This window comes from Duncaniella sp. (assembly GCF_029056165.1).
Lineage (GTDB): Bacteria > Bacteroidota > Bacteroidia > Bacteroidales > Muribaculaceae > Duncaniella.
Map to the genome: position 1 here is coordinate 1 of NZ_JAIDBW010000013.1, position 47,625 is coordinate 47,625.

A 47,625-nucleotide genomic window follows, 5' to 3' on the forward strand; every position below is an offset into this window, starting at 1 on the left:
CATTGTGACAAGGCTTCAAATGAAAACCATAATTAAAACCAATAATAAAAAATATCAGAGTTAAACCAACACAGAAACGATAAAAATGTATCTAAAGAAGACAATTATAACAATCTCATTTACGCTTCTTGCGGTAATGGCTGCATTTGCCCAGACTTCAGCTCCGGCGTCTTTGAAAGATAATGATAATAAGACTGCCATTGAAGTATACAATATTATGAAGGCTCAAGGTAGCACTTCAATAGGAAAGGGTAAATCCGAAAAGGGTAAATCCAACAATGCTTATCCTAAAGTGAATATCAACGGTTACGCAGTCAAGGTCGGTCCGGATGTCTACGGCCTGCCGTCAGTAGAACTTTCCGAGACAAAAGGTGGTAAAGCTCGCATATTATGTGTATTACCATTCACCGATTACCTGAAACTGCGACACGTAAGTACGGGCGATAAAGTCGTTATGAATGGCGAGGTCAGAGGCTATACCGATAAGTTAGATTTTGTTGTTGTCAAGCAGTCAAAGATAGTATCGGTAAATGGCAAGAAGCCGTGATGACGTAATCCTGACAATATCGAATTAAGTAAGTCTTGTAAATTAATTTATATCAAAGCTGTGTTTTGATGTGAACGAAGTTTCGACTTACGACGAAGGCGTATAGCCGTGGCTCTATAACTGAGGAGTAAATCGGAAATGCGTCACAGCAAACTCAGATTTGCTATAAATTAATTTTCAAGACTTACTTGTAATCAAAAAGTGAAACTTAGAAATTTAAGCGACGTCCATAACATTCGATAATAAAGTGTCCCGAAAGAGATGATAAAACTTTCGGGACACTTTGATTTATTATAGATTATATTATTCAGTGAGAAGGCTTTTACGAATACGACTAAGGTAAGTCGGTGTAATTTTCAGATAAGAAGCAAGTTCTTTTAAGGGTATCTGTTGAAGTATCTCCGGACAGCTTTTTATCAGATATAAGTATCTGTCTTTTGGAGACTTCTTGTATAAATCAATCAGCCTGTCATAAGTCTGGCAGATAATCATTTTTGATAATTCCTGTAGCGCTTCCGTATGTTTGGACATTACCTCATTGACAATATCCCCTTCGCAGATAATAACTTTGGCTTTTGTAGCGGCGACAATCTCGCTCCTCGCATCTGCATTTTCCAAAATTGAAAGATAATCGGCAACCAAGGCATCCTTAAAGAAAAATCCAATAATTTGTTCGTTCCCTCTGAAATCCCTCACGATATGCTTGAAGTAGCCTGACTCTATGAAACCCAAGTAATACGCAGGCTGACCCTCATAACAGAATCTTTCACCTTTAGCGAAAACCTTTCTTTTACCATGACTCTTACAAATAGAGTACCACAGGTCAGCATTGACCCCTTCAAAATATGTATTGAACATATGTTTCATATCGACTGCAAAATTACAAAAATTTCCCGAGATACGAAAGGAATATAACACTGATTATTAGCTGTATATTTGATTATCACCCTAATTTAATCGTTGATACAGTTAAAGACATACCAAGCATTGAAGCCTGATCTGTCTATTGTGGATTGTCAAATTCCGAAATGTCGAGCCGGAAAACACGGCGCAGTTGCCGACATAGGATAATGGGGCTGAGGTTCAGCCATCATCGATGGTTTATGTCCCTGCGGTGAGTCTGTTGTGTGGAAATTAATGGTATTAACTGTCGTTTCAGCCTTTACATCAGGCTGAGACTGCTGGGATTGCTCCTGCTTATTCTCTATGCCGTCATTCTCATCGTGTTTGACTCCCATGCGGTCGTCCAGCACTTTAAACTCACCGTCGTTTTTCAGTGCGCTCTATGAGCTGCATGAATGAAGTTCGTAGGTTTTTCTGCCATTGACCATCAGTCAGCGTGTTGTTGACATTGGAGCTTTCACTACCGCACGGTCTGAGGCCTGATTTATGCGGATAAGCAGTCGGTGAGGGGAAAATAGAGAATTTTGTAAAATTATGGCGGTATTGTGATATTTGATGTGGATGAGGAATGCTATTTTTGCAGCAGTTAAACTTCGCTTCTATTTGATATGAAACTGTTCTACTATTTAATTTGCATCTATATGTTTATCGGCTGCATTACGGTCAATGCAGAGGATGCAACAAAATTTTATGAGAATCCTGTGTGGCCAATGCCCACTGCTGACCCGGCGGTAATCCGTGCGGATGACGGGGCTTTTTATGTCTATGCCACTCAGGGAATAGATGCAGATAGTGTGATGTGTAATATCCAGGTGCTCCGTTCGTATGATTTAATCAACTGGACACATCTCGGAGATGCATTGCCCAAGAAACCTGAATGGGCTCACTCAACTCAGAATTTCTGGGCACCTCATGTGACTCGTCATGAAAATAAGTATTATATGTATTATTCTGCTGAGCCGGATGCTGAAGTCAAGACAGGGACTGATTTAGGACTCTGTCTCGCTGTGGCTGTCTCCGATAACCCCGCAGGTCCGTTTATTGATTCGGGAAAACCGTTGATTTCAGGTGATGGTTTTGATAATATAGATCCTATGGTCTTTAATGATTCTGTGAGCGGGAAAAATTTCCTTTATTGGGGCTCGGGATTCAAGCCATTAAAAGTGAAGGAGCTTGCTGATGACATGATTAGTTTTACGGATGATACTCCGGGCATCGAGCTCATCAAGGCTTTCGGACCGGGTTATGGATTCCTTGTAGAGGGTTCATGGGTGATTTACCGCAACGGTTATTATTATTTGTTTTATTCCGGTGACAATTGTTGCGGAGAGCGTGCGCACTATGCAGTGATGGTGGCGCGCTCTATGAGTCCTACCGGACCGTTTGAGGTCTATAGTGATGGACGTGATGACGGTTGTCCTATTTTGTCGGAGGGTGCCAGATGGATGGCATGCGGCCATAACTCCATTATCACCGATGACGAGGGGCGAGACTGGATTATGTATCATGCGATAAATCGAGCAGACAGGATGATTCATAAAGACAATAAGCCGGAAGACAAACGCGTACTCATGATTGATGCGATAGAGTATCGTGACGGATGGCCAAGGGTAGTTGGCGATTATCCGTCGGAAACTAAATGTCCGGCGCCGCGAGTAAGAAAACACGATTAATACGATTAAGTGAAAGGCGGCTTTTGTGTTAATTGGTATGATTATGTCTGTGTCAATTTTGAGGTAGATTATTTTAGCCGGCTTATTGAGATATTATGTCGAAAATGATGTAAGATGACTATAATCTACGTATTTTCAGATATATAAGCTTTGTAGTTCTAATGTTGACAAAAGGCCGGAGTTGACACAAATGTTGCATCTGACAGAATCGTTGCAGGAAATGCTCGGTTCATAATAGTGTATGATTTGGCAAAGTTGTAATTTTGCATTAACATAAATTTGATATATGAGTGCAAAATTGAAATACGAGCCTGAATTTTCAAAATTCTTCATTGTGACTCTGATTATGCTTATGTTCGGAGTTGAGATGAAGGGAATGGACGAATATCTCTTTAGAATATATCGAGTTGAAGACGGACTGTCGCAAAATACAATATGGTGCTCTATGCAGGACCATAACGGTTTTGTGTGGTTTGGTACGAGAGACGGACTGAACCGTTTTGACGGATGTCATTTCAGAGTTTTCAGAAACCGCCCGGATGATGATACCAGTTTGGGAAATAACTTTGTCCGCGCACTCTACGAAAAGTCTGACCATTTTATCCTTGTGGGTACGGATAACGGTCTGTTTAAGTATAATCCTGACGAGGGAATATTCTCTTATGTAAACCTTCCGGGTACGGAAAATGATATGCAGGTTGCAATCAATGCCATTACTGCTGACCGCGAAGGACGGATATGGATAGGTACATTCGGGCAAGGAGTGTATGTTTATGACAATGGCAAGTGGAGCAATTATCGAGCTACGGGAAAGGCCGGGGACTTGAAGTCAGACCGTGTGTGGAAAATTTTTCTTGATTCATACGGAACGATATGGGTTGGTACGCTTGGCGGTGGTCTCAATCGTTATGACGCATCACGCAGGTCCTTCAAGTGCTTTAACTTCGATACCTCGGGGATTGACAACGATATTTATGAGATATATGAGGATTCGTCGCATCGTTTCTGGATAGGTACATGGGGATGGGGACTGCTCTGCATGAATCGCCGTGATGAGACGTTTACCACAGAGGTTTCTCAGGATGTATGCGAGGCTATAAGGTCTGTTCACGAGACAGCTCCGGGAGTCTTTCTACTTGGTGGCAATTCGGGACTATTTCAATATAATAGTGTGACCGGAGAGTGCCGGGAGATTTCGCTTTCGGGCGCGAATACACCTCTCCAGGTGAATGATGCAGTCTATTCGATACTGTCCGATAGAGAAGGTGGATTATGGGTAGGCGGATATTTCGCAGGGTTGAACTATACCCATGGTAATGTGCGGAATTTCACACACTACCGGTTGGCGGATTTAAGGTCTGATCCTACCGGTTCGGTGGCAGGCAAAATGATTGAAGACGGGAAACGCAATCTCTGGGTAGCCACCGAGAATCGGGGACTTGTCTGTTTCGACAGATATAACCGTAGCATGAAATTTATCAGTGAACCACAACTTTCACATAACAATCTTCACGCATTAATGCTTGAGGGTGATAACCTATGGGTTGGCAACCTGAGAGGTACGATAGATATTGTGAATACAGCGACTTCCAAAGTCGAAAAGACTATGAATCATGCCGATGGGCTTGATGTAGGACCTATCTATGCCATTTTCAGAACACATAGCAACGATATATATGTCGGAGGAATTTTCGGACTGCTGAAATATGACAGGTCGACACGGCGATTTGTACGCGAGACAAAATTCCCTCATACGGCTTTTGTATATGATATAATAGAGGATAATGAAGGCTTGATGTGGGTTGCCACTTACGGAAATGGTATTTTTACGTTTGATGCTCATTCAGGCAAATGGTATTGCTATCAGCATAATCCGGCGGATGAAACTACGCTTAAATCCAATAAAGTCATCAGCCTATGTATGGACGATCGCGGCTTAATATGGATTGGAACCGAGGGTGGGGGACTTTCCCGATTCAATCGCGGGGACGGGACATTCATCTCATACGTGGAAAAAGATGGTCTGCCGAATAATGTGATTTACGGCATTGTGCCTGATCGTAGTGGTGCTTTGTGGATGAGTTCCAATGCCGGACTCTCTTGTTTCTATCCCGACAACGATTCGATATGCGACTATAAATACAGTGATGGTTTGTTAGGTTCGCAGTTCAACTACAAATCCTCCATACGTTTAGGAGACGGTTCGCTGTGTTTTGGTGGCATAGATGGTATCAACATTTTTAATCCGGGACGAATTGATCGTAATGCTTATGTACCTCCGGTTATGATAACGGGTTATGATTGTATTCGTCACGATGGCACCCATGATGAAAACTTCGTTAACGGTGAGAATGGTTGTGCAAAACTTGATTTTTACGATGTGGCTTCTGTGTCATTTGATTTCGTAGCTCTTAGCTATACCGATCCGTCTAAAAATATGTATGCCTTCCGGCTTAAGGGTGTAGACCATGACTGGGTTTATACTGATGATTCTCATAGCGCTATCTACAGGAATCTGCCATCGGGCAAATATACGTTCGAAGTGAAAGGTTCCAACAGCGACGGAGTGTGGAATCCCGATGTCACTTCGATAGACTTTGTGATTCATCCTCCGATTTACCGCAGTAATATGGCCTATGTAATCTACATTCTGCTGGGTGTATCGTTGATATATTGGGCCTATACCGGTGTCAGGACACGGCACGAACGTCGGCGGATGCTTGCGCAGATGAAATATGAAAACGAGAAGCAGCATGAGTATCATGAAACTCAGCTGAGTTTCTTTACCAATATCGCCCACGAGATTCGTACGCCGCTCAGTCTGATTAATGCGCCGCTTGAGGATATTAAGGATATGTATCCTAACAATAAGGATTTTAAGGAGGCTGTAGATGTGATGCGAGACAATACGTCGCGCCTGATGACTCTTGTCAATCAACTGCTTGATTTCCGTCAGCTGCCCCACATGTCGCCCCTCAAATTTTCGGCGGTGGATATCAATACTTTGATCGATGCAATCAGCAGTCGATTCGGATTGCTTGCCCGACGGAGAGGGGTTGTAATATCCAAGCATCTGCCTTCCGAGCATATTATCGCGTATACCGATAGCGATGCGATTACCAAGATTTTGAGCAATCTGATGTTTAATGCGGTAAAATATACCCGTGATTCCATAGCCATAAGCGGGGAAGTATTGGATGACGGCCGTAGGTTTGTAATCAAAGTCGCAGATAATGGCAAGGGCATACCGGCAGGACAGAAAGAAAAAATATTTACACCATTCTATACTACGGCTACTGTTGAGAATCTTCCGATTTCAGGTACGGGACTCGGTCTGGCTATCGTCAGCAGACTTGTGGAGCTATTGAAAGGTACTGTCGAGGTGTCAGATAATGACCCGGCGGGATGCGTATTTACCATAGAGCTGCCGCTTGGCGACAGTGCGATGATAGCACGGGATAATGTAAGTAACTCTGAAGTCTACGAGGAGACCTCGTCAGATGATACAACTCCGGCGGGTGAGTCGGCGATATTGTCAGCAATGTCTGAGGTTGAAAAGCCGGCGGGCGCACTCAAAACCATACTTGTGGTTGAGGATAATGCTGAATTAAGAGATTTCCTTGTCAAGAAATTGCGCACGGAGTATAATGTCATGTCGGCCGAGAACGGCAAGGTCGCGCTCGGAGTGCTTGAGAATCACGATGTGGATCTGGTCATTACCGACGTGCTCATGCCTGAGATGGATGGCATCCAATTGTGCGAGGCTATCAGGTCGCAGAGCAGATGGGATAATGTCAGTATAATCATCCTCACCGCCGTGTCGGACGAGGGTATTCATGTCAAGGGTCTTGATGTCGGTGCCGATGCCTATTTAGCCAAGCCGTTCTCGGTAGGTCTGCTGCGCACTCAGATACAGAATATATTAGCATCGCGTGCGAGAATCCGACAGGAATATATGGAGAAATCCTGGCTACCCTACAAGGAATCCAAGGATACCCAGGTTGATGAAAGTTTTGTTAAGGAAGTTGACAGAATAATAGAGGCGCACCTTACAGACAGCGAATTTAACATTGACGTACTTGCTACGGAAATGAATATGAGTCGCAGCGGTCTTCATAGGAAGATGCGCAGCGAGATGTCGACCACCCCCAATGACTACGTACGTCTGTTCAGACTTAAGAAGGCTGCCAAGCTTCTGGCAACGGGTCAGTATCAGGTGTCGGCCGTAGGGTATATGGTAGGGTTTAATACACCCTCTTATTTCAGTAAATCTTTCCTTGCTCAGTTTGGTGTCAGTCCGAAAGATTTTCTATCCAAAGTTGTAGATAAAGATGGCTCCAAAACCAAATCAGGCAATAGTTCAGAAACAGATTCCAAATAGTGTATTCTTAAAATCCACTGAAAGAATTGTTGCATCATTTGACAGGATATAATCAGCTATATAACCGTCTACCGCCTAATTTTGCATCACAACACGAGGTCTCAAAGGCCTGTGGAAATCTTACCTGAAACCAATCATTATAAATAATAGTAACTAATGCATGCTTTAAATCTAATCGTAAAAGGCGTGACCATACCCAGACTACTGCTCGGCTTATCATTAGCCGTGGGTACAGTTTCGGGTGCGTCGGCAATGCCGGAACCCCAGGCTAAGGCTACCGCCGGGCAGATTATGGCTTCCGGTACTGTCGAGGATTCTTCCGGTGAACCTCTTATCGGAGCTAGTGTCATGGTCGCAGGTACTTCAATGGGGAGCACTACTGATTTTGACGGCAACTTTTCAATAAAGGTTCCTTCCGGTTCCAAGCTCCTTATTTCGTATGTTGGATACAAACCTATAGAGGTTGCCGCCGGTGAGCATCTTCGGGTTGTATTGACCGAAGATTCCGAAGTTCTCGATGAGGTAGTGGTAGTCGGTTACGGCACTCAGAAGAAGACTACTCTCACCGGAGCTGTCGGTGGCGTAAAAGGCGATGAGGTGCTCAAGTCTCCTGTTGCCAACATCCAGCAGTCACTTACCGGTCGTATTCCCGGCCTTGCAACAACCGTGACATCAGGCGAACCCGGTGCCGACGATGTTACTTTCTGGCTGCGTGGTGCGGGCACTGTCAACGGTACAGCACCGCTTATTCTCGTTGACGGCGTGCCTCGCGACAATATGCGTGTGATCGATCCTCGTGAGGTAGAGAGCATTTCTGTGCTAAAGGATGCTTCTGCCACTGCGGTGTTCGGTGTGCGTGGTGCCAACGGTGTGATTCTTATCACTACCAAGCGCGGTAAGAAAGGTAAACTTGAAGTGTCTGCTTCTTTTGAATATTCGATTCAGGAGATTGCACACCGAGAAAAGACTCTTGACTCATATACCTTCGCTCTCTTGAAGAACGAAGGTCTGCGCAACGACGGTATAGTGTCGACCGATTCTCGTTACTACTCGGAAGCCGACCTTGCCGCGTATCAGTCATGGCTCACAGGAGACCCTACAGATCCTGTCGGTCACCCCAACACTAACTGGATGGATGTACTGTTCAGGGACTATGCTCCGCAGACTCGCGCCAATGTAGTGCTTAACGGCGGCTCCGAGTCGACTCAGTATTTTGTGTCTGCAGGCTACACCTATCAGGGCGGTATGTTTAACGTTCCATCGAAGGATAAGGTCGGCTATAACGCCAACACCAATCTGAATCGTTATAATTTCCGCTCTAACGTAGACCATCAGATTAGTAAATACCTCAAGGCCAGTCTTGACATATCGAGCTATATCGAGAAAGTCAACAAACCGGCACGTTCAGGAGATAATATCTATCCCTGGGCCTATGTGCTTCGTCCTACCACTCCCGGTCCTGTCACTCCGGAAGACAATCCGTATCCTTTCGAGTATAATGGCCAGCTGTCTGAAATGGCTCCGGGAATGCTTGTTGTCGACGAGAACGGCCGAAACGATCCAAGTGCGTATGGCAACCTTACCCGTACCGGCTACGAGAAGCAGACCCGCGCAGGTGTGAACGTAATAGGTAACCTTATCCTTGATCTTTCGTTTATCACTCCGGGCCTCTCAACACGCGGCCTTGTGTCGTTCGAGTCAAAGGCTAATACCTATCAGTTTGCCGCTAAGGACTATGCCGCTTACTACCTTGACAGAACTCAGGAAGATTACGTATGGAAGCTGGCGGATGTGAACAAACCGGAAGACGGCGAGCTCTCACCAGCAAGAGCACATTCTCAAGCTATTTTGTCAACCTTCAGTGGTATCTGAACTACAACCGTACTTTTGCCGACCGTCATGATGTAGGAGCCATGCTTCTTCTCCAACGCGACTATCGCCGTACTGAGGCTACCGGTGGTGACGGAGTGCTTCCTTATAATGTTATCGGACTTTCCGGAAGGTTCCAATATGCCTACGATTCCCGCTATCTCATCGAATTCAACATGGGCTATAATGGTTCCGAGCAATTCTCACCGAAAAAGCGTTTCGGTTTCTTCCCCGCGGTTTCCGCAGGATGGGTGATTAGCAATGAGAAGTTCTGGGCTCCTCTCGCTACAACTGTATCCAACTTCAAGCTTCGTGGTTCGTGGGGTAAGGTCGGAAATGATAACATCGGCGGCAGTCGATTCCTTTTCCTTGATAATGTTGGAATCGTAGGGACCGGTGCATACTGGGATTCCCGTGAGAACGGAATCTACGATATGCCTTCTCTTGGTATAGGTAATGGTTATAACGTGTCTTACCTCGGTATCGGTAACCCTGATATCACTTGGGAGGTTGCTACAAAGACCAACGTGGGTATAGACCTCACTCTTTTCAACCATTTGACCGTGACCGGCGATGTCTTTTGGGAGAACCGCGACCACATGCTTATCAACCGTAACACTATTCCTACTCTCCAGGGCCTTCCCGGCGGTGTCCTTCCGAAAGTCAATATGGGTGAGATGGAAAACCATGGTTTCGAAATTTCAGCACAGTGGCGTCAGACTATCGGAAGAGACTTCTCATTCAGTATCGGAGCTAATTTCTCCCGTACCAAGAATAAGATCACTAAGTTTGATGAAGTGCCGCTTGGCGAAGATTATGCTTATCGCTATCGCACCACAGGTTTCTCCTACGGACAGCAATGGGGCTATCGGATAAACTACGAGGTCAATCCCGAACTGGGTCTTGACGGCTCCGGATTCTTTAACTCTCAGGAGGCGATAGACAATTATGCATCATATGGTATCGGTGTTCCACGCCCCGGAGACTTCGTCTACCAGGACCTTAACGACGACGGCGTAATCGATACGAAAGACCTCGCTCCTGTAGGTAAGTCTACAGCCTTCCCGGGTATAACCTACGGTTTCAATCTTTCTGCCAACTGGAAAGGCTTCGACCTCTCCTGCCTTTTCTCCGGTGTGGCCGATTATTCTGTCAACCGTCAGGGTTGGGGTATCTTCGAGGAGCATGGTCAGGGTGGCGGTGTCTACTCGCAGCAGCTTGGCCGTTGGAGCCAGGAGAGATATGAGGCCGGTGAGAAGATTACTTGGCCGCGTCTTTCTTCGGCAGGAGGAAGCACAAGCCATGTGACCAACGACTTCTATGTAATGGATGGTTCGTTCCTTCGCCTTAAGAACGTTGAGATCGGATATTCATTTCCTTCTTCAATCACCCGTCCGCTTCACGCTCAGGAAATCCGAGTGTATGTCAATGGCAATAACCTCGTGACATGGGACAAGCAGCGCACTTCTGTCTACGATATCGAACAGGCAGTTATGGCTTATCCTACGATGCGTGTATATAACTTCGGTATTAACGTTACTTTCTGATAATTTTGATATGAAATCACTACATAAATCCTTACTTCTTGGCGCGGCAATGGTCGGTATGTCGCTGGCGTCGTGCAACGATGCCCTTGACGTGACACCTGATGGCCGTCTCCCGATTGATGAGGCCTACCAGGATCCAAGAGGTACGGCTGCCGCGTTCAAGACGTGCTTCAATCATCTTCCACGTCGTGGAAATCGCGGTGTCTATTTCTGGATGAATGCACGTATTCCTCTTTCAGATGAGGGATACGTAAATGCCGCAGGTTTTGCCATCGCCGACTGTTATGAGGGTAGAACAACTGCTGATAACGATTGGCGCTGGAGCATCGGCCATGTCGGAGGTTTCGATGCAATGTATTGGGAGCGTTACTGGGGACAGATTCGTTCCATCAACGAATTCCTGCAGTATCTTCCTGACGCCGCGATGACTACTGAGAGCGACCGTCCTGTCTGGGAGGCTGAGGCCAAGATTCTGAGAGCGTTCTTCATGAATGAGCTAATAAAGCTTCATGGACCGCTGCCGGTCGTGAAAGAAGTCTTTGCCCTCGACTATGACTTTGCGACTCTTGGCCGTGGCACTTATCGCAGGAATGCGGAAGCAATCATCGAAGATTGTGAGGCAGCCCTGGCTTGCCCGTCCCTGCCCTGGCGTTGGGACAGTCCGACATATAAGATGCGCATGAACAAGGCCATGGCCTGTGCCATCAAGGCAGAGGCAGCTTTGTTTGCTGCCAGCCCCCTCAATAATGAAGGCGAAGATATGTGGGAATGGGCATATCAGGTGTGCAAGGACAGTTATGAGCAACTTGTAAGTAATGGTTATGAACTTTACACTGTCGTTGCCAATCCTGCAGTCTATGGCGACAATCCCTATCAGGAGCTTTTCGCTCTTCAGCAGGATCTTTCTACGACTCCTCGTGACAAGGAGACAATTTTCCAGTTCACAGGTCAGGGTTCTAATCTTAGTATGTTCAATGCCCCGGCAAGTTATGCCGATAAGGGGTATTGGGCAGGCATCTGTCCTACTCAGGAACTCGTAGACGCCTACGATATGATATCCACCGGCAAGAGCGTGCTGAATCTCGCCAATCCTTACAACGACGAATATCATCTTGTGCCCAACTACAATCCGGGCTCGGGATATGATGAAAACAATCCTTATGAAGGCCGCGACAAGCGTTTCTATGCCACTGTCCTTTACAATGGTGCGCAGAGAGCCGGAAAAGTCTGCAATATCTATACTTACGATGCTGAGCATAAGAAAGGCAACCGACGCCGTACGGATGGCGCCGACCGTATAAATGAAGGCGTAAAGGAATATACCGCTACAGGATACTATCGTCTTAAGTCTCTTCCTATGGACTCCTATGGAACCGATACAGGTGAAGAAGGCGATGGAGGCACAAAATACTATCGTCTTGGAGGCGTGATGCTCGACTACGCAGAGGCTGCCATTGAAGCCGGTCATATCGAAGAAGGCCTTAAGATGATTAATGAGATTCGTCATCGTGCCGGTTTCTCTTCGGCCGTCGATCTCAAGACATCCGACAAGGAGTATGCCCGTCTGCTTGTGCGCCACGAACGTCAGGTGGAACTGGCATTTGAGGAGAACCGATATTTCGACCAGATCCGCTGGTGTCTTCCCGATGAGGACATTCAGGATGTCAAGTACTCTACGGGTATGAGCATACAGCGTTGGGATGTGGGTACGACTAACGACCTCGATCATTACACTTACACCCGCATTATGCTCAACCAGAATGAGGATGAACCTAACCGTCCTACCCGTAAGTGCTATGTGTCGAAATATAAGAGATATCCTATCCCCATTAACGAGGCGTCGCTGTTTGAATCCATCACCGGCGAAAAATGGCAGAATCCGGGATGGTAATTCCGGAAACAACATTAACAACTCAAGACGAACATGAAAACATTAATAAATGCAAAATATCTGGCGCTCGGCCTGATGTGTGTGGCAGCTCCGGCAGTTGCAATTGCCGCTCCCATTGAGACGTCTGAGCTCGACGAGCAAAACAATGTCACCCTTATCGGCAAAGTGCTCAATGAGAATAATGAGCCGCTTGCAGGTGTGGTGGTTAAGGTTGTCGACTCGACTATCCAGGGCGTCACCAACATAGACGGTGAGTTCAATTTCAATGTGCCGCAGGGATTCAATCAGCTTTCTCTCCAGTACGTCGGTTATACCACGAGCTCTGTCGAAGCTACTCCCGGAAAAGAGAATGTCTACACTCTCGCTCCCGATGCATATGGCATGAGCAAGGTACTTACCCTTGCTCAGGGCCTTACTACGACTGAAGAGGCTCTCACCGGAGCAGTGTCTTCCGTTAGTGGCAAGACCCTCGAGAAGATGCCTTCTGCCGGCACCACCGCCCGTCTGGCAGGTCAGCTCTCCGGCCTCGGTTTCATCTCAGGCACGAGCGACCTCAATGCCGACGGCGCGACTCTCTTCGTACGTGGTCGCCGTTCCATCAACGGCAACGACCCACTGATTGTGCTCAACGGTGTGCCTTCTCCTACTACCGACCTCAACATCATTGACCCTTCTATCATAGAAGACATTGTGCTTCTGAAGGATGCCTCTTCCATGGCTCTTTACGGCCAGCAGGGTGCAAACGGAGCGTTGCTTATCAACACGCGTCAGGGTAGGCAGGGTAGAACCGACATCAGCGTTTCCGCTCAGTTCGCTGTGCAGCAGGCTACTGTCCTCCCGGCTGTGATGAATTCTTGGCAGTATATGCGTCTTCGCGACCAGGCTCTTATGAATGATGGTCTCGCTCCGCTTTACTCACAGGATCAGATAGACCTCTCTCGTCAGGGCAACAATATTCTTTATCCCAACAACCGTTGGTATGACATGTATACTAAGGATGCGGCTACAATGCAGCGCTACAACGTTAACATTACCGGCGGCAACCAAAGGGTGCTCTACTTCCTTAATGCTTCATACCTGCGACAGGGTAGCCTCATCAAGACTGAGAAGCAGGAGAAGTATAATCCTGAATTCTATCTCAATCGCTTCAATGTCACCAGCAACCTTCAGGTCAACATCTTCTCCAACCTGAAGGCCGGCCTCAACACGAATGTTGTGATAGACAATCAGAACAGTCCCAACAGCGATGACTTCATCGGCACGATGCTCCGTACTCCCGCGATAGAATACGGTCCGTTCACCACAGATATCATCAATGAAGAAGGAGAGATAGTGCCTTACGACAAGGGTATCGTTGCTCAGGACTTCAACATGAATCCAATCTACGGCAGACTTAATAAGAGTGGTAACCGCAACACCACCCGCACAACTGTCAATGCCGCCCTCAATCTTGACTGGGGACTCGACTTCATCACCAAAGGTCTTTACGCAAAGGGACTTCTCGGCTATGAAGCCCGCTATTCCGAGACTACTTACGGCAACACCGACTATCAGCGCTACATCCTTGATGAAGATGCTACCGAAGCCTACGGCAAGCCTGTATTCACTGAATTCGGTACCAACGTCAATACTCCGCCTTCCATGTCGAAGGGAAGCGAACAGTATTACTATCTGAACTTCCTCGGTGGAGTAGGCTACAACCGTGAGTTTGACAACACTCACAGCGTGGATGCTTTTGCAAGCTACTTCTATCAGGACTACATGAAGCAGAACTTCGATGCACAGGGAATGCTTCCCTACAGTCGCTCCAACGTTTCGCTTCATGCCAAGTATGGCTTCAAGCACCGCTACTATCTCCAGTTTGACGGCTCCTACAGCGGAAGCGACGCTTTCTGTAAGGCTCCCAACAAGGTGCGCTGGGGATTTTTCCCATCAGTGTCGGGTTCTTGGGTGATTTCCAATGAATCATTCTATGGCAACTCAGGCATGTCGCAATGGCTCAACATGTTTAAGCTTCGTGCTTCCTATGGCCTTGTCGGCAATGATATCATTGCGGGAGGACGCCGTTTCCTCTATATGGACCAATATTCGGTAGGAGGTGGTGGCTATCTCAGTCAGTCTCCTTATTACGGCGCTATGGCAGCCGAGGGTCTTCTCGGCAACCCGGCCATCGAATGGGAGAAGGTCTACAAGCAGAACTACGGCATTGACCTTGGCTTCGGCAACTGCGTAGCCGTTCACTTCGATTACTTCCGTGAGAATATGCACGACATGGTGGTGCAGTCAGAACTCTTCCCCGATTTCTCGGGTACTGACTGCGGTAACCTTCCTTACATCAACTACGGTAAGATGCGCAACTCCGGATTTGATTTCGATGTCAACTTCCACAAGCAACTTAATCAGGATTGGTATCTTTCAGTCGGAGCACGTGGCGGATATGCCAAGAATAAAGTCATCAGCACAGGTGAGCTTGACCGCTCAGAAGCCGGTTACTTCTATGGCAAGCGTACGGAAGGCTACTCGCTCGGTACTACCTGGGGTTATGTGATTGACTATTCAAACGGCAATTGTTACTACAATAGCCTTGAGGAAATAGCAGCAGGCCCCCTCTTCGAGGGAGAACAGCCCCGTGTAGGCGACTTCCGTTATATTGACCTCAATAATGACGGTATAATCAATGAAAAGGACATGGCACCGTTCAGTGGTACCGATATTCCGACATTCAACTACGGTTTCGATGTTCAGGCAAAATGGCGTGACTTCGATATCTACTTGCTCTTCCAGGGCGCTACAGGAAGATCTATCTTCACAAGCGGTCTTGGAGCATGGGAAAATGAATGGCGCGGAACATACGCTGACATCCATATGCATGCCTATACTCCCGAGCGTTTCGCAGATGGCGCTGAAATAACTTACCCCGCATTGACATCCACAAATTCAACCAGCCTTCGCTCGAACTCGTTCTTTATCACCAATCGTGACTACCTGCGTCTGAAGACTCTTGAATTCGGCTACAATCTTCCTTCCAAAATCTGCAAGAAGGCTACATTGCAGGCCGTACGCTTCTACTTCACCGGCATGAACCTTCTGACTTTCGACAAGCGTCGTTTTAAGGATTTTGACGTTGAAGCCATCAATGCAGCGTCATATCCCATCTATCGCACTTATAATATAGGTGTCAACGTAACATTCTAATTTTTAGTGAAATGAAATTCCTCAACGATATACTGGTCGTAGCTGCTCTCTCTGTCTCCCTTGCGGCCTGCTCCCCGGAATATAACCCCGACGGGCGCATTGACAAGGATGAGATTTTCTCCACTGACAAAAAGACTTTCAGCTACCTTAACCTCTGCTATAGCCATCTGCAGAATCAGAGAAAGGGCAATTGGTATGGAAATGACGCCTTCCTTGCATCTTTCACCGATGATTCCTATGATGCCAATACTGTTGACAACAGCTCTTCCGCCCGCTATTGGCGTGGCGCCTCGACTGCCTACGACTTTCCGGTAGAGTCAGGTGTCAACGGTGGATGCTGGAGCGAATACTTCAAGGGTCTCAATCAGTGCAACACTTTCCTTGAAAATATCGATAACGCCGTTGTCAACATGGAGGCTGACCGTGAGGCCTGGAAGGTACAGTGTCTTGTGCTTCGTGCTCTGTATTCTCTTGAGCTTGCAAAGCGCTACAATGAGATTCCTTACTCAACTCAGTCATATGACGCAGACTTTGATTTCGGCAAAGCTGAGTTCAAGAACTTCAGCGAAGTGGCACGTCAGATTTTTGCCGATTGCGACGAAGCATTAGCTAGCGAAGAGCTTAAATGGAACACAACCAGCAACGAAGCGCTTCGTGGCATGATGACTAAGGGCGTGGCATATGCCATCAAGTCGCAGACAGCCCTCTTTGCGGCAAGCCCTCTCTATAGCGATGGGTCAATTACTTGGAGTGATGCCGAGAAGATTACCAAGGAGAGTCTTGATGCACTCCGTGAGAATGGCTACGAACTTTTCACAAAATCCGGTAATGCCCAGCAGAACATCAGTGCTTACGATACATATTTCAACACCCGCCCCGACGGCGCACGCGTGACTGACAAAGAGACTATTCTCGAAACTCGTGACCAGCTCTCGGTATGGATTTCAAGCGGTCTTCCCTCCGTTACCGGCTCTTTGAGTGCAGGTAATTGCCCGAGTCAGGAACTCGTGGATATGTATGAGACTGTTGACGGCATACAGCCAATCCTCGGCTATTCAGACAGCAAACATCTCCAGCCCATCATCAATCCGGATGCGAATCTCTATGATGAGCGGAATCCCTATGCAAACCGAGACCCGCGTCTTGCTTCTACTATCTACTATCATGGTGGTAAAAAAGCTCTCAACAACAACAGCACGGTAGATACAAGCAACGGAGGCGCGGAGAGTATCGACCTTCTCAAGCAGGACAAGAAGCATACGCCGACCGGCTATTATCTGCGAAAATACAACAACTTCGGTTCGGACCTCAATACCAACAGCGATGGTTATTTCCGTCAGTTCCGTTTTGCAGAAATCCTTCTCAACTATGCTGAAGCTGCCGCTATGGCGAATGCAAATGTTCCTCAGACTGCTTACGACGCCGTCAATGAGGTTAGAAATCGAGTGAAGATGCCTGCTCTCAGCGGCCTTAGCCAGGAGGAATTCATCAAGCGCGTTCGCAATGAACGCCGTGTGGAATTTGCCTTCGAGGAGCAGCGTTACTACGACGTGCGTCGTTGGAAGATACTCGACAGCAACTTCAATGTCATCACAGGCATGAAGGTGACAGTAGCCGCCGACGGCAATCCCCGCTTCGAGCGCTTTGTAGTGGATGAAAGTCGCAACTGCAGCAACGAGAAGTATCTTCTTTCACCGATTCCCGGCAATGAGGTGATTCGTATTCAGACTCTTAGCGGTGTTCGCCACCAGAATCCCGGTTGGGAGTAAGATGACCCTCAGGAAGAGATATGTATAAATGATTATAGTTTTTTTGAATTTCCAATAAGTAAGAGAATTTATAAGGTTAATTGATTTAGGATTCGTTTAGCAGTGCCGGGGCTCTCTTCCGGCTCCGACACTGCTATTTACTTTTGACAATCACCAATCTGATGAAAACTTACCTTTACAAATTTCTACTGCTTCTAATCATCCCTATATGGGCGATGCCTATTGCGTCTCAGAACAAACACTCTGAGTACTATTATCAGCGTGTTTCTCTGTTTGACCGATTGCCTGCTGAATCCACGGACATCATTTTCCTTGGCAACAGCATAACCAACGGCTGCGAATGGTGCGAACTCTTCTCAGATGCGCACGTCAAAAACCGTGGCATCAACGGTGACACATCTCGAGGAGTGCGTGACCGTCTTCAGTCGACCCTCAAGGGGCATCCTGCAAAAGTATTCCTCATGATAGGTGTCAACGATATCGCTAACGGGGCTTCACCTGACTCGGTGATATCGGTTATGACCCAAATCCTCGACCGCACCGCCTCTCTTTCTCCCGAAACACGTCTTTATGTCCAGAGTATTCTTCCCATCAACGATACGTACAATATCTTCTGGGGTCATATGGACAAGAGCGAACAGATAAAAGAATACAACGCCAAGCTGGAGCAGCTCTGCAAGGAGCGCGGAGTACAGTTCATCAATCTCTACCCGCAGTTCTGCATTCCCGGCACCGACAAAATGAATCTTTCCTACACCAACGACGGACTGCATCTCATGGTGGATGGCTATCTGAAGTGGCGTGACATTATACTTCCTTACGTAAAAGAATAATATTAACGCAATGAATAAATATATAGCTACAATCGCATTAACCTGTCTGAGCGCTGCTACTTGCATGTCGGCGAAGAAGGCGCAGGATGCGGCTCCCCGCATTGCTGAACTCGAATCGCTCAAGACACTCCGGACTGAACTTGCCGATGTGGACTCTCTTATGAGAAACGGTATCATGACCGATGAAGGGTCCGGTCTTGACTACTTCACCGGCTACAGCTACCGAACGCTCTACGACTGGGACCAGTATTTCGAATCTATCGTTCAGCTTTACATGGGCTGGCCTGCCGACTACATCAAGAACGGCGTGACCATCTTCCTCGACAATCAGCGTGAAGACGGTTTTATAGTCCGTTCGGTACCCGGCAATAAGTTTCACGACAATGAGCATGTGAAGCCTTTCCTCGCTCAGATTGCGTTGCTGGTGTGTGACCAGTACGGCGACAAGGATTGGATTCTCACTCCGGAATATATGAAACGTCTGCAGAAGTATATCGACTATTGGTTGGTCAATATGGACAGCAACGGCAACGGTCTCAGCGAGTGGATGAGTGCTCCTCACACAGGAATGGACAATCAGCTCGAACGTGCCGGTCTTTGGCTTGACAGGGTTTGTGAGGGTGTCGACCTCAATTCCTACTTAGTGCGCGAGACCCGTGCTTTCGCACGTCTTGCAGAGATGGCAGGCGACAAGAAGTTGGCGGCTGAATACCGCAAGAAAAGCGATGAACTTGCAGAGCGTATCCGCACCATGATGTGGGATGAAGAGGATGGATTCTACTACGACCTTAAGGTGAACCCCGACGGCCCGATGGACAAGTACAATGAGATTGCCCGTGTCAACATGTATAAGCAGAAGGGCAATATGATTCCCGTGCGTTCCATCTCTTCGTTCGCTCCGATGTTCTGCGAAGTGGCCACTCCCGAGCAGGTTGACCGCATGACTACAGAATATCTCTTCAATCCTGAAGAGTTCTGGACTCCGGCACCGATGGCTGCCCTTTCCAAATCAGAACCTTGGTACAGCACCATACTTCTCCCCAATGACGTGGGTTGTTCATGGCGCGCAAACGTATGGATTCCTACCAACTACATGGTCTATCACGGTCTGCGCAACTATGGTAAGGATCAACTTGCTTCCATCGTGGCCCACTACACACAGAAGATTGTGAAGGAAGCCGGCAACCGTGAGTACTATAACTCGGAGACAGGGGAGGGCTGTGGCCTTGATCCCTTCTGGGGTTGGAGCCTCCTCGGTCACTTCATGGAGTGGGAGGATTCAGTGCCTCAGGATGTGACTAAGATAGATTGACCTGTATCACATTTACCTTTTAATACCAACATCTAAAAAGAAACGCAATGAAAAGATATTTAAATTGCTTAGCTTCAGCAGCGATGCTCTCTACAGGTTTTGCGCTTGGAGCTTGCCAGGATACTATGCCCAGCTACGACGTTGATCCGCTCCCCACGGAGAAGGAACCGGACCGTTGGACCCTTATTGAAGGTGCTACTCTTCCGGTAGAGGCTTTCGGTGACAACCTTGTTGCGACTGACGGACTCGGACGCACTCTTCCAAGCTATGAGGAGTGTGGCGACCGCTATGGCAACCGCTACGTAGGTCTTTTCTACTGGCTTTGGCATAGCGACCTCCGTCGCGACCGCGACAAGGGTAACTACGATGTGACCAAGGTGCTCGAAAAAGATCCCGGATTCACAAACTGGGAGTTTGCCGATTACTATTGGGGCGAACCGGAGCTCGGCTACTATCGATCGGACGATGAATATGTGCTTCAGAAGCATATCAACCTCTTTACACTCGTCGGCATAGACTTCCTCTATCTTGACTTCACCAACTGCGTGATCCACGCTCCGGAGACCCACAAGCTCCTTAAGGTGATTATGGATATGCAGGCCAAGGGGTATCAGCCTCCCCGCATCGTCCCCTTCTTCAATGCAGATGACCAGGAGCGTCCCGAGTATTCGCTTGACTATGAACTCAACCAGTGGTTCACTGAGTTCTACTGTGATGCAAGTTATGCCAACTGCTGGTTTATGCTTGATGGCAAGCCACTCGTGCTTTCTCCCCGTCAGCACAGCAGCAATGCAGCTCTCAATAACGCCTTCACATGGCGTGTATGCTGGGCCGATCTCGCCAACAATCAGGAGAACGAACACAAATGGCGTTTCTTCAACAAGTGGGATCAGCGTGCGTGCGCCTACATCGACGGCAAGAAGGAACAGTGCTGCATTTCCAAGGGGCTTGGCGCTCCGCTTTGGGACGCACATCTCTACGGTAGCTCTTCTTCCACCCACGATTATACTCCGGCCTATGATGAAAAGTGGCTGTGTGCCGAGACTTTCAGCCATGGCAAATTTTTCGAGGAGCAGTGGCAGTGGGCTAAGGATGAGAAGGCTCCGATTCTCTGCATCACCGGATGGAACGAATGGAAAGCCGGTGCATGGACTGTTGACGCAGGTCTTGTCGGTGCCGGATTCAAGTTCCAGGGTCGTGTCTGCAAGGAAGGCGACATGTATTTCGTAGATGAATTCAATGAGGAGTTCAACCGCGACATCGAGCCGGCTGCCGGCAAGCTCTCAGACAACTTCTTCTATCAGATGGCCGACTACATCCGTCAGTACAAGGGAATGAAGGCACCTGTAGCTGGGTCTGATGCAAAGACAATCGCTATCGATGGCTCGTTTGGAGAATGGAATGATGTCACTCCTGTCTTCCACGACTTCGTAGGAGAAAACCCGAAGCGCAACGCTCAGGGTGCTCCGTATGATAAGCGTTACACCAACAACACATCCCGCAACGACATCGCGACATCACGTGTGGCTTACGACAAGGACAACATCTACTTCTATGTCAGCACCGATGTTGATATGACACCGAGCACTGACAACAACTGGATGATGCTCTACATCGATGCCGACCGCGACAAGTCGACCGGATGGGAAGGCTATGACTTCGTAGTCAATATGGAAGTAACTTCAGCCAACACCACTACCATCAAGGCCCGTAAGGGCGACAAATGGGAGACGGTTGCATCCTGCCCCTTCACTGTCAAGGGCAATGAGATGGAAATTGCTGTTCCCCGTTCGGCACTTAGTGTTGGCGACAAGCCCAACTTCTATTTCCATTGGGTAGACAACATTCAGGCTATCGACGACATCACCGAGTTCTTCAAGAATGGTGAGTCTGCTCCGGAGCGTCGCTACAATTATCACTACTTCGCTGAATAATCGTATAACCGCAACCGACTTGAAAGAAGGAATGCATAAGGGACAAACAATATTGTTCGGGATGGCATTACTTTCCGGAGGACTGTTCGCAATCCATGCGCAAGAGGAGTTCCCTCTTGCGCCCAGGGTTGCCGACGCATATATCCAGAAGTATGGCGACTGGTATTATCTGACCGGCACTCCTTGTCCCGGCGACTGGGAAATGCAATGGGTAGGCGTGTGGAAATCACGTGACCTTGTCAATTGGTCAGGCCCGGTGCTTGCCTTTGAAGGCGAAGTGCGTGACCGCCCCATGTGGGCATCCGAGATGCATCGCAAAGGAGATGACTACTACATTATCACCACCTGCAACACTTGGAATCCCGGTAATACATTCATGGTGCAGAAAGCTCCCTCGCCCGACGGACCGTATTCTTTCCATTCATTCCTGCCTAAAAAGGGTTTGGATCCAAGCATCTTCATCGACACAGACGGAAAGTCGTATCTCCTCGACAGCGAATGGATTGCGCCTCTCGACGAAGACTGGACACGAATCACCAATGACTTCGTCGGACATCGCGCCAACAAGGAGGGTCCCTTCATGGTGAAGAGCGACAACGATTACCTTCGTTTTTATGCTCGGATAGATCCGACCTACTATATGGAAATGGAGTCGCTTAAGGGTGACAATCCCTATAGCGTCGATTATGTGGAGCAGGGCGAAGTGCTGACCGGTCCTTGGCTTCCCGGCCATGGATGCATCACTCCTTCACCTGACGGATCTGAACTATGGTATGCGGCCCATGCCAACACTGACGGTAGCTGGGAGACGCGCGCACTTGCTATCGACCCGATGCGATTTGAGTCGGGGCGTCCTGTGCCAACAAGCCGCAACGACAAGGCCAAGCCTGCTCCCTCTCTTTCCCGCAATGTCAACTTAGCTCATGGCAAAGTGGCAAACTCCACAGCATTCCTTGCCGGACACGAGCCCCACAAGGCTATAGATGGCAACAAGGCAACATGGTGGGAGGCTGTAGTGACGCCTGCTGATACAATCGCTCCCTACCTTGAAGTAGACCTGATGGGAGAGTTTTTTATCGACGGCATCACAGCACGTACACCCGATAAGAAAAAAGTCGACGCCGAAGTAGCCGTGTCATGCGACCGTATCAATTGGACGGCTCCTTCATCCGACCGCACAGCGCGATATGTGCGCTTTCTGCCCAAGACAGACTGCCGCATCGCTGAGGTCGAGATAACAAGAGTGCCCTATCACATCCCTGCCAGAGGAAAGAAGATAGCTTCCTTCTCTCCTGGCGAGCAAATGAAATTCACGGTTCCTATTACCGGTACATATGATATCGAGTATGTTGTGGAATCGAGGAATCTCAACTCGGAATGGGCACTGTATGACAATTCGACCCTCGTAGCCCGCAGCAATGTAGCCCATACGGGCCCCACCGGCAACAGCACGAGAATCATCTCGTTTGACGTGCCTCTTTCATCCGAACGTGAGCACAATCTTAAGATAGTGCCCGTATCCGGCGACTATACGATAAAAGAAATATCAATTTACTCTCAGAACTAATTAATCCACACAACAGAAGCTATGTTTAAGAAACTCATCACGGCGGCTTTGCTCTCCTCAGCGTTCCTTTCTGCTGCGGCCTTGACTCAGGCTGAAATAGATCGTCAGATAAACGATTTGATAGGGCAGATGACACTTGAGGAAAAAGTGCGCATGACATTTGGAGGTGAGCGCTTCGGAGAAGTTGTCTTCCCCGGAGTGGAACGTCTTGGAATTCCTGAACTGTATGGATCCGATGGTCCGCGCGGTGTGGTGATTCCCGATGTCACTACATTCCCTTCCGGTCTTGGCTTCGCTGCCACCTGGAACACCGAACTTGCCGAGAAAGCAGGCAAGGTGATAGGGGAGGAGGCTCGTGCCCGCAATGTCTCTGTTGTGTTTGGTCCAGCGTTCAATATAAATCGAGATCCACTCGGCGGACGTTTCTTCGAATACATGTCGGAAGATCCTGTGGTGAGTGGTAAAATCGCAGCCGCGCAGATTCGCGGTATGCAGGATGAAGACATCATAGCCTGTGCAAAGCATTTCGCCGTCAATGGTCGCGACCTCAACCGCAACCTCTATATGACCTGGGCTGACGAGCGTACACTCCGCGAGATTTATCTCAAGGGATTTGAAATCGCAGTGAAGGAGTCCGATCCCTGGTCGGTGATGACTGCCGCTAACGGTCTCAACGGCGAACTGTGCAGTGATAACCAATGGTTGCTCAATCAGGTGCTCAAAAATGAATGGGGTTTCAACGGAATCGTAATGACCGACTTCTGTCATTCACGCTCAACCGTTCCTGCAGCTCTTGCCGGCCTTGACATGGATATGCCATGGGGACATTATTCAGATGTGCCTTTTGGTGCAAAACTTGCCACTGCAGTAGAGGAGGGTAAGGTTCCTATGGAGGTTCTTGATGAGATGGTGCGCCGTCATCTTCAGGTACGCTACAACATTGGCAAAATGGGCGACAAGGCTACCAAACCGGCTCCTCAGGTCAACACACCGGAACATCAACAGGTGGCTCTCGACATGGCCCGCGAAGGCATCACGCTTCTTAAAAATGATAAAAACCTCCTTCCTATCAATCCGGATAAGGTAAAGAATATTGTCCTGATAGGTCCGTCGGTCGACCGTCGCTTCGATGTGCTTGGCCTTGGCGGGTCATCGGGCGCTCAGTCTCCCTTCGAGACCACTGTGCTTGATGGATTCCGCACCCGTCTGGGCGACAAAGTCAACATCACCACGATTCCCCTTACTGGCGAGGCAGAGTTTGTGACGCTTGGTGGCGATCGCCTGAATGGAAACCTTACTGTTGATTACTCCGATCCCTCCGGAAGCCATCACGCATCTGCGGTAAGCGAAGAATTCAGCTTCCGTTGGTTTAATGAGTCTCCTTCCGAGAATATCCGCCATGATGAGATTCGAGCTGTCATCAACGGAACGTTCAAGGCACCTGCTACCGGTCTCTACATCTTCCGTCTCAGCAGCGATGACTATGCAGAACTCTGGGTGGAGGACATGGGTGCTCCGACCCTCAAGAACGGTGAGGCCGGTGTGCCGCAGACAGGCTATTCGATGGTACAGCTCGAGGAAGGTAAGGAATATCCGATACGTGTTTCCTACCGTCGCACTCCGGAAGGTGCCAAGAACTCTACAGAGATGAACTATTGGGCTAAGGATAATCCTTCGCTTAAGCTCGATTGGTCGATGCAGGGTGATCAGAAGACAATCACTAATGCCCTCAAACCATATAAGAATGACATAAAGAAAGCCGATCTTGTGGTTTTTGTGGGTGGACTCGACCATAATCTTGATTGCGAGGGTCGCGACCGTCTTTCGATGGAATTCCCCGAGGGGCAGACCGAGCTCATAAATCAGCTCTCCGCCCTCAACAAGAAGATGGCTGTCGCACTCTATCACGGCTCGCCTGTCACCCTTCCTTGGCTTGACAATGTCCCCGCTGTTGTCGACCTGTTCTATCCCGGCATGTTCGGCGGTCAGGCGCTTGCCGAAGTCGTGTTCGGCGATGTAAATCCCTCGGGTCGCCTTACATTCTCCTGGCCTGTCGATTATGCTCAGGCCCCCCTCAATGTGCTCTCGCATCAGGATTTCGACAACGTCTACTGCAACGAGAAGCTCAACGTAGGCTATCGCTACTACGACAAGTTCGGCCAGACTCCGTTGTTCCCGTTCGGCTATGGCTTGAGCTACACCACTTTTGACTATTCCGACCTTGAAGTAGCCCCGGACGGCTCTTCGGTATCCGTAAATGTCACTAACACCGGCAAGCGAAAGGGCAGCGAGGTAGTGCAAATCTACGTCGGTCAACCCGAGGCATCAGTGGAGCGTCCGGTGCGCGAACTCAAGGCATTCGGTAAGATCGAGCTGGCTCCCGGTGAGACGACTATCGTGACTCTTCCACTTGGCGAAGATGCTTTCACCTACTATGATGTGACTACCCACTCATGGGTGCGCGATTCAGCTCCCTACGTAATCGAAGCCGGATCATCATCCCGAGACATCAAACAATCAAAGGAATTTCAATTCTAATATTATAATTCATGCGATACAATAAAATATTCATACCTGCAGCAGCACTGCTGACTCTTCTCACCGCTTGCCATACAGGCAAATCCGACCGTCTGAGCGACAAGCAGCTGCTTGAAGAGTTCGCCAATCCGTCCGCTCAGTGGCGGGCGAAGCCTTTCTGGGCTTGGAACGGCAAACTTGACAAGGACGAACTCCTCCGTCAGGTGGGTGTGCTCGACTCCATGGGCTTCGGTGGCTACTTCATGCATTCCCGAGTGGGGCTGCAGTCGGAATATCTTGGCGATGAATGGTTTGACCTTACCAATGCTGTGGCTGACTACGGCAAAGAACGAGGTCTGGAAAATTGGCTTTACGATGAAGACCGTTGGCCCTCCGGCACCGCCGGCGGTTACGTCACCCAGAATCCGGAGTTTAGGATGAACTTCATGACCATGAAGATTCATCGCCCTAATGACTTCAAATGGGACGACACGTATGAAGCAGTGTTTGCCTGCCAACTCGACAGCACTAACTATACTAATCTCCGTCGCCTCAACAGCGCCGACCAACTCTTATCCGTGAAACCGGAGGAAAGCATCCTCGCATTCTTCCGAGAGAAAGCTGCTGACACCGACTTTGTCAACGGTTACTCCTATGTGGATGCCATGAACCGAGAGGCTACAGACACCTTCATCGCGCTTACCCATGAGAAATATAAGGAGAAATGCGGCGACCGCGTTGGCTCCTCCATCAAGGGTATATTCTTCGATGAGCCTCATCGCGGACCTCTTTTTACAGCTTTCAGTAACGATAACGCCAATCGTCCGCTGATGGCTCCCTGGACAAATGCACTTCCTGAGAAATACAAGGAAGCCTACGGCACTGATATCATAGATGAACTGCCCCGTCTTTTCCTCCATCAGGATGGCGAGACCTACGACAAGGTGAAATGGCAGTACTGCAATGTAGCTCAGCAGCTCTTCCTCGACAACTTCGTGAAGCCCCTCTACGAGTGGTGCGACAATAATGGAATGGAACTCACCGGCCACGTACTGCATGAAGACGACTTCGTGTCGCAGGTATCAATGCAGGGGTCACTGATGCGTACTTATGAGTATATGCACGTTCCCGGCATCGACATCCTTACGCAGAGCAACCGCAACTACTGGGTGGCAAAGCAGCTTCAGAGCGTAGCTCGCCAGACGGGCAAGAAGATGCTCCTTTCAGAGCTCGACGGCTGCACAGGCTGGCAGATGACTTTCGACGACTATAAGGAAATCGGCGACTGGCAGGCGCTCTTCGGCATCAACCTCCGCTGTCCCCATCTTTCTTGGTATACTATGGAAGGTGAAGCCAAGCGCGACTATCCTGCCTCTGTCAATTTCCAGTCAGGATGGTATACGGACTACAGCTATGTCGAAGACTATTACGCGCGTATGGGCATGCTACTTTCTCAGGGCAAGCCTGAATGCGACCTTCTGGTGGTCAATCCTATCGAGAGCGTGATGGCTCAGGTTTCAGTCGACGCTTTTGACAACCTTAATGCGAAATCTCCGGTAATCGCAGAAATGCAGAACCGTTATGCAGACCTCTTCCATTGGCTGGAAGGCAACCATATCGACTTTGACTATGGCGATGAGGAAATGATGTCGCGTCTGGCCAAAATCGAGAAAGGTAAGGATGGAAAGCCTGTGATTCGTATGGGAGAATCCGAATATACCACTGTATTCGTAGGCAACATGGTCACTATGCGTGGCGCTACTCTTGACCTTCTCCGTAAGTTTGCCGAGGAGGGTGGTAAGATTGTAGCAGCAGGTGATCTTCCTACCATGGTCAATGTGGAAAAGAACAGCGATGTTGCATCTTTCCTTTCATCGAAAGCCACTTGTGTGCCCTACACTGAGAATGCAATTGTCGACGCTGTGAGCAAGGATGTGGCTCCTATGGCCAAAATCACTGACACTTCCGGCAACAACATCGCCGAAATCTATTGTCAGGTCCGCAAGGATGGCGACCGCACCATCTATGCGTTCATCAACATGAGCCGTGACAATTCCTACGACAATGTATCCATCACTATTCCTACCGTGGGAAGCCTCAGCGAATGGAACTGCCGCGACGGTAAGGTATATGAAATGAATGTCACTGAGGGTACTACCGGGGATAGTTTCGAAGTTGATTTCGCAGGCCTCCAGGAGCACATCTATATGGTGACTCCCAAGTCTTTCCCGGGTGCACTTCCGGCTGTAAGCCTCAACGATGACAACGGTTCTTCACTCTCACAGACTACATTCGCATATGAACTCAACGAGCCGAACGTGCTTCCGCTTGACTTCGCCACATGCTCAGTCGATGGAAAGAGCATTGTAGGCCAACCGACGGAAGTGCTTAAGGTAGACCAGGCAATACGTCGTAACTTTGAACTTAAGTATCGTGGCGGTGCAATGCTCCAGCCCTGGTTCTTTGCTAAATTCAAAGGAGCTGACAAACCCATCTATGGTAAGGTGAGTCTTTCCTATCCGTTTGACATTGCTGATATGCCTGAGGGCGACATGTATCTCTGCCTGGAAACTCCTTCCGTGTTTGAAATCACCGTAAACGGCAGTCCTCTCACTACCGCTCCTTCCGGGTGGTGGATTGATCCTTGCTTCAAGAAAATCAAACTCGATAAGTCGCAGCTCGTAACAGGCAAGAATGAGATTTCAGTGGCATGTTCCTTCACGGAAGATGTCAATTTCGAGACAATGTATATCATCGGCGATTTCGGTGTAGATGTAGATCTTGCCGGTCTTGCGGAAGTTCCCAATGCCCGTCCTCGCATCCATACTAATGCCGACGGTATTCTGGCTACTAATCCGCGAATTACCACACTTCCCGAGTCTCTTGCCCTCGGCGACATTACAGGGCAGCGTCTGCCTTTCTATTCCGGTACGGTATCCTATCGTATCGATGATGCCGACGGCATCAAGGCCGTCAAGTCTGACGACTTCGTAGGAGCCTGCATGAAGCTTCGCCGTGGCGACAAGAGCTCGATGGTGGCATTCGAGCCATATGAGGCGTACGTGCCCGAGGGTGACGCCCCCCTCTACCTCGATGTGGTTCTGACACGTCGCAATACATTCGGCCCGCTCCATCAGCTTCCTGCCCGCATCTGGGCCTATGGTCCCGAGATGTTCGTAAGCGAAGGCGATGCGTTCACCAACGGCTACGTGCTTTTCCGTTCAGGTCTGCTTGATACTCCAACCGTTTACAATAAATAAACGATATGAAGCTCATCAACAAAGCATATCTATCTCTGCTTACTGCCGTGGTGGCTGGCACGGCAGTAGGGCAGAACCCCATAGTTCCGCAGGGCATGTATATGGCCGATCCCTCCGCCCATCAGTGGACAAAGGGTGGTCCGGTATATGTCTATGGCTCCCGCGACGAGGCTCTCGACTATTATTGCTCGTATGACTACGACGTATGGTCGTCAGACGACATGAAGACCTTCAAGCTCCATCCCTATGTGTTTGCATCGCGCGGAGACAATGATGAGGTTAAGTACAACGAGGAGCTTCTTTTTGCTCCCGACTGTCTTGAAAAGGACGGCAAGTATTATCTCTTCTATTGCCAGGGAGGTTCGCCCGACGTAGAAGGAGTGGCAGTAGGGGAGACCCCTGCCGGTCCCTTTAAGTCCGGTAAGCTCCTGAAGGGCGCATGGCAAATAGACCCGGCCGTCTTTGTCGACACCGATGGCAAGCCTTACCTGTTCTACGGACAGTTCTCAGCCAAGTGCGCACGTCTGGCAGATGACCTCATGTCGATTGATCGCTCCACCATCACCGATAGCATCATCACTGAGCGTGACCACTCGTTCCATGAAGGCATTCAGGTGCTCAAGCGCGGCGATTGGTATTACCTTGTGTATGCCGACATCAGTCAGCGCGGTATGCCTACCTGTATCGGCTACTCCATGTCGCGCAATCTCATGGGCCCGTACGAATATAAAGGCGTGATAGTCGATAACTTCGGTTGTGACCCCAACGTGTGGAATAACCACGGCAGCATCGCCGAGATCGACGGTGAATGGTACGTCTTTTACCATCGCTCCACCAACGGATCGGAACGTATGCGCAAAGCCTGTGTCGAACCTATCACCTTCAACCCGGATGGCACCATCAACCGCGTTGAGATGACCACTCAGGGCGCGGCCGGTCCGCTCAATCCTTTCGAAACAATGGAGGCATGGCGCACATGCTATCTCACAGGTGACGCCCGCATATCGCTCGTCAAGCCGGCCGATTACCGCAACAATATTCCCGGCATGGAGATGGTGACGAATATCCGCAACAACAACTCCTCTGCTTTCCGCTACTTCGACTTCACTCGCGAGCCTAAAAAACTCACTGTGACTGTCGTGCCTGAGGCAGGCGGCACAATTGAGGTTTTCGCCAATACGCTCTCACTTCCCCGTCTGGCTGTGATTACAGTGCCGGAAGGCAACGGCAACACTCCCATGACCATCACTGTCGATGTGGAGCCGGAGCCGGCAATGTCGCTCATCGGTGTGCGTCCGATATTCTTCCGCTTCCGTGGCAAGAATGGTGTGGATCTCATGAAATTCATCTCATTCAAGTTTGATTGAAAAAATGAAGACAACCATTATGAAAGTAAAATCGCTCCTCGTGCCTGTACTGGCTTTTCTTGCCGGCACCATGTCGGCAAACGCCGATGTGCCCCGTCCGGAATATCCGCGCCCCGACTTCGAGCGTGCCGATTGGGTCAACCTCAATGGCACATGGAGCTATACTTTGGATCAGTCGCTCTCCGGACTTGAGAAAAACTATCCGAACTCCAACGGTTTTGACGGAAAGATTACCGTACCTTTCTGCCCGGAGAGTTCACTTTCCGGCGTAGGCCATAAGGATTTCATCAATGGCATCTGGTATCAGCGCGACGTCGAGGTTCCTTCGGCATGGACAGGCAAAGAGATAATCCTGCATTTCGGAGCCATCTACTATAATGCGGAGGTGTATGTAAACGGCCGGCTTGTGGCACTTCACAGAGGTGGTAGCGCCCCGGTAGACGTCAACATCACTCCCTACGTCACTCCGGGACAGAATGCTAATGTAGTGGTCTATGCCACAAGCAATCTGCGCTCCGAACTTCAAGGAGCCGGCAAGCAGAGCCTGAAGGATGCTTCCAATGGCTGCAACTACACACGTACCACCGGTATCTGGCAGACAGTCTGGCTTGAGGCTGTCGCACCCGGTAGCCTCAAGGATGCGAAAGTCACCACAGACCTTGCACAAAAGCAGATTGTGGTCAGCCCCGTTTTCTATCCCGGCGCCGAGGACCATACTCTCAAAGTAGCGCTTAAGGATGGCGACCGCATTGTAGCCAAGGCCTCCGTGAAAGCCGATGAACAGTCGGTGGCCGTACTTCCCGTCAAGTCTCCGAAACTCTGGTCGCCTGAATCTCCTTTCCTCTACGACATTGTCTATACAGTGGAAGACGAGAACGGAAAAGTGATTGATATGGTCAACTCCTATGTCGGAATGCGCAGCATCGACATCCGAGGCAATAAGCTCTATCTCAATGGTGAACCTTACTTCCAGCGTCTGGTGCTCGACCAGGGATTCTATCCCGACGGCATCTGGACAGCACCTTCCGACGAGGCTCTCCGTCATGACATCGAGATGTCGAAGGCGGCCGGTTTCAACGGTGCCCGTCTGCATCAGAAGGTGTTCGAACCCCGTTTCCATTATTGGGCCGATAAACTCGGCTACATCACCTGGGGTGAAGCTCCCTCGTGGGGTATGGATGCAAACAACGAATTGGCAGAAGCCAATTTCTTCAGTGAATGGAGCGAGATTCTCGACCGTGATATGAACCACCCCTCCATAATCATGTGGACTCCGCTCAACGAAGAGTGGTGGCCCGATACGCGCAACTATCCTCGCTTCGTAGCATCGCTCTACGACCTCACCAAGCGAATCGACCCAACCCGTCCGGTCAACGATGCCAGCGGCGGTTGTCATGTGAAGACAGATATATGGACCGTCCACACCTATGAGCAGGATCCCGCAGCCCTCTCGCGTCAGCTCTATGACCCCGAGCGTTCTGAGGATTATGCCGGACGTTTCATGCAGCTCAACCATGCTCGTGGCATGAACATACCGAACATCGGCTTCAACACGCGCCGGCTCCCTGACTATCCTTTCCCAACCTACGACGGCAAGATGCCATTCATCGTAGATGAGTTTGGCGGCATCAAATGGACAGGCGAGACTTCTGCCAGCGACTCCGAAGCATGGGGCTACGGCGAAGCGCCCAAGAGCGAGGCTGAATTTCTCAACCGTCTCGAAGGGCAGGTAGACGCTATCGTCAACCTCGGCGACCATATCGCAGGCTACTGCTACACTCAGCTCACCGACGTAGAGCAGGAGCAGAATGGCCTCTATTACTACGACCGCCGTCCGAAGTTTGACACCACGAACCTTTACAAGATATTCTCTAAGACTCCTCGCAACAACAAATAAACCTTTTAAGATCTGAACATCAGCAATGACTGCAAAATTTAAAACTTTCGCTCTTACAGCCATGCTCGCGTCGGCGGCATGCGGATGGGCAGGAACGCCTGTCACTCACGTGATGCCCTGCTGCCGTAGCATGAACAACGGTACTAAGTTTCTCGTCAACGGTCAGTGGAATCCTGACCATGACTACAACGATATTGAGCAGTGTCGCGATATCCTTCAGAAGATTAAGGATGCAGGTATAAATGTTGTCTCCATCGACTTCACCAACCCCTCACAGTGGGATCTCCCTTACTTTGACAATGGGAAACAGGGCGAGAATTTTGACGCTACGTTCCTCCCGATGCTCGACAATATCGTGAAAGTATGTGCGGAGAAAGACATGAAGTTCTTCATCTTCCTCGGTAACACACGTGCCTGGACCATGAAGTACTGGAACGACATAGCAAAGAAAGTCTGGGACAACTACGCTCAGCTTCCCCACTATCAGCACTACGGCTACGGCGACGACCGTCCCATGCTTCTTATCTTTCTCCCCGGCCGTACTTTTGAGAAGCAGTGGGCTGAGACTCCCGACAATGAGAAGGACTATCTCGCCAAGTTTCGTATCGGTACCACCGAAGTGAACGAGCGTATCCTCCCTGCTGAGACAGATGGCTGGGGCTACCGCAATTTCTCTCAATCGTCTGACGGCAAGGTGCGTTTCTGCGCTCCCAACGGCGGTGTGCATCCCTCCACTTGGTGCAGAATCAATGCGCCGGAATGGGCCGACCGTGTAGACTGGGCCCTCGGGGCAGAGGAATACACTGTGTTCGGCTCATACGATGACGTGTGTGACGGTATCTTCTGGGGTATTGCCGATTGCAGCGGTTCGCAGAGCGACTACCACCGCAACAATGAAACCCTCGGCGATCCTTTCGTCTACTACAACATCGTAAAGGAAGGCATCGCGAATGAAAAAAAGAAATAAACAGACTGATTTACTTTACCCACATATCTAACAAGTTCAATTTCTAAAAGTCACATTTTATTAACCGAAAAAGCTAGACTATGAAGTTTAAATTTTTCCTCCTTACGGCCGCTGCTGTTTCTGCAGCCCTCTCAGCAAGTGCTGAGGCCATCCCCGTAACGTTCTTCCCGATTGGCAACCGCTGCGATATCTCTATCGTGGGTACCAACGAAGAAGGTGTATTCGAGTACATCTCTGAAGGTGTGGATAACCGTCCGACTGATGCAGACGGTAACCCGACAGGCGACTACGGCAACACCATCATCGGTATCAACAAGTTCGAGGTGCCTGCCCCGGGAAGCTACGTACTCGCGTTCGACTACAAGGTGAACACTGATATCTTCACCTATATGGGTGTTCGCCGTACGTGGGACGACGGTCGTTCCATCTGCACAGAGATGGAGCTTCAGGAGGCATTCGAACCGACCGACGAGTGGCTCACCTACTACGTACCGTTCATCAATACTACTGAGTGGGACTGGATTTCTGAGTCCTGGCTGCCCAACCCGGATGGTGGCACGATGTATGAGCCCTACATGATCCTTGCCCAGAACAACAGTAACGGCAAGCCCGGTCCTTTCTCCCTTCTCATCAAGAACGGACGTGTGATGACCAACGAAGAGGCTACCGCAGAAATCAACGCTTCTTCTGCAGAACAGCCGGAGGGTCTCTTTGCCTTCCACGGCCTCCGCGAGGAGTTTGATGAATTCACTAACTCCAGCTACTTCACTTTCGACGATCTTGAAAAGAACGAAGACGGCACATTTGCACAGCAGGCCATCATCGGCACCAACACTCGTGTACTTCCCATCAACCCCAAGAACAACCACTTCACATTCGAGTACAGTGTTATGGATGGATTCACCATGCACGTGATGGGAGTAAAGGAAGGCACTGATTGGTTTGCTCAGCCCGTTGGCGACATCGTGCTCGAGGGCAGCGGTGACGACGCCGGTTTCGAAAATACATTCAAGACTGCTCAGATCGATCTTTCAAACCTTATCAACACTGAAGGTTTCGGTCAGGGCTTCGGCAGCAAGAGCTATCTTTGGATTCAGTGCTATGACTCTCCTGCCGGCAACTTCATCTATGTGAAGAACCCCCGCTGGGCTCCCGCTAATGGTGACACCGCTATAGAAGTCATCGAGGCTGAAAACGGTGAGGCCGTTTACTACAACCTCCAGGGTATCCGCGTAAACAATCCTGCTACCGGCAACCTTTACATCAAGGTTCAGAACGGCAAGTCAACTAAAGTTATAGCAGAGTAAATCAGACTAAACTGACCACTTGTTAGATACATACTAAAGTCTGGCGCAGGCTGTGGCCCTGATTTTCATGGCACTGACTGTGCCAAATATTTCTTTCCTTACTTATTTAAACACCGTAAAGATATGAACTTTCGCTTACTTACCTTATCAACCGTTATCTGTACGGGGTTTGGTTTCACGTCTGCCGACGACGCACTTCTGTCCGGCACTCCGTTCGGCTCGCAATCAGTAGACTATTCTACAGGAATGCCGACAACGTCGGTCAACACCCCTTCTGAAGCTTTCGATGGAGATTTATCCACATGCTTCGCTTCCTATGAGCGCTCACGCACTTTCGTAGGTCTTGATCTTGGCGAACCCCATGTGATCACACGCATAGGGTGGTCGCCCCGCGATGACTATTATGGTCCCGGACGTGTAGTGCTGGGCGTCTTTCTGGGTGCCAACAGTCCTGACTTCATGGATGCCGTGCCACTTTACATCATCACTGAAGCCGGTGTCATCGGCACGATGCACCATGCCGACGTAGACTGTTCGCGCGGTTTCCGCTACGTTCGCTATGTAGGTCCGGCCGATGCCCGCTGCAACATTGCGGAACTTGAATTCTACGGCCATCCCGGCTCAGGCGACGACTCTCACCTCTACCAGTTTACGAATATTCCTACTGTGGTCATAAATACAAAAGACGCACAGGAACCATTTGATAAAGAGACCAACATCGAATCCAATATAATCATCCTCAACGACAATGCGGTCGATGTAGAAGCAATCGCCACCACCCGCGAGCGAGGCAATGCCTCACGTCAGTTTCCCAAGAAGCCCTGGCGCATCAAATTCGATAAAAAGCAGAACGTGCTCGGCTCTCCGGCCAAGGCCAAAAAGTGGTGTCTTATCAACAACTACGGCGACAAGACCCTTATGCGCAATGCAATCGACTTTGAGGTGTCGCGCAGGATGCAGATGCCATTTACGCCGTTCCTCCGTCTGGTAGACGTAGTGATGAACGGCGAGTATAAGGGTACTTATCAGCTTACCGACCAGGTAGAACTCAACGACGGCCGCATCGAAGGCATAGAAATGAGCGACAAGGACACCGAAGGAGATGCTCTGAGCGGTGCCTACCATCTCGAAATCGACGGCTATGCCGATCAGGAAACATCCTGGTTCATGTCTCGCCGTGGAATACCTGTCACCATCAAGTCGCCCGACGAAGACGAAATCCTTCCGGTGCAGCACGACTATATAGAGAAAGCCTTCAACTCAATGGAATCTTCAGCTTTCGGAGGATTCTTCACCAATGAAAAACGCGGATACCGCAATTATGTAGACACCTACACCTGGCAGCGCCATATGCTTATCGAGGAAATCGTGGCCAATCCCGACCAACTCTGGAGCATTCATCTGGTCAAGCCCCGCGGTGACAACCATATCGCAGTGGCATCCGTATGGGACTTCGATATCGCCCTCGACAATGATATCCGTCACGTTGACTCCGGCAATTATCCCGGATATCTCTGGACTGTCAGCACTTCCGCCGGAACCTTACGCGACCTTTACTACCGCTTCTTCATTGATGATCCCAACGGCGTGGAAGAGGTGAAAACACTTTGGACAAAGGCCCGTGAGGAATACAGCATCACTCCTGAGAGCCTTCAGGAATACATCGACAACGTGGCAGACAATATTCGTGAATCACAGCACCTCAACTTCATGAGATGGCCTATCCTCGACCAGAAGGTCCACAACAACTGGCAAGCTCTCGGTTCTTGGGAAGCAGAGGTAAACTATGTGCGCGATTTCATCGAAGCCCGTATCAACACGCTCGATAAGGTTATCGGTTATGATCCAAGTTCTACAAGCATCACTACGGTGGCAACCGGAGGCAAAGTCAGCGTAGTCAATAGAACCATTGTCACAGAAGGTTTCGCCCAAGGCTCACGGTATTCAGTCTATGATCTTTCCGGCAGGACAGTAGCGGAAGGAGAGTGCGGAGAGACATCCGCCCAACTCGCGCCCGGACTCTACATCGTCAAAGCCGGCAATACAAACACCAAAATATCTGTTAAGTAATGAAATCTATTTCAGCTATGATTACATTGGCACTCGGCATGGCATCATTGAATGCCATGGCCGGGTTGCCCCGGGTATTTACTGCAGAAGGCGACACCGCGAGGGTGAAAGCCGATGCTCTCAGTCGTGCCTACATCACACCGTCGCGTGTAGTGCTTACTGAAGGTGGCGTAACAGACTCGGAGCTTCTCCTGATTCCCGGCTCAGGACAGACCGACATATTCAATTCAGGCATGTGTCAGCTCTCGACGGTCAACGACTCTGTAGCATCCATCGTGCTTGACTTCGGACGCGAGCTCCATGGCAGCCTGCGTCTGCTCATCTCGGCTGTCTCACCCCTCAAAACCCCTCACATGCGCTTGCGCTTCGGCGAATCGGTGGCAGAGGCCTGTAGCGAACTCACCACGGCCGAAGTCTCCGTGGCTGAGGATTTCAATAATTCAGAGGTAGACCTCAAGGCCAACACGGCCACCAACGACCATGCCATCCGCGACATGGTGCTCACGATGCCTTTCTACGGTCAGATCGAAACCGGCAACACCGGTTATCGTTTCGTGCGCATCGACCTTCTTGATCCTGGTATGACCGTCAACCTCAAGGAAGCCACCGCAATCCTCCGCTATCGCGACCTTCCCTACAAGGGTTCGTTCAAGAGCTCAGACCCAAGACTCAATAGAATCTGGGACACCGGGGCCTATACCGTACACCTCAATATGCAGGAGTATTTGTGGGATGGTATCAAGCGCGACCGTCTCATCTGGCTCGGCGACATGCATCCCGAGACATCGACCATCGCTGCCGTGTTTGGCTGTGACCCAAGTGTTGAGGCTACTCTCGACCTCGCTTGCGAACAATGGCCACTTCCTCAGTGGTTCAATGGCATGAGTGCATATTCGCTTTGGTATCTTATCATTCATCATGACTGGTTCATGCAGTCGGGCAACAAGGAGTTTCTCAATCGTCATGCACCCTACATTACGGCTCTGATTGATCAGATTGACACGCTCGTTGACCAGGACGGCACTGAGCGTCTCTCCGAAGACCGCTTCCTCGACTGGCCTTCGAGCCCCAACAAGGAAGGCGTCGAAGCCGGCTACCGCGCTCTTATGACGTGGGCCATGACCGATGCCGAGCAGCTCTGCAACTACATCGGCGATAAGGACCGCGCCGCCAAGTGCCGCGACATCCGCCGCCGTCTCGACAGGAAGAAACTTCCCCACAACGACCTCAAGCAGGCAGCTTCGCTCATGGCCATCGCAGGCGTGATGGATCCCGAAAAGGCTGCGGCAGAATGTGTGGCCGTAGGCGGTCCGAAGGGATTCTCTACTTTCGGCGGCTACTACATGCTCGAAGCTCTCGCCCTGGCCGGACGCTATGACGAGGCTCTCGACATCATCCGCACCTACTGGGGCGGTATGCTCGACCTCGGTGCAACTACGTTCTGGGAAGACTTCGACCTCGACTGGGCCAAGAATGCCGGTCCCATCGACCGTCTGCCTGCCGAGGGTGAGACCGATATTCACGGCGATTTCGGAGCATATTGCTATCCCGGTTTCCGCCACAGCCTCTGCCACGGTTGGGCAAGCGGCCCGACAGCCTGGATGAGCCGCCACGTGCTCGGCGTCGAAGTGCTCGATCCCGGTTGCACCACCGTGCGCATCAATCCCCACCTCGGCGACCTCGAGTGGGTTGAGGGTACTTACCCCACCCCCGCAGGCGAAATCAAGATTTCTCACCGCCGCCTGGCCGACGGCTCTATCGACACCAAGGTAGATGCCCCCGCAGGTGTGAAAATCGTTAAGTAAGCCCCATGCGCAGAAGTAACTTTTTCCTTGCCGCCGGCCTCGTGGCTGCCGCTCTCTGCGGTTGCCACAGGCAGGCGGCGCAGGATGCTTCGGCTTCGCTCAGCCCCGTCAGCCTCGAAGAGGTGAGAGTGGGCGGCGAATTGGCCGAACGCATCTCGCGCAACTTCGATCGTCTCGAAACCACTCTCTATCAGCCCGACTCTGTATTCTGGACCGAGGAGGAATCGGGCGGTTGGCCTGCCGACAAAGAGGGTAGAACCATCCTGGCTCTCGTGCTCGATGCCCGCGCTTCGGGCCGCAAGCCTGTCTATCTCGACACCATGCTGACCATCCTGCCCACGCGCCTCAACGAGAAGGGCTACCTCGGCACCATCCATACTCCGGTGGTCGACGAGCAGCAGCTCTCGGGCCATGGTTGGCTGCTGCGCGGTCTTTGTGAGTACTTCGAATGGACGGGCGATTCGTCGGCACTCAACGTGGCCCGCGGAATAGCGGAAAATCTCTTCCTGCCCGTCAACGACGCCATCTCACGTTATCCCGTCGACTCTATCGCACGCCACAAAGACGTGGGCGATATGAGCGGCTCGGCTCAGGAGATTGTCAACGGCTGGCGTCTGTCATCCGATGTGGGCTGTGTCTTCATAGGCATGGAGGGGCTGATTCATTATTATGCCCACGACCGCAATCCGCGCATCAAGGAACTTATCGACAATATGATTAATCTCTATCTCGGTATCGACCTTGCCGGCGTAAGGGCTCAGACTCACGCTTCACTGACGGCTCTGCGCGGAATATTGCGCTATGCGGCCATCACGGGTGACTATTCTTTAATTCCTGAAGTAGAAACCCGTTGGGCTCTGTACAGGAATCGCGGTATGACCGAGAATTTTGAAAATTACAACTGGTTTGACCGTTTCGACACATGGACAGAACCTTGTGCTGTGATTGACTCCTATATCGTTGCGATGCAGTTATGGCAGTCGACACGTCGCCCTGAGTATCTGGCCGACGCAGACCGTATATATTACAACGGTATCTGTATGGAGCAGCGTGCCAACGGTGGATTCGGTTGTGATACACCCGTAGGACGAGAGTCTGATTATATAGGCATTCATGCCGATGAGGCACATTGGTGTTGCACAATGCGGGGTGGGGAAGGATTGTCTCGTGTGGCGCAATACACGTGGTTCATCGCCGGTGACTCGATTTTCGTTCCGGTCTATCACGCAAGCACTCTCACACTGCCGGAGCGTGGACTTAAGCTCATCGAGCAGACCGACTATCCGTTTGGCGATACTGTGAAATTTACCTTTGAAGAGGTCCCGGGGAAGGCATTCACGTTAGCATTGGTATCACCTGCTGACGTGAAAGTGCTCGAGCTATCCGTCAACGGCAAACCTACTGATATGACGGTCAAAGACGGTTTTTATCATATTTCACGAGACTTTAAGAAAGGTGACATCGTGGAGTTGACTTATGCCGCAGATGAGCGTCAGGTAGCTACTCATTATGATCCGTCGAGCTACAAGCTGATGCGTGGTCCGCTCGTGCTCTCCACAGTTGCTGAAGGAGATTCTCTTACTCCGCTTTATCATCTCATGTCTCCCTCAGTGTCCCAAGCCAACGATTTCCGTCGCCACATACTGTATCATAACCATAAATGAAAAATCTGACAGATAATAACCCCTTAAGTAAGGGCCGAGCAGAATAGTTTATAATTTTGATTCGACGGATATCAATGACAAAGAAAGTCTCTGAAAATCTACTGATTTTCAGAGACTTTTCTTTGTTTCGATAAACACTTTTTCTGATTCGCCTATGTCGGAAAGTACGCCGCGTTACCAGGCTCGACATTCAGGTATTTGAAAATCCACAATGATGGTGTGCCTGTTTTGACACACCATCATTGTGTTTTTATTTTTCCTTACACCGGTTTTTATATTCATTTGGAGACTGTCCGGTAGCTTTTTTGAAATATTTTCCAAAAAAGGATTGATTAGGGAAATTGAGCCTATAACTGATCTGTTGGACAGACATGTCCCTTCTTGTCAAAAGCGCTTTTGCCTCAAGAACGATATATTTGGATATCCATTCGCTGACTGTTTTTCCTGTGGCACGCTTAGTGGCAGTAGCAAGATAACCCGGGGTGACGCATAATTTATCGGCGTAAAACTTGACGGAACGTGACTGACGATAATTCTTTTTCAATTCATCAAAGAATTTTCCCATAAGGATATCCTCCGCCGTTGGGGGCTGCAATGGGTTTCGGTCTATGACACAATGAGTAAAGCCATATAAGTATGCGCAGGTGAGATGCTTTATCATCTCTAACTTATATTCATTGTGACTATTGATAATCGCCGTTACCATCCTGCAAAACCCCAGACACGCAGTGTATTCGCTTTCAGTCAGAGAGACTACAGGATTAGACTCAATTAGCCTGTTTATCTCAAAGTTATAAGGAAACCCGAGGCTGCTCATAAAGGTGGGCAAAAGCATAACTTTAGTACAAATGAAATCCGGACTGATTGTTTCAAAGTGGATTATCTGTCCCGGTATATTAATGAAAAACACACCTTTTCTAATAGCACATTGCCTCAGATTACAACTACCTGAACTTTCTCCGGAATGACAAATTATCAAAGAATAGTTTTCCATTATATAAGGATATAACGGAATGTCAGACGCATTTATCTTACATATCTGAAATTCTCCGCCGGGAGTGCTTAGCATATGACTCTGCATAATTGAGTAGATTAAAATTTGACCCAAATTTACAAAAAAATATCGTATCACAATCGTCTTGCATTATAAAAAGACCAATATTGTCAATATTCAGACCTTTACATAAGCATGCGAAACAAATAATTTTGCCCCCGATTCAATAGTTTCTAAAGTAAACATATGTTAAAATCAATAAATACAATTATTCTGACGATAACGGCTATGGCATTGTGTAGCATTGCAGTATCGGCACAGCAGACATTCGTTATGAAAGGAATAGTTGTGGAGTCAGAAACAAAGGAGCCTCTTATCGGGGCATCCGTGAGATGCGGCAGTGTCGGTGCTGCAACAAATACTGACGGTAAATATGAGCTTTCAGTAAAAGAAGGCTCTTATGATATTGAATGTTCCTATATCGGTTTTGAGAATGACAAACGTAGGATTGCAGTATCCTGTGATACTATAATTAATTTTGTGTTGAAAAGCTCTACGAGTGAATTGTCGGAAGTCGTTGTGTTGTCTCGTTCCGTGATGGACAGATTGAGGAACACCCAGTCCGGAATGGAACGTATAGACATTGACGAGATGTCAAAAACTCCGGTACTATTCGGAGAGCACGACATATTGAAATCATTACAGCTTCTTCCCGGTGTATCAGCCGAGGGCGATGGAACCGGTGGATTTCAAGTCCGTGGCGGTACAGCAAGCCAGAACCTTGTGTTGCTTGACGATGCTCCGGTTATTAATTCGGGACATCTGTTCGGATTTTTCTCAACATTCAACGACCCTGCGTTATCAAGCGCCACCCTTTACAAAGGTCAGATTCCGGCACGTTATGGAGGTGCGACTTCTTCAGTGTTCGATGTGAGTACAAAAGCAGGTAATCCGGAAAGATATAATGGCTCTTTCACTGTGGGATTACTTTCGGCGAAATTTTACATTGAGGGACCGATAATCAAGGACAAGCTGTCTTTCTTTGCATCAGCCCGACGTTCCTATATGGATTTGTTTCTGAAATTCACAGACCAATTCAAAGATAACTCCCTATATTTTTATGATATAAATGCCAAAGTCAATTACAACGTAGGATACAATGACAAAATTGCACTATCACTGTTTGTCGGACGTGACAACCTCGGAATGAGTGATATGATGAATATGCAGTGGGGCAATATCACCACGACGGCCAAATGGTATCACTCTTTCAATGACCGACTATCATCTGTGGCGACTCTGTATCATGGCAATTTTATAAATGATATGGGTATGCAGATAACATCTGAAGATGACAATATGAACGGTCATCTACGTCAAACAGGAATAAAATATTCATTTTCCTGGAATCCTCATGAGAATCATAATGTGGATTTTGGATTGCAGTCAGCTCTTATTGACTTAAAATCTGCTGAATGGACTATTGGTGCAACACACCAGAAGGAGCAACGCCGAGGTTGGGAAAGCGGAGTATGGATAAATGACGACTGGGCCATAAGTGAGCGCGTCCATATAATGGGCAGCCTCCGTCTGGGCATAATGTCGGCATTAGGCGGCTCTCCCTATTATAAAATGGATGAAGCAGGCAATATTATAGACAGCTATACACCTCGTAACGGAAAACCATATAAGACATATCTATCGATTGAACCGCGTCTGAGTCTTAATTACCGCATCACCGACATGCAAAGTATAAAAATGGCATATAGCAGGAATTCGCAGAATATCCATGCAATACGCAGTACGGGGTCTTCAATGCCGTTTGACAGATATGCAATGACAAGCAATGTAATAAAGCCTCAGACTGCCGACCAAGTAAGTGCTGGATATGTGGCTCTCTTTGGAAATACCCGGTGGGAAGTATCAGGCGAGATGTTCTATAAAGACATCCGGAATATCTATGACTATAAGGATGGAAAATCATTCAATTCCGAAATTGAGATAGAACGTCTTCTCTTAGGGGGGAAGGGACGTGCTTACGGATTTGAGTTCACCTTGCGCAAGAATGCCGGTAAACTTACCGGATGGGTGGGCTATACTTTATCGTGGGTGCAAAATAAGATCGACGGTATAAATAACGGCAAATGGTACACGGCAGGAAACGACAGACGTCATGATATTTCTGTGGTGGGAATATATGAGTTCAATAAAAAATGGAATATGTCAGCGGCATGGGTGTTCAACACCGGACAGGCACTGCCCGCACCGAGTGCTAAATATGAAGTGGACGGTATCCACATGTTCCATTATGCGGAAAGAAACGGATATCGCGCTCCGGCTTATAATCGATTGGATCTAAGCGCGACATATACTCATGTGGGTCCGAAACTTACCTATGAATGGTCATTTGGAATATATAATGCTTATTCGCGCTATAATCCTTTCTTGATAGTATTTGAAACCGATGAAAACTCTCCGACAGGTTTTAAGACCATGAAGTATTCACTTTTCGGTCTCGTTCCTTCAGTCTCATACACATTAAAATTCTGACCTCAAATGAAATCCCTACATTATATTACTGCCTTGTACCTCTTATGCTCATGCACAGAGGAAATACAGCTTGACTATCGTCCGATAGACCCTCTTTATGTGATAGAAGGACATGTGAGCAACGAAGGCTCTGAAGTCGTAATCACGGGAACACGTGACATTGACGACCCGGTACTAAAAACAGGAGTAGAAGTACAATCCGTAGTATTGTCATCAGATAATGGCATAAAAGAAACGCTCACCTATAGAGAAGACGGCACATACCGTTCGCTATCATTCATTGGAATACCCGGTCAGACATATACACTTACGGTTATTATTGACGGAGAATCCTTTACTTCGAGTTCAACGATGCCCGGAATTACTGAAATAGTATCTACCCGTATGAGATGGGAAGAAATGATGGGTAACGATATGCTCCATTTGATAGTAGATGTCAGCGATAAGGCTGACGATATAAACTATTATTACTACCGGATACTCCGTAACGGCAAACTGTTCAAATGGAATGTGATGCGTGACCTTGACAGTTCAAGCAATAGTGTACAGTTTGATATAAGCTGCATGAATCGTGATAAAGCAGAAAAAAATGATCCAGAGGATTACGATTCCATTCTGTTTGAGGGAGATGACATTACCATCGAGGTAAGAGCAATAGATATGAAGGCTTATGATTATCTTTTCTCGGCGAAACTTTCTGGACAGAATCATTCAAATCCGGTATATGACTTCGACGGAGAAGTCCTTGGTTATTTCTCTGCCTATTCATCTACATCAAAATCGTTTGTATTCCATTATTCCGATATTGAAGATTGAAAAGTCTCATGACCAAAGAAGTATTCTTTATAATGGGATGATAGGAGTTTTTGTGCCTCCAAGTTGTTACCATCGTTTTCCATTAACTATATCCAGGCATGGATAAGTGTTATATTCCTAAAAAATGTTTACCATTACCAGGTATAACAACCACCAGTCAACCTCCTTCAGGAATACAGCTAACGAGTCAACTTCTGGCAGGAATAAAACCCTCCGACAGTCAACCTTTTTCAGGCAACGACAGTGAAAACAGAAATGTGCTTGTGCGCTTTATTGTCCCAGGTTCAGAAGAGGTCCGAGATGATATTATATTTGCTACTAATAATCAAACAAATATACCGAAGTCATCTCTTAGGGTAACGGATGCTATACACCTCCAAATAGAGATGTACTGTAAAAGTAGAGGCTTGTATTACGACCGTAGAAAAAATTATTATAAAAATCTAAAAAAGCACCAACTCCATGCCCAACCTTATTTTGTCTTAAATGCTCCCTTATTTAGTCTTAAATCTAAGCAGACTTAATTGTTTGTATGACGGATTATTAGTAAATTTGCGTTATGAAACGCTTTAAGACCATATCCACCACATTTATAATTGTCATTGCTGCGATTTTCGCTTGCAATGTCTATTATATCATATCCCTTTATAATTCGATAAGAACCACTCCGTCATGATTCGGCAATCTCGATTATCAACCAACGCGGTTTCGGATATATGCTGACAATCTGTAAATAGTCATTTTATATGAAAGTAATCTACGCCATTCTCCTCACAATGTTTACTGCGACTGCGTATGCGCAGACGGAAATATCCTCTGTTCAGTTAGAGGGAGATAGTATTAGAATAGAAAATTCTATTATTACACATTCTAATACTTCCGGAGACTTGTTTTCTATGCCGATATTGTCCGCGCCACGTATCCCATTAAGTTTTACCAATATAAATTATCATAAGTATAAGTCTTATTCGGATTCAACCGTGCAAATTCCATCTGTATCGTTTATGCCCGGACAGTCTAACGTGTATAGTTGGAGAAATGGCTCAATAACAGCTACGGGGGCACAAACGAATATGCCCGGATTGATGCATATAGACAATGGAGCCATTGGAATATTCCAAAGTTATGAAAACATAAGCCTTTACATGGGTGTGGAAGCGAATAAATATGGTTTCTATCAAGGAGTACACACCCAATACGGCATAACAGGAAATTTATCGTATATTCTTTCGCCTCATTTATCTTTTACAGCCTATGGAACTTATTATTTTGGAGTGCCTCCTACTCTGAACGGCGGCTTGCCGATGTCGCCTGCGATGTTGGGATACTATCAGCGCTCAACATTAGGCGGTTATATAAACTACCGAATAAACGAAAGTACCGGCGTATTGGTAGGAGGACAAGCTGTCCAACAGACGGGTACACACAAATACCAATTAGAGCCCATAGTTACTCCTTATTTTAAGGTGGGAAAAGTTGTAATCGGTTTGCCGGTAGGTCAGATGCTAAACGGAATTATTAGAGAACAAAACGAAAAAAAGAGAAATATCAAACACAATCAATTGCACCTACCCAAGCGATAATTCGTGTTTCTTCAACTTAAATCACAATCACTTTACTTTCAAGATTGATATTAAATAATTCAACAAAAATAAGGACAGGCCGTAGTGTTTTTCAATGGTCTGTCCTTATTTCATTGAGTAGTATTTGACGTTTTCTATTTAATCCACTCTTTAATCTGCTCTGGTGTAGCCGGGAATCTCAGACCGGTATGCCAGTTGAGATTCGGATAGCCTTTCTTTAGAGTGGCATCTGCCTCAGACATTGGGCTTTCGCAGGAGGTGCAGAACGGATAGAGTTGCTTCCCTTTTAAATCTACGCTGTCAAGGAATGTGCGGATTAGAGCCGGTTCTTCGTGCCACCATATAGGAAAACCGATGAATATTGTGTCATAGTCATTGAAATTTACATTCAGGGGCTTTATAGCCGGACGACGTGTCTGGTCAAGATGCTCCTGAGTGCAACGTGATTGTTCGTTTGTCCAATCAAGGTCAGCTGTAGAGTACGGTTCAGCAGGTTCGAGTCTGACAATATCAGCACCCGTGACCTCTGCCAGTTTTTGAGCTGCAAGACCGGTGTTGTTTGAATGTGTAAAATACACTATGATGGATTTCATCTCTTTATCATCTTTTGTTTCCGTTGGTTGTGTGGCTCTGACGGTACATCCTGCCAAGACCGCACATAGAATCAACAGAGGTGTGATTAGATGTTTTATCTTCATTGTTTTATTTTTATTATCTCCAGCCCATAAACATTTTGGTGGCCTCGGCTGAATGGTGGTCGAAGAAAAGGCTTGTCTTAGTGTCAAGGGCTGCTATAGCTGCCATGTCTTCTTTTGAAAGCTCGAAGTCAAGAATGTCAAGATTCTGCTCCATGCGTTCACGATGAGTGGATTTCGGGATAATTATGACGTCGCGTTGGAGAAGCCATCTAAGGGCAACCTGAGCCACAGACTTTCCATATTTCTGACCAATCTCACTGAGAACAGGATTTGAGAAGAATCCGTTACGTCCTTCGGCGAGAGGAGCCCATGCCATCATGTGCGTACCAAACTCTTTCATATATTGTTGGGGTTCAATCTGCTGATTGAATACATGAGTCTCAACCTGATTTACAGCCGGTACAATCTCGACATTGCTGGCAAGGTCGATAAAATGGTCGGGATAGAAGTTGCTGACTCCGATTGCACGGAGTTTGCCTTCCTTGTAGGCTTCTTCCATTGCGCGATATGCCCCATAACGGTCGCAGAAAGGCTGGTGAAGAAGCATCAGGTCGATGTAATCGGTACCGAGTTTTCTCAGGCTGTCGTCAATTGACTTTTTAGCTTTCTCATACCCATAGTTGGCTATCCAGATTTTAGACACGAGGAAGAGCTCATCACGAGCAATTCCACTCTTTTTCACAGCTGCGCCAACGCCTTGTTCGTTTGC

Annotated in this window: 30 protein-coding genes and 1 pseudogene; 26 read left to right on the forward strand and 5 right to left on the reverse strand. The window is 48.5% G+C overall.

The features are described 5' to 3' along the window. Nucleotides 1-85: 85 nt before the first annotated feature. On the forward strand, nt 86-547 hold the full coding sequence (locus K2G41_RS03630; RefSeq protein WP_300114598.1) for a hypothetical protein: 462 nt from the start codon (nt 86-88) through the stop codon (nt 545-547). Nucleotides 548-850: 303 nt separating this feature from the next. Here K2G41_RS03630 and K2G41_RS03635 read toward each other — a convergent pair whose 3' ends face one another. Beyond that, the gene (locus tag K2G41_RS03635) at nt 851-1,414 is read right to left on the reverse strand and encodes a Crp/Fnr family transcriptional regulator (RefSeq protein ID WP_300114600.1); all 564 of its coding nucleotides are present in this window, start codon (nt 1,412-1,414) and stop codon (nt 851-853) included. Between the two features lie 149 nt (nt 1,415-1,563). Next, nucleotides 1,564-1,785, reverse strand: coding sequence for a hypothetical protein (locus tag K2G41_RS03640; RefSeq protein WP_300114602.1), 222 nt, complete (start codon nt 1,783-1,785; stop codon nt 1,564-1,566). Between the two features lie 273 nt (nt 1,786-2,058). Here K2G41_RS03640 and K2G41_RS03645 point away from each other — a divergent pair, with 273 nt between their 5' ends. The 21 genes and pseudogenes from K2G41_RS03645 (at nt 2,059) to K2G41_RS03740 (ending at nt 40,275) form a co-directional block, all read left to right on the forward strand. Next, nucleotides 2,059-3,123, forward strand: coding sequence for a glycoside hydrolase family 43 protein (locus tag K2G41_RS03645; protein ID WP_300114604.1), 1,065 nt, complete (start codon nt 2,059-2,061; stop codon nt 3,121-3,123). A gap of 376 nt (nt 3,124-3,499) precedes the next feature. After that, a pseudogene (locus K2G41_RS12380) lies at nt 3,500-3,601 on the forward strand (two-component regulator propeller domain-containing protein); the annotation flags it as partial. A gap of 75 nt (nt 3,602-3,676) precedes the next feature. Further along, complete coding sequence (locus K2G41_RS03650; RefSeq protein ID WP_300114607.1) at nt 3,677-7,504, forward strand: two-component regulator propeller domain-containing protein; 3,828 nt, start codon at nt 3,677-3,679, stop codon at nt 7,502-7,504. A 252-nt stretch (nt 7,505-7,756) separates the two neighbouring features. After that, on the forward strand, nt 7,757-9,376 hold the full coding sequence (locus tag K2G41_RS03655; RefSeq protein WP_300114609.1) for a SusC/RagA family TonB-linked outer membrane protein: 1,620 nt from the start codon (nt 7,757-7,759) through the stop codon (nt 9,374-9,376). Then, nucleotides 9,280-10,920, forward strand: a complete 1,641-nt coding sequence (locus K2G41_RS03660) for a SusC/RagA family TonB-linked outer membrane protein (protein WP_300114611.1) — start codon at nt 9,280-9,282, stop codon at nt 10,918-10,920. Before K2G41_RS03655 ends, K2G41_RS03660 begins: the two co-directional genes overlap by 97 nt. Nucleotides 10,921-10,930: 10 nt before the next feature. Next, entirely contained in the window at nt 10,931-12,811 is a 1,881-nt protein-coding gene (locus tag K2G41_RS03665) for a RagB/SusD family nutrient uptake outer membrane protein (protein ID WP_300114614.1), read from the forward strand. 33 nt (nt 12,812-12,844) lie between these two features. Further along, complete coding sequence (locus K2G41_RS03670) at nt 12,845-16,006, forward strand: SusC/RagA family TonB-linked outer membrane protein (protein WP_300114616.1); 3,162 nt, start codon at nt 12,845-12,847, stop codon at nt 16,004-16,006. Between the two features lie 11 nt (nt 16,007-16,017). Next, nucleotides 16,018-17,775: a RagB/SusD family nutrient uptake outer membrane protein gene (locus K2G41_RS03675; RefSeq protein ID WP_300114619.1), complete on the forward strand. Its 1,758-nt coding sequence runs from the start codon at nt 16,018-16,020 to the stop codon at nt 17,773-17,775. Nucleotides 17,776-17,936: 161 nt separating this feature from the next. After that, entirely contained in the window at nt 17,937-18,608 is a 672-nt protein-coding gene (locus K2G41_RS03680) for a GDSL-type esterase/lipase family protein (protein WP_300114622.1), read from the forward strand. Nucleotides 18,609-18,618: 10 nt separating this feature from the next. Next, nucleotides 18,619-19,920 (forward strand): trehalase family glycosidase, encoded by a 1,302-nt coding sequence (locus K2G41_RS03685; protein ID WP_300114624.1) that lies wholly within the window; start codon nt 18,619-18,621, stop codon nt 19,918-19,920. A gap of 125 nt (nt 19,921-20,045) precedes the next feature. Further along, nucleotides 20,046-21,854 (forward strand): hypothetical protein, encoded by a 1,809-nt coding sequence (locus K2G41_RS03690; protein WP_300114627.1) that lies wholly within the window; start codon nt 20,046-20,048, stop codon nt 21,852-21,854. Nucleotides 21,855-21,915: 61 nt separating this feature from the next. Beyond that, nucleotides 21,916-23,421, forward strand: coding sequence for a family 43 glycosylhydrolase (locus K2G41_RS03695; protein WP_300114629.1), 1,506 nt, complete (start codon nt 21,916-21,918; stop codon nt 23,419-23,421). Between the two features lie 21 nt (nt 23,422-23,442). Next, nucleotides 23,443-25,959: a glycoside hydrolase family 3 C-terminal domain-containing protein gene (locus K2G41_RS03700; protein ID WP_300114632.1), complete on the forward strand. Its 2,517-nt coding sequence runs from the start codon at nt 23,443-23,445 to the stop codon at nt 25,957-25,959. An 11-nt stretch (nt 25,960-25,970) separates the two neighbouring features. Next, nucleotides 25,971-29,198, forward strand: coding sequence for a glycosyl hydrolase (locus K2G41_RS03705; RefSeq protein ID WP_300114635.1), 3,228 nt, complete (start codon nt 25,971-25,973; stop codon nt 29,196-29,198). 5 nt (nt 29,199-29,203) lie between these two features. After that, nucleotides 29,204-30,565: a family 43 glycosylhydrolase gene (locus K2G41_RS03710; protein ID WP_300114638.1), complete on the forward strand. Its 1,362-nt coding sequence runs from the start codon at nt 29,204-29,206 to the stop codon at nt 30,563-30,565. Between the two features lie 19 nt (nt 30,566-30,584). Then, nucleotides 30,585-32,462, forward strand: a complete 1,878-nt coding sequence (locus K2G41_RS03715) for a sugar-binding domain-containing protein (protein ID WP_300114640.1) — start codon at nt 30,585-30,587, stop codon at nt 32,460-32,462. 25 nt (nt 32,463-32,487) lie between these two features. Further along, a complete protein-coding gene (locus K2G41_RS03720; protein WP_300114642.1) occupies nt 32,488-33,429 on the forward strand; it encodes a cellulase family glycosylhydrolase in 942 nt (313 codons plus the stop codon). A gap of 80 nt (nt 33,430-33,509) precedes the next feature. Then, on the forward strand, nt 33,510-34,736 hold the full coding sequence (locus K2G41_RS03725) for a hypothetical protein (protein ID WP_300114645.1): 1,227 nt from the start codon (nt 33,510-33,512) through the stop codon (nt 34,734-34,736). Between the two features lie 123 nt (nt 34,737-34,859). Next, nucleotides 34,860-36,806, forward strand: a complete 1,947-nt coding sequence (locus tag K2G41_RS03730) for a CotH kinase family protein (protein ID WP_300114649.1) — start codon at nt 34,860-34,862, stop codon at nt 36,804-36,806. Next, nucleotides 36,806-38,611 carry an alpha-L-rhamnosidase C-terminal domain-containing protein gene (locus tag K2G41_RS03735; protein ID WP_300114652.1) on the forward strand — a complete coding sequence of 602 codons (1,806 nt, stop codon included), beginning with the start codon at nt 36,806-36,808 and terminating at the stop codon, nt 38,609-38,611. The genes K2G41_RS03730 and K2G41_RS03735 overlap by 1 nt, the downstream gene beginning before the upstream one ends. Nucleotides 38,612-38,616: 5 nt before the next feature. Continuing rightward, nucleotides 38,617-40,275 (forward strand): beta-L-arabinofuranosidase domain-containing protein, encoded by a 1,659-nt coding sequence (locus tag K2G41_RS03740; protein ID WP_300114655.1) that lies wholly within the window; start codon nt 38,617-38,619, stop codon nt 40,273-40,275. A 250-nt stretch (nt 40,276-40,525) separates the two neighbouring features. Here the strand turns inward: K2G41_RS03740 and K2G41_RS03745 are convergent, their stop codons facing one another. Further along, nucleotides 40,526-40,840, reverse strand: coding sequence for a helix-turn-helix domain-containing protein (locus tag K2G41_RS03745; RefSeq protein ID WP_300114657.1), 315 nt, complete (start codon nt 40,838-40,840; stop codon nt 40,526-40,528). Nucleotides 40,841-41,602: 762 nt separating this feature from the next. Here K2G41_RS03745 and K2G41_RS03750 point away from each other — a divergent pair. From K2G41_RS03750 to K2G41_RS03765, 4 genes are all read left to right on the forward strand, one after another. Beyond that, entirely contained in the window at nt 41,603-43,819 is a 2,217-nt protein-coding gene (locus K2G41_RS03750; protein WP_300114662.1) for a TonB-dependent receptor, read from the forward strand. A gap of 33 nt (nt 43,820-43,852) precedes the next feature. Beyond that, on the forward strand, nt 43,853-44,635 hold the full coding sequence (locus K2G41_RS03755) for a DUF4249 family protein (RefSeq protein WP_300114665.1): 783 nt from the start codon (nt 43,853-43,855) through the stop codon (nt 44,633-44,635). Between the two features lie 98 nt (nt 44,636-44,733). Next, entirely contained in the window at nt 44,734-45,159 is a 426-nt protein-coding gene (locus K2G41_RS03760) for an AIPR family protein (RefSeq protein ID WP_300114668.1), read from the forward strand. Between the two features lie 222 nt (nt 45,160-45,381). After that, on the forward strand, nt 45,382-46,218 hold the full coding sequence (locus K2G41_RS03765; protein ID WP_300114671.1) for a hypothetical protein: 837 nt from the start codon (nt 45,382-45,384) through the stop codon (nt 46,216-46,218). Between the two features lie 134 nt (nt 46,219-46,352). On the opposite strand, the gene K2G41_RS03770 is transcribed toward K2G41_RS03765, so the two are convergent. Continuing rightward, a complete protein-coding gene (locus tag K2G41_RS03770) occupies nt 46,353-46,916 on the reverse strand; it encodes a flavodoxin (RefSeq protein WP_300114673.1) in 564 nt (187 codons plus the stop codon). 13 nt (nt 46,917-46,929) lie between these two features. After that, on the reverse strand, nt 46,930-47,625 hold a 696-nt coding region (locus K2G41_RS03775; protein ID WP_300114676.1), incomplete at its 5' end, for an aldo/keto reductase.

Excerpts from the sequence above, each read along its gene's own strand:
- K2G41_RS03630 (WP_300114598.1), top strand. The coding sequence starts at position 86 with ATGTATCTAAAGAAGACAATTATAACAATCTCATTTACGCTTCTTGCG.
- K2G41_RS03635 (WP_300114600.1), bottom strand. The coding sequence starts at position 1,414 with ATGAAACATATGTTCAATACATATTTTGAAGGGGTCAATGCTGACCTG.
- K2G41_RS03640 (WP_300114602.1), bottom strand. The coding sequence starts at position 1,785 with ATGGGAGTCAAACACGATGAGAATGACGGCATAGAGAATAAGCAGGAG.
- K2G41_RS03645 (WP_300114604.1), top strand. The coding sequence starts at position 2,059 with ATGAAACTGTTCTACTATTTAATTTGCATCTATATGTTTATCGGCTGC.
- K2G41_RS03655 (WP_300114609.1), top strand. The coding sequence starts at position 7,757 with ATGCCGGAACCCCAGGCTAAGGCTACCGCCGGGCAGATTATGGCTTCC.
- K2G41_RS03660 (WP_300114611.1), top strand. The coding sequence starts at position 9,280 with ATGGAAGCTGGCGGATGTGAACAAACCGGAAGACGGCGAGCTCTCACC.
- K2G41_RS03665 (WP_300114614.1), top strand. The coding sequence starts at position 10,931 with ATGAAATCACTACATAAATCCTTACTTCTTGGCGCGGCAATGGTCGGT.
- K2G41_RS03670 (WP_300114616.1), top strand. The coding sequence starts at position 12,845 with ATGAAAACATTAATAAATGCAAAATATCTGGCGCTCGGCCTGATGTGT.
- K2G41_RS03675 (WP_300114619.1), top strand. The coding sequence starts at position 16,018 with ATGAAATTCCTCAACGATATACTGGTCGTAGCTGCTCTCTCTGTCTCC.
- K2G41_RS03680 (WP_300114622.1), top strand. The coding sequence starts at position 17,937 with ATGAAAACTTACCTTTACAAATTTCTACTGCTTCTAATCATCCCTATA.
- K2G41_RS03685 (WP_300114624.1), top strand. The coding sequence starts at position 18,619 with ATGAATAAATATATAGCTACAATCGCATTAACCTGTCTGAGCGCTGCT.
- K2G41_RS03690 (WP_300114627.1), top strand. The coding sequence starts at position 20,046 with ATGCCCAGCTACGACGTTGATCCGCTCCCCACGGAGAAGGAACCGGAC.
- K2G41_RS03695 (WP_300114629.1), top strand. The coding sequence starts at position 21,916 with ATGGCATTACTTTCCGGAGGACTGTTCGCAATCCATGCGCAAGAGGAG.
- K2G41_RS03700 (WP_300114632.1), top strand. The coding sequence starts at position 23,443 with ATGTTTAAGAAACTCATCACGGCGGCTTTGCTCTCCTCAGCGTTCCTT.
- K2G41_RS03705 (WP_300114635.1), top strand. The coding sequence starts at position 25,971 with ATGCGATACAATAAAATATTCATACCTGCAGCAGCACTGCTGACTCTT.
- K2G41_RS03710 (WP_300114638.1), top strand. The coding sequence starts at position 29,204 with ATGAAGCTCATCAACAAAGCATATCTATCTCTGCTTACTGCCGTGGTG.
- K2G41_RS03715 (WP_300114640.1), top strand. The coding sequence starts at position 30,585 with ATGAAAGTAAAATCGCTCCTCGTGCCTGTACTGGCTTTTCTTGCCGGC.
- K2G41_RS03720 (WP_300114642.1), top strand. The coding sequence starts at position 32,488 with ATGACTGCAAAATTTAAAACTTTCGCTCTTACAGCCATGCTCGCGTCG.
- K2G41_RS03725 (WP_300114645.1), top strand. The coding sequence starts at position 33,510 with ATGAAGTTTAAATTTTTCCTCCTTACGGCCGCTGCTGTTTCTGCAGCC.
- K2G41_RS03730 (WP_300114649.1), top strand. The coding sequence starts at position 34,860 with ATGAACTTTCGCTTACTTACCTTATCAACCGTTATCTGTACGGGGTTT.
- K2G41_RS03735 (WP_300114652.1), top strand. The coding sequence starts at position 36,806 with ATGAAATCTATTTCAGCTATGATTACATTGGCACTCGGCATGGCATCA.
- K2G41_RS03740 (WP_300114655.1), top strand. The coding sequence starts at position 38,617 with ATGCGCAGAAGTAACTTTTTCCTTGCCGCCGGCCTCGTGGCTGCCGCT.
- K2G41_RS03745 (WP_300114657.1), bottom strand. The coding sequence starts at position 40,840 with ATGGGAAAATTCTTTGATGAATTGAAAAAGAATTATCGTCAGTCACGT.
- K2G41_RS03750 (WP_300114662.1), top strand. The coding sequence starts at position 41,603 with ATGAAAGGAATAGTTGTGGAGTCAGAAACAAAGGAGCCTCTTATCGGG.
- K2G41_RS03760 (WP_300114668.1), top strand. The coding sequence starts at position 44,734 with ATGGATAAGTGTTATATTCCTAAAAAATGTTTACCATTACCAGGTATA.
- K2G41_RS03765 (WP_300114671.1), top strand. The coding sequence starts at position 45,382 with ATGAAAGTAATCTACGCCATTCTCCTCACAATGTTTACTGCGACTGCG.
- K2G41_RS03770 (WP_300114673.1), bottom strand. The coding sequence starts at position 46,916 with ATGAAGATAAAACATCTAATCACACCTCTGTTGATTCTATGTGCGGTC.